Source organism: Elusimicrobiota bacterium (genome assembly GCA_041660925.1).
GTDB lineage: Bacteria > Elusimicrobiota > Elusimicrobia > UBA1565 > UBA1565 > JBAZUV01.
Map to the genome: position 1 here is coordinate 226,325 of JBAZVI010000005.1, position 57,671 is coordinate 283,995.

Consider the following 57,671-nt stretch of genomic DNA (forward strand, 5'->3'; position numbering starts at 1 on the left):
GCCTTCATATAGTGGCGGACTCCCATCTGGAGGTCGGTCGAGACCAGCTTAAGCTTCGAATTCTCGGTCTCGATGAGGAAGTTCAGCAGGATCGGCAGGGTCGTCCGCTGAGACAGCGCCGACTGGATGGTCTGGACCCCCAAAGAAAGGTCGTCCGTGGTGCAGTTGATTCTCATTTCAATAGTCCTCTCCCTCGTTCAGCTGCGCGATTGTGGATGAACGCGAGTTCCTTCGAAAAACCCGGAGGAATCCATCCACAGGCCTCGCTGCGCTTGTCCGCGGTTTCCACCGCGCCGGCGTCCGTCCACAGGTCGGGGAATGTATTCACTGCTTTTTCCCCTGTTTGATGCTCTCCACCAGACGGTTCACGGTCTCCAGGAAGAAAGGGTCTTTTTCAACCATCGCCTTGATCTTATCACGGCCGTGGATGACGGTGGTGTGATCGCGTCCGCCGAAGTGGCGCCCGATCTCGGTCGTGGAGAGCTCCGTGAGCGAGCAGGCCAGGTACATCGCGAGCTGCCGGGGGAACGCGATCTCCTGCACGCGCGAGCGGGACTTCATCTCCTTGACGTCGATGGAGTATTTGTCCGCGACCGCGCGCATGATGTCGTCGACGTGCACGGGGGAGCCGGCGTCGGGGTCGATGGTGTCCTTGAGGAGGTCTTTGGCCGAATCGACCGTCAGCGGGCTTCCCGTCAAGGCCGCGAAGGCGCGCAGGCGAACGAGGGCGCCGTCGAGCTCGCGGATGTTCGATTTGATGGCGCTGGCGACATAAAGGAGGACGTCGTCCGGCACGAAGATCTGCTCGGTGTCCGCCTTTTTGCGCAGGATGGCGATGCGCGTCTCGAGGTCCGGGGGCTTGATGTCGACGACCTGCCCCCACATGAAGCGGGAGATCAGCCGCTGTTCGGCCGGGATCATGTCTTTGGGCGAACGGTCGGAGCTGATGACGATCTGCTTATGCGAGTCGAAGAGGGCGTTGAAGGTGTAGAAGAACTCCTCCTCGCTGCGGCCTTTCGCGAGAAGGAACTGCACGTCGTCGAAGAGGAGGCAGTCGAGGTTGCGGTACTTGCTCCGGAACGCGTCCGGCTTCTGGTCGCGCAGGGAGTCGATGTACTCGTTGACGAACTGCTCGGCGGTGGTGTAGAGCACACGGGCGTAGGGGTCGCGCTTGCGCAAGGCGTGCCCGATGGCCTGCAGGAGGTGCGTCTTCCCGAGCCCCGCCCCGCCATAGATGAAGAACGGGTTGTACTGGTGTCCGGGGTTCTTCGCGATGGCTTCGGCCGTCGCGTGGGCCAGGCGGTTGGACGCCCCGACGACGAAGGAGGAGAAAGTGTAGCGCGGGTTGAGTTCGCTGAGCTTGAACTCCGATTGGGGACGGACCTCGGGGACCGGGTCCGAGCCTTTCGGCAGCAGCTCGGAGAGGTCCTTGCTCACCTCGAAGGCGAGGGCGATGTCCTGGCCGGAGGACGCGCGGATGCGCGCCTCGAGCTTCTGCTGGTAGTGCGAGACGATGTGGTCGCTGAAGAACTTGTTGGGGACCTTGACGCGAAGGACGTTGCCGTCGACGGCTACGGCCTCCACCGGTTTGAGCCAGAGCTCGATGTTCTCGTTGCCGACCTCGGAGGAGATTCCGCCGACGGCGTCGTCCCAAAGCGTCTTGGCGTCCAAGTTATTCACAGGTTATCCACAGGTGTTGATAACTAAAAAGACATTGTTTTTAAAGTATAAAACGACATCCCCGACGATATTCGAGTTAAAATTGTTCAAAACAAAGAGCCCCGGCGACCGTCCGAACGGGATGGACGCCACTGTATGTGAATATACTAAGTCTCGTGCGCGTAAGTCAACGGCGTTGACAGGGTCGGAACATTGTGGTTGAATATGGCGATTCCCGCTTCGGAGGCCTTCCCATGAAAATCAACATCACCGCTCGACAGATGCGTCTGACCACCCCCATCCGCACCTACGTGGAAGAGAAGGTGGGCAAGGCGCAGAAGTACTTCAACAACATCGTCTGGGCCCAGGTGACCCTCTCCGTCTCGAAGAGGGCGCATCAGGCGGAAATCATCATCCATGCCTCGCGCCAGACGTTCCGGGCGGTCGCCGAGGCGGCCGACCTTTACGCCGCCGTCGACCTCGCCAGCGACAAGATCGACGTTCAGCTCAAGAAGTACAAGGAGCGCCGCAAGGACCACCACAAGGGCGGCTTCGCCCCCGAGGACCTCGAAGTCCCGGCGACCTTCTCCGGGGAGCCGGTGCGCATCTCGGTGATCAAGCAGGTCTCCATGGACCCCATGAGCGCGGAAGAGGCCGCACTGCAGATGGAGCGCATGGGCTTCAACTTCTGGATGTTCCACGAGCTGGAGACGGGCCAGATCAACGTGATCTACCGGCGGCTCGACGACTCCTACGGCCTGCTGACCCCCGTCAAGTCGGGCGTCCGTTCCGGGCGCTGACCCGGCACCCATGAAGCATCTCACCGTCGGCGAGCTCCTCAAGGAGCAGCGCGATCGCCTGCGCCTGGAGCTCGTGGTCGGGGAGAAGGCGCTCGACCGCACGATCACCACGGCCGAGGTCAACCGCCCCGGCCTGGCGCTCGCCGGCTACGACGCGCACTTCCGCGGCGAGCGCGTGCAGATCATCGGGCGCGGCGAGCACGACTACTGCCTGAAGGCCCCGGAGAAGACCCTCTCCGAGAACCTGACGGCGATGCTGAAGCTCCCCGGCATCCCCTGTCTCGTCATCACCCGGAATCTTCGCACCCCGGCCCCTCTCGCGCAGGCCTGCCGGAAGTTCAAGATCCCCCTGTTGCGCACGAGCCTGGACACCGCGACCTTCATCGGCGAGCTCTCGGCCCTGCTCGAGGACCGGCTCGCGCCCGTCGTGCGCCTGCACGGCGTCCTCGTCGACGTCTACGGCCTCGGGGTCCTCATCCAGGGCGAGGCGGGGATCGGCAAGTCCGAGTGCGCCCTCGAGCTCGTCAAACGCGGGCACATCCTCGTCTCCGACGACATCGTCGAGATCCGCCAGAAGCACGGGCAGGTTCTCATGGGCAACTGCCCGGAGCCGCTCAAGCACTACATGGAGGTGCGCGGCCTGGGGATCATCGACGTCAAGCTCCTCTTCGGCATCGGCTCCATCCTCAACATGTCGCAGATCGGCATGGTCATCCAGCTCGAGATGTGGAAGCCCGACATGGTCTACGAGCGCAGCGGGCTCGACCGCGGCACGACGCGCATCATCGACGTGGACGTCCCCATGGTGCGCATCCCCGTCAGCCCCGGGCGCAACCTCGCCGTGCTCATCGAGGTGGCCTCGCTCAACCAGCGCCTCAAGACCCAGGGCTACTTCAGCGCCGAGACCTTCAATCAGACCCTCATCGCCCGGATGAGCACGACCCGGGGGCGGAGCGCCGGATGAAGGAGCGCCGGACGGCCCCGGTGACCGGACGGCGGATCATCGTCCTCACCGGGATCTCGGGAGCCGGGAAGAGCCAGGCCCTGAAGGCGTTCGAGGACTTCGGCTTCTACTGCGTCGACAACCTTCCGCTGGCCCTGCTCGACCGCTTCGCCGACCTCCTGCTCGAGTCGCGCAAGGCGCGCGACGTGGCCCTCGGCATCGACGTCCGTGAGGGGGAGTTCCTGCGCGACTTCCCCTCGTCCCTGCGGGGCCTGCGCCGCAAGGGGATCGACGTCCGCGTCCTCTTCCTCGACGCCTCGGACCGGGTCGTCGTGCAGCGCTACTCGGAGACCCGCCACCGCCACCCCCTGGGGCTCAACATCCTCGACGCCGTCCGCGAAGAGCGCCGGCGCCTGCTGGAGATCAAAGCCGCGGCGGATCGCGTCCTCGACACCAGCGACATGAAGCTCGGGGAGCTCAAGGAGACCCTCTCCGCGATGCTCGCGCTCAAGCGCACGCAGGAGATGAACCTTTCGCTGGTCTCCTTCGGCTACAAGCACGGCCTTCCGCTCGACGCGGACCTCGTGATGGACGTCCGCTTCATGCCCAACCCCAACTATGTGAAGGGGCTCAAGCGGCGGACCGGGCTCGAGCGCCCCGTCCAGGCCTACATCCTCCGCAACGCCGTGGCGCGGACCTTCCTGCGCGACTTCTCCCGGCTGCTGTCGGGGCTCCTCCCCTTCTACATCCGGGAGGGAAAGTCCTATCTGACCGTCGCCATCGGCTGCACGGGCGGGCACCACCGGAGCGTCTTCATCACGCACCGACTCGCCGCCGAGCTGCAGACATGCGGCTACCGCGCGCGGGAATTCCACCGGGACATCAACAGGTAGAGGCCCCCCTTGGTCAACATCATCGTCGTCACGCACGGAGAGTTCGGAGCCTACCTCGTCGAGGCGGCCGAGGAGATCGTCGGGCCGCAGGAGAGCGGGGTGCGCTGCGTCTCGATCTCCTCGCGCCTGAGCGTCGACGAGGTGCGCGCCCGGCTGGCCGCCGTCGTCTCGGAGCTCAAGGGCGAGGGGGGGCTCATCGTAGCCGTCGACATGCCCGGCGGGACCCCCTGCAACATCGCGATGGGGGTCGTGCGCGAGGACCCCGTGATCCGGGTGATCTGCGGCGTCAACCTCTACATGCTCGTGACGGCCTTCGGCTGCCGCCGGACCTGCGGACTCGACGAGACGGTCGAGCGCATGCTCTCCGGCGGGCGCCGGGCCATCGTCGACATGAAATCCCTGCTCGTCGCCTCGAAGACCAACGGATGATCCGATTCGTGCGCATCGACGACCGCCTCATCCACGGCCAGGTCGTCGAAGGCTGGCTCCCCGAGCTGAAGGTCCGGCGCGTGCTCGTCGTCTCCGACGCGGCCGCCGCCGATCCCATGCAGAGCCAGCTCATGCGCCTGGCCCTGCCCGAGGAGGTGGCGCTCGAGGTGCTCCCGGTCGCCGACGCCCTCGCGCGCGTGCGGGTCGCCGCGCAGAGCCCGGAGCCCGCGCTCGTGCTCGCGCCCGGTCCCGCCGAGGTCCTCGCGCTCCTCGAGGGGGGGGCGCGCTTCGACTCCGTCAACGTCGGGGGCCTCCACCACGCCGCCGGCCGCGTGCGCATCGGCCGGGCCATCTTCATCTCGGCCGCGGACCAGGCCGCGCTCGAAGCGATCGCCGCGCGCGGGGTGCGGCTCGAGGGACGGGCCGTGCCGTCCGAACCGGCCGAGGACGTCGGGGCCCTGCTGAGGGGACGGCCGTGAGCCTCTGGTGGGCGACCCGACTCCCCCTGCTCAGCGCGGGTGCGGCCGCGCTCGAGCTCGACAACCTCTGCGTGGGGCAATGGATGGTCTCGCGCCCCATCGTGGCCGGTCCGCTCTTCGGCACCCTCCTCGGAGCCCCCTGGGAGGGCGTCGCCTTCGGCGCTCTCTTCGAGGCGCTCTCCTGCGAGAGCGTTCCTGCCGGCTCCCACGTCCCCTTCAACGGCTGCGTCGCGGTCGTCGCCGCGGTCCTGCTCTCGGCCGGTCCCGGCGATCTTCCCGCGGCCGCGGCTTTCCCGGCCGGACTCGCCGCGGGGAAGCTGCACGCGCTCGCCGAGAAGGTCCTGCGCGAGCGCCGCGCGGGACTCAACGCGTTGGCCGAGGAGGCCCTCGCCGCGGGCGTCGCCGTGCCCTGGCGGCGGATCTTCCTGCGTTCGCTGCTGCCCCATGCCGCGCTGACCGCGACGCTTCTTTTCGGGGCGGTCGCGCTCGGCGGACCGATCCTCGGGGGACTCTGGGACGCGCTGCCGGCGGCCTTGACGCGCGGGCTGCAGAAGGCCTTCGACTGGTCGCTCTGGCTGGGCCTCGCCGTGCTCCTCGACGCCCTGCGGAGGCGCGCGTGAGCGCGGGCCTGCGCCGCCGCGTGTTCGCCCGCTCCCTCCTGCTCCAGGGCGCCTGGAGCTTCGAGCGCATGCAGAACCTCGGATTCCTCTTCGCGCTCGAGCCGGCGCTCGAGCGCGCGCACGGGCCTCGCCGCGCAGAAGCCGCGCAGCGCCATCTCGAGTACTTCAACACCCAGCCCTACATGTCCGGCTTCGCGCTCGGCGCCGCCGCGGGGATGGAAGAACGCCTCTCCCGGGAGACGGACCCCGCCCGCGCCGCGGCCGCCGCCGAACGGCTGTCGGCCGTGAAGCGCTCGCTCGCCTCGGGCCTCGCCGCGCTCGGCGACCGTTTCTTCTGGGGCTCCCTTCGGCCGGCGTGCGCCGCCGCCGCCGTGGCCGCGTGGGGGATACTCTGGACGCTCGACGTCCCCTTCCCTGTCCTCGCCGGCTGCCTGCTCTACCTCGCGCTCTTCAACGCCGCGGCGCTCTGGACGCGCTGGGAGGGGCTGAGGATCGGGTTCGAGGAGCAGGAGTCCCTGCCGAAGGCGCTCGGGCGCTGGCCCTGGCAGAGCGGAGCGGCGGCGCTCCGGACGGCCGGGCTCGTCCTCGTCGGGTCGACCGCGCTGGCCGCGCTCATCGTGCCCCCGTGGGGGAGCTTCACGCCGTGGAACCTCGCCGTGCTGGCGGCCTGCCTCGCCCTCAAGGCGCGGGGCATCTGCGCCGCGCGGATCTACGCCGGGCTCTGTGCGCTCGGCGTCATCATCGGAGCGCTGACATGAAGACCAGGACGCTGACGGTGACGCCGCGGCTGGGGATGCACGCCCGGCCGGCCTCGCTCTTCGTCCAGACGGCCTCGAAGTTCCGCTCCGACATCAAGGTCAGCAAGCACATGGACGGGGAGGAAGTCGTCGTCAACGGGAAGAGCGTCATGGGGCTGATGATGCTGGCCGCGGCCTTCGGGGAACGGGTGAGCGTCGCCGCCGACGGCCCCGACGAGGACGCGGCGCTCGACCAGCTCGAAGGACTTTTCAAGCGCAAGTTCGACGAGGATTGAAGGGAACATGATCGTCATCAAAGGCGTCGCGGCGAGCCCGGGCATCGCGATCGGGAAGGCGCACACCCTCGAACCCGAGGAGATCGTCGTCACCCGGCTGGAGATCCCGGCGACCAAGATCCGCCAGGAGATCCGGCGCTTCAAGGCGGCGCTCGACGCCACCTACCACGACCTCGACCAGGCCGAGGCCAAGGTGCTCAAGATGCTCGGCAAGGAGCACGCCCGGCTCATCGACACGCACCGCCTCATCCTCACCGACCCCCTCATCACCAAGGACGTCACGCGCCGCATCGTCGAGGAGCGCGTCAACGCGGAGTTCGCCCTCTCCGAGGCGCTCGAGCGCGTCAACCAGGCCTTCGAGAAGATCCAGGACGAGTTCTTCCGCGAGCGCCGTCACGACCTCTTCGACGTCGGCAAACGCCTGCTCTCGCACCTGCTCAAGCAGGAGAAGAAGTCCCTCTCGAACATCCGCACGCCGGCGGTTCTGGTCGCCCACAACCTGCTGCCCTCCGACACGCTGAACCTCAAGGAGAGCAACGTCCTGGGCTTCGTCACCGATCTCGGCGGCCGCACCAGCCACACCGCCATCCTCGCGCAGAGCCTCAAGATCCCCGCGGTCGTCGGGCTCTCCGACGCCAGCCGGCGCATCCGCACCGGCGACGAGGTCATCCTCGACGGCGACCAGGGCCTCGTCATCATCCACCCGAGCCCCGAGGCCGTCGCGAAGTACCAGCTCACCCGCCGCAGGCTCATCAAGGACGAGGAAGCGCTCGACTCCCTGCGCGGCGTCCCGACGGTCACGGCCGACGGGCACAAGCTCAAGATGATGGCGAACCTGGACTCCCTCGACGACCTCAAGGCGCTCACCGTGCTGAAGCCCGACGGCGTCGGCCTCTTCCGCACCGAGTACCTCTATCTCAACCGCACCGGCGCTCCCCCCGAGGAGGAGCAGATGAAGGCCTACGCGCAGGCGGCCAAGGCCTTCGACCCTCTGCCGCTGGTCATCCGCACCGCCGACATCGGCGGCGACCGCACGGCCCACCTGGGGCTCGAGAACCCGAAGAACGAGGCCAACCCCTTCATGGGCCTGCGGGGCATCCGCCTCTTCCTGCGCCATCCCGAGCTCCTGCGCACCCAGTTCCGCGCCATCCTGCGCGCCTCCTCCCACGGGAAGGTCAAGATCATGCTGCCGATGGTCTCGACGCTCCATGAGCTGCAGACCGCGCGTCGGCTCTTCGTGCAGGTCCAGCAGGACCTCGCGGGCGAGGGCGTCGTCCTGCCCAGGCCCATCGAGCTCGGCATCATGGTCGAGGTCCCCTCGGCCGCCTTGATGCTCGACGCCCTGCTCTCCGAGGCGGATTTCGTCTCGGTGGGGACCAACGACCTCATCCAGTACACGCTCGCCGTCGACCGGATCAACGAGGACGTCGCGCACCTCTACGACCCCTTCCATCCCGCGGTTCTCCGCCTTCTCCACGAGATCGTCGAGGTCACCCATCGCCACGGCAAGACCGTCACCGTCTGCGGCGAGATGAGCTCCGATCCCAAGGCCGTGCCGCTGCTCGTGGGTCTAGGGGTGGACGTCCTCTCGGTCTCGGCGCGCATGTTCCTGCGCATCAAGCAGATCGTGCGCGGGCTGCACATGGAGCACCTGCGCGAGGCCGTGCGCCAGTCCCTCCTTCAGTCGGAGAGCGACGCCGTGCGCCGCGTGCTCTCGGACGTGGCGCCATGAGCGCGGGCGGACCTCCGGATCCCTCGCGGATCCGCAACTTCTCGATCATCGCGCACATCGATCACGGCAAGAGCACGCTCGCCGACCGCCTGCTCGAGCGCACCGGCACCGTCGACCCGCGCAAGATGAGCGCCCAGATCATGGACTCGATGGAGCTCGAGAAGGAGCGGGGCATCACCATCAAGGCCAAGGCCGTGCGCATGCTCCACACGGGGCCCGACGGCAAGGAATACATCCTCAACCTCATCGACACCCCGGGGCACGTCGATTTCTCCTATGAGGTCTCCCGCGCGCTCGCGGCCTGCGAGGGGGCGCTTCTCGTCGTGGACGCCACCCAGGGAGTCGAGGCCCAGACCCTCGCCAACGCCGACCTCGCGCAGGCCCTCGACCTCAAGCTCGTCCCGGTCATCAACAAGATCGACCTGCCCTCTTCGGACGTCGAGGCCGTCGAGGAGCAGATCTTCGAGGTCCTCAAGATCCTCGAGGACACGGTCCACATCTCGGCCAAGGACGGCAAGGGCGTCGACGGGGTCTTCCAGGCCCTGCGCGAGCGCATCCCGCCGCCGAGGGGCTCGGTGGACAAGCCGCTCGCGGCGCTCGTCTTCGACTCCCTCTACGACCCCTACCGCGGCGTCGTGCTCTACATCCGCGTCGTCGACGGGGCGCTGAAGAAAGGTCAGAAGGTCCGCTTCTACTCGAAGAGCGAGCAGATCCTCTCCGTCGAGGAGGTCGGCTACCTCACCCCGAAGCAGACCCCGTCCGACGCTCTCTACGCCGGCGAGGTCGGTTATCTCGTCGGCGGGCTCAAGGACATCCATGAGGTCCGCGTGGGCGACACCATCATGGAGGTCGGGCGCGAGCTCCCGGCGGCGCTGCCGGGCTACAAGGAGGCGAAGTGCGTGGTCTTCGCCGGCGTCTTCCCGGTGAACCCGGCCGACTACGGCTCGCTCAAGAAGGCGCTCGAGAAGCTCAACCTGGAGGACTCCAGCTTCAACTATCAGGTCGAGACCTCGCAGGCGCTGGGCTTCGGCTTCCGCCTCGGCTTCCTCGGCCTGCTCCACATGGACATCGTCAAGGAGCGGCTCCAGCGCGAGTTCGACCTCAACCTCATCGTCACGAGCCCCAACGTCGTCTTCCGGGTACAGCCCAAGGGGGCCGGCCCCGAGGACTGGCTCGTGCTCGACAACCCGGCCAAGTTCCCGCACTACGGCGACATCGAGGCCATCGAAGAGCCGTTCGTGCACGTGACCATCGTGCTCCCGGTGCGCTTCCAGGAGCCCGTGATCACCCTGCTCAAGGAGCGCCGCGGCGTGCACCGCTCGATCGAGTACGTCTCCGGCGAGCGCATGATCGTCCGCTTCGACGTGCCGCTCTCGGAGATCGTCCTCGACTTCTACGACCGCCTCAAGTCGGTCTCCAAGGGCTACGCCTCCTTCGACTACCAGCCCGCCGGCTACCAGACCTCGGACCTCGTGAAGCTCGAGATCCTCATCCACGCCGAGGGCGTCGACGCGCTCAGCCAGATCGTGCACAAGGACAAGGCCTACGCGATGGGCAAGGCGCTCTGCGAGAAGCTCAAGGAGCTCATCCCGCGCCAGGGCTTCGAGGTGGCCGTGCAGGCCTCGGTCCACGGGCGCATCATCGCGCGAGAGTCCATCCCCGCCATGCGCAAGGACGTGCTGGCCAAGTGCTACGGCGGCGACATCACGCGCAAGCGCAAGCTGCTCGAGAAGCAGAAGGAAGGCAAGCGGAAGGCGAAGCTCCTGGGGTCCGTCGAGATCCCGCAGGAGGCCTTCCTCGCCGTGCTCAAGATCAATCAGTAAAGGATAACCCTCATGGAAGAAAGGCTCTTCTGGATCGGCATCGCGATGGGCGCTTACGCCTGGCTCACCAAGCGCTGGACGGAGGACGGGAAACTCGACCGGCGCGGCTTCTCCGCCGCCTGGCACGCGCTCTTCTTCGCCATCGCCGGCTTCGCGGTGGCGGTGGTGGCCATGATGTCCTTCGAGAGCCGGCGCCACGGCGCCGGCGCCGACCTCTGGTCGGCCCGCCAGCTCGCGCCGGCCTTCGCCGCCGCGCTGCTGCTCGGCGGACTGGGGTTCTGGCGCTGTTGGAGCGACCAGGGCGGGGGCGAGAAGCGGCGACACTACATGAACGAGGACCTCGAGTGGGCCGAGACCGTCTTCTCGGCCGTCCTGCTCGCCTCCTTCCTCATGTACTTCGTGGTCCAGGCCTTCAAGATCCCTTCGGGCTCCATGGAGACCACTCTGCGCATCGGCGACCACCTCTTCGTCAACAAGTTCGTCTACGGCGTGCGCATCCCCTTCACGCAGAAGCGGGTCCTGCGCTGGAAGTCCGTCCAGCACGGAGACATCGTCGTCTTCCGCTTTCCGACCGACGACGCCGAAGAGGTCCATTGCGGCAGCCCGCAATACGGGAAGGACTTCATCAAGCGCGTCATCGGTCTGCCCGGCGACCGCGTCGAGGTGAAGAACGGGGTCGTCTCCATCAACGGCCAGGCGCTCGGCAAGGAGCCCTACACGCAGTATCTCAACGTCGCGCGCATGCCCAAAGTGGACCTCCCCTTCAAGCTCGAGCAGTATCAGTCCCTGTGGGAAACACGCATGCTCGACCGCCGGATCGGCGACATGATGATGGACAACTTCGGCCCGGTGGTGGTCCCGCCGGACGCCTACTTCATGATGGGCGACAACCGCGATCGGTCCTGCGACGGGCGCTACTGGGGACCGGTCCAGCAGAAGTACGTGAAGGGCAAGGCCTGGTTCATCTACTGGCCGCCGTCCCGAATGGGGAAAATATCTTAGTCGGCAAAACGCGGCGCGGTTGACCGCGTTTTGCCGGGGGCTTCGGAAGCGATGAGAGGTGCGGCAACGACCATGAAGAACAATATTCTCATCATCGCGAGTCTAGGTTGGCTGATGCAGAGCGTCGCTTTCGCGGGCGCGACGGTGACGGGCCCTGTGCATAACGCGCCCGCGAAAACGGCGCCTCCCAAGGCGCTGGTCGCGACCTTCAGCGGAGTCATCAGCCCCGTGGCCTCGGAGTACCTCGTCGAGGCCGTGGCCGAGGCGGAGCGGCGCGGCAGCGACCTCCTCGTCATCGAGCTCGACACCCCCGGCGGGCTGGACCTCTCGATGCGCGGCATCGTGAAGGGCATCTTCGCCGCGCGCGTGCCGGTCGTCGTCTACGTTCAGCCCTCGGGCGGGCGCGCGGCCTCCGCGGGGGTCTTCATCACGATGGCGGCTCACGTCGCGGCGATGGCGCCCGGGACCAACATCGGCGCCGCGCATCCCGTGATGATCGGCGGGGGAGGCGGCGGCCTGCCCGGAGGGAAGAAGGAGGAGGCCGACAAGACGATGGAGACGAAGGTCGCCTCCGACGCCTCCGCGTACATCAAGTCGATCGCCCATCGGCGCGGGCGCAACGAGACCTGGGCCTTCGAGGCGGTGACGAAGAGCACCTCGATCGCGTCCTCGGAGGCCGTGGCGATGAAGGTCGTCGACCTCGAGGCGCCCTCGCTCGAAGATCTGCTCAAGGCCATCGACGGCCGCAAGCTCGCGGACTTCGAGCGCCCGCTGCGCAGTGCCGGCGCCGAGCTCGAGCGCTGGCCCATGACGCGCCGCCAGCGCTGGCTCGCCGCCTTGAGCGACCCCAACGTGGCGATGATCCTCATGAGCCTCGGCGCGGGCGGGCTCTTCATCGAGCTCTACCACCCCGGCCTCATCCTCCCCGGCGTGGTCGGAGCGGTCTCTCTCATCCTCGCCTTCTACTCCTTCGAGACGCTCTCGGCGAGCTACGCGGGGGTGCTCCTCATTCTGGCGGGGTTCGTCTTCTTCCTCCTCGAGATCAAGGTCACGAGCTACGGGATGCTCGCCCTCGGCGGCGTCGCCGCGACCCTGCTCGGCGTCCTCATGCTCTTCCGGCACCACGCGCTGGGCGGACTCGGGGTCTCCTGGGACGTGCTCGGGGGGACTCTCGGCGGCTTGCTCGGTCTCGTCGCCTTCCTCTCCTGGATCGTCATGCGCGCCTACCGGCGGCCGGTGGCCACCGGGAGCGAGGCCCTCGTCGGGGCCGAAGGCCATGCGGCCGGCGCGCTCGCGCCCGCCGGGAAGGTCGCCATCGGCGGAGAGCTCTGGGACGCGCGCTCCGAGAGCGGCGAGATCCCGGACGGCGCGGCCGTCGTCGTCTCCTCCGTCGTCGGTCTCCATCTTACGGTCCGCCGAAAATAGAGCCCCGGCATCCCTTGAAAGGGATGCCGGGGTGTCTCATTTTTCGAGATTCTTCCTATCGAGTCAGGGAAGTCTGGGCGGAGAGGGAAGGTCGGGGAGGTCGAGCGGCGGCACCGTCTCGCGGATCGTCGTCACTCGCGTCTTCACGTCCTTGCGAGCATAGTCGGCCGGCGCCTTCCCCTTGAAGGCCTTGTTCGCCCACGGATCGAGCGTTACGTGTTTATGCTTCGGCGTCTCCACATTGACCCACCGATGCTGGACTTCCTTTTCCTGGAGTCCCGGGATGTACGAATGGACGTTCCTGTTCTGCTCCCGAGTAACCTTGTATCCAGGGGGAAGTTTCCCGCTTGGCCGCATGAGTCCCTTCAATTCCCTGCCGCCCGCGCTGGGGAAATACCCGCTGATGTTCTTGCCCTGCAGATACCCGGCCACATAATCGGCTTGTTCGGCGCACACCCTGTCCCCGTTCTTATTGGTCTGCCACGTCGAGCGCTTCTTCTGGATCTGACCTGATTTGACGAGCTTCATCCGGGCGACGTGCATCTTGGCCTCGAGCATCTTCAGGTCCTGGTCGTCGTTCTGCGCGAGCACCATGGCGGGAACCTCGACCGCTCCCGCATCGGTGATCGCGGGCACCCCGTCGTCCGCCTGGGGCTCCGATTCCGGCTCGGCATGACCCGCTGCGGACAGGACTCCCAGCATCGCGACGACGGCTATCATGGTCTTCATCTCATCCCTCCCTGCGGCATGTCTCCGGTCTGCGGCTGCTTCCCTTCATCCACAGGATAGCCGGGAAGGGAGCGCAGGGGTTGGAGCGGAAGGGGAGAAAAGGGCCGCTTTGGGGTCTAGCCAGGGTGGTTCGAGGAACTGGACTGCCGCGAACCGTGCAGGGACCCCATACTAGGTGGTTGGACCCAGGCCCGCTGGGTCCCCTGCCGGAGGGGGTGTTGGGCCTGAATGCCCTTCTGCGCTCCCGACGGAGCTGGTAGGCTATAAGGTATGAAAAACCGACCTTTTTCACGCATCCTTGCAGTCCTCCTCGCCCTCGCGACCCCCTGCGCCGGCTGGGCCCAGACCGTGTCCGTCGCGCCCGTCCCCGCCGGCCTCGCGCAGGCCGGCGTCGTCGGCGCCGCCGCTGCGGCCGGGGTCAACCGGACGGTCCCTCTCTCCGCGCCGGGCTTCCTGAGCGCGCTCAACGTCCATCTCGACGCGACCGCCGTCCGGCTCGCCCTGCCGGCGCCGGCCGCCGCGACCGCCGTCTACCTTACCCGGGCGGCGCTGGCCACCGCGCCCGCCGCCGCCGCGCGCTCGGAGGGGGCCGAAGCGGCCCGCTTCATCGCCGCGGTCCTTGCGGATCCTGCCGCGCGCCATGCGGCCGCGGCCGCCCTGCGCGCGCAGGGAGAACTCGGGGTCCAGGCCGCGGAGAAGCTCGAGAAGCTCGGCCCGGCCGCCGAGGGCCTCTCCTCGCTGCGCCGGCTCCAGCAGGACTTCCGCACCGACACCGGCGGGTCCTCCGCACTCTCGCGCCTGGAGGGCTTCTACTCCGGGTCGAAGTCGTCCCCCGAGGGGACGGCGGTCCCTGCGTCGGCGCCTGAGGACTTCCTCGCCGGCGCCGGCCGGCTCTTCCATCCCGGCCTCGAGAACGGTGAGGGCGCGGTCGTCTATAGGAAGCAGGGCGTCCGGCCCGAGGGGGCGGTCGCCGACGACGCGCAGGTCTACGACCAGCTCAAGGTCTCCCCGTTGACCAACGCCGAGCGCGAGCGCGCCATCGTCGAGCTCTTCCAGAAGGCGGGCGCGAAGCAGGAGGAGATCGTCCTTCAGAACGCCGGTCGCGGGCACAACAACGTCTACGTGATCAAGAAGGGCCGCACCGACCGCGTGGTCGTCGTCGGCAGCCACCACGACAAAGTCGAGGGGGACGGCGGCTACGGCGTCATCGACAACTGGACCGGGGCGACGATGGTCATCAACCTCTATCAGGCGATGCGGGACATGGACACGGAGGCGACCTACGTGTTCGCCGCCTTCGCCCGCGAGGAGGAGGGCCTGCTCGGCTCCGCGGCCTACCTCGAGGCCCTCTCGAAGGGGCAGAAGCTTAAGATCGACTCCAACCTCAACCTCGACACCCTCGCGGTGGACGGGACCTACTCCTGGAAGAACAACTCGACGAAGTCGCTGCTCGAGCTCATCAAGCGCGTGGCCGGCGAGGAGAAGCATCAGCTCACCGAGGTCAACTTCTGGGGAGGCGACGCCGACTCCTCCTCCTTCCGCCGCTTCGGCATCCCGGCGATGACGCTCTTCGGCGCCTCGGAGTCGGTCATCTGGGACTGCATCCATGGGGTGGGGGACAACATCAAGGCCGTCTCGCTGCCCCACTACCGCAACGCCTATCTTCTCTCGCTGGCCCTGCTCAAGCGCCTCGACGCGAACCCGGTGCGGCCGCTCGAGCGCTTCGCGCGCTGGGCGGCCGGCGCCGCCCGCCACATCGGCGCCTATTTCCATTTCTAATACTCCCTCCCCCCTCGCGTCCCCCCCCCTCGAGAGGGGGGAGGAAAAAGCGGGGAGAGGTCCGTCGCTTTCTGTGGATCTACGCCAGGGGGAGTTCGATGCGGGCGGTGACGCCTTTGCCGGGCTTCCCTTTCAGCGAGACTTTCCCGTTGTGGCGCTCGACCGCCTTGCGCACGAAGGCCAGACCGAGCCCGATGCCGCGCGGCTTGGTCGTCGAGAAGGGGGTGAAGAGTTTCTCTTCCGCTTCCGCGGCGAGGCCCGGGCCGGAGTCGGCGACCTCGACGGCGCAGAGCTTCCCCTCGGCCTCGACGCGCACGCGCACCGCGCCCTTCTCCACGGCCTCGGCCGCGTTTCGCAGCAGGTGCGCGACGCACTTCGCGATGAGGTCGGCGTCCACGCTGACCTGCGGGTCGCCGGGGGCCTTCTCGAAGGCGGCCTTCACGGCGCCCAGCGCCAGGGTCTTCACGACGCCCTCGACGAGCGCGTTGAGCGACTGGGTCACGAGCGCCGGCTGGCGCATGCGGGTGAAGGCGAGGATCTCGCCGAGGGTCTCGTTGGCCCGCTTGACCTCGGACTCGATGATGCCGATGTGCTTCTCGATCTTCGGGTCCACGCCGCCGGTCGCCGTGAGCTTCGCCTTGATGAAGTAGGCCGAGTTGCCGATGACCGCGAGGGGATTGCGGATCTCATGGCTGATGACGGGAGCCATCCGCTGGAAGGCCTGTTCCTCTATGCGCGCGACTTCTTCGGCAGACATGTTTTCGCCTCGGGCTCCGAAGCGGGCACCAGGCCCGCTTCGGAAGGGGTTAAAGCGGTAGAATCTTCCTCATAGAGTATGAAGGGTATCACTTCGAGTCAAGGGAGCGGCAAGCGTCGCGCGAACGGCGCCGCCGTTCGCGCGGTCTTCTTCGACATCGGGAACGTCCTGCTCCACTTCGACGCCCGCCAGGTGCAGAAGCGCTTCGTCGCGGCGGTCGGCCTGCGGCCGAAGAGCGTGCGCGAACTCCTCTGGGCCGGCCGGCTCGTCGATGGGGTCGAGCGCGGCCGCATCACGAGCGCGCGGCTTTACCGGGTCTTCCGGGAGGAGCTGAGCTACCGCGGCACCTTCGAGGAGTTCCGGCGCCTGTGGTGCGACATGTTCACCCTCGATCGGGGAGCTCAGCGCCTGCTCGCGCGGCTCGCCCGCCGCGGAGTCCCCGTCTACCTGCTCTCGAACACCAACCGGCTCCACTACGACCACATCCTCGAGCGCTACGACTTCCCGCGCCTCGTCCGGGGAGCCGTGCTCTCCTACCGGCTCGGCCTGCGCAAGCCGGAAGTGGGCATCTACCGGGCCGCGGTCCGCCGCGCGCGCGTGCGTCCCGAGGAAGCGCTCTTCATCGACGACCTTCCCAAGAACGTCGCCGGCGCGCGCCGCGTCGGCCTGCGCGCGTGCCGCTACCGCGGGGCCCGTGACCTTGAGCGGCGTTTGAGAGTGCTCGGACTCCTCTAAGACATCCGGGGGATTCTCATATAAAAGCACAAGGCCCGCATCAGCGGGCCTTGTTTTCAGTACTCCCCCACCCTGCCCTCGGCGGCACCCCGATCTATAGTGCCGCGACCGGACACGTGGGGAAACCTTAGTCCGGTCTCCCGAAGGGAAGGGAGTTCCGGAAGAAGTAACGGACGCTACGCCTTGTGTGTCACCAATAGGGGCTCAAAGCCCGCGGTCCGCGTGTCGCGGGAGCCTTCGAGCAGGGCGAGCTTGCGGTCGGCGATCTCCTCGCGCATGCGGGCAAGGAGTTCCACGACGTAGCGGCCGGGGCAGTCGGTCTGGCCGTAGTGGCGGTGTCCGTCGAAGCGCTTGGACGGGTCGATGTTGTAGCGGGCCGCGAGGAAGGAGCCCAGGCGCTCGAGGCTCTCGACCTGCTGCGGGGTGGGCCGTTCCTTCTCGAAGTTCCCCATCAGCGCGATGCCGATGTTCCCGTCGTTGGCGTTCTCGGAGTGGGCGCCCAGGACGCCGACGGGGCGTCCCTCGAGGATGCGGCCGGAACCGTCGATGACGAAATGGTAGCCGATGTCGGCCCACCCGCGCGTGCGCTGATGGAAGCTCTGCATGTTGCGCATCTGCTCGGCGCTCTCCCCGCGTTCGGTGGGCGTCTGCCCGTCGGTATGGTGGACGGTGATGCGGTAGGGCGTGATGTCCTCGTTGGTCGGGCGCGCGGCGCGAGCGCCCCAGTCGAGCCGGCTCAGGATGGGGAAAACGGTCTCATAGGCGGTCTTCTGGGCGGCTTCGAAGGCGGAGAGGACGGGATGCGGCTTGCGGCTGGCGGTTCCGCCGTCGGAGGGAACGGAGGGGGATGGGACCGCGTCGCCGGAGACCCTGATCCTGCGCGGAGCGCTCAACGCCAGGGCCTGATGGCGCGCGGTCGAAGGATCTCCGGCGTAGACCACGGAGGCGAAGAGATTGCTGCTGTCCAGGGAGCCCAGCGTGCGGCCGTTGCCGTCGAAGCTGGCCTGGCCCCATTGGGCCGCGGTCTCCCCGTCCGCGGGAACGGCCGGTCCAAGCGCCAACTCGGTGAGGCGCTGGGCGCTTTCGGGGAGCTCCTGAGGGGTCGTCGCGGCGGCCGAACCGGATTGTGAAGAGGGTTGGCTCGAAGAGGAGGACTTCGTGTCCGCGCCGTCCTCGCTCGGGTCGCAGCCGGTCGCCAGGAGGGCTGCGAAGATGAGGAAAAGGAGTCGAGAGTTCTTCATAGCCAGTATATTCTGGCTCTACGGAGTGGAATGGTTCAGGGCCTGAAGGCCCTGGACGGAATCGACAAATGGCCCATGGGTGTCGGTCTTTATCATTGTAGACCAAGGGCCCACGCCATGGTTGGGGCGTAGGACTATTCATAGTGCCAGACTTTGTTTTTTAATTAGAACTTGAAGGAGAGCGAAAGCTGCTGGAGGCCGTTGAAGCCGCGGGCGTTGCCGAAGGCGTAGTCGAGGAGGAAGCGGCCTTCTCGGATGCCCAGGCCGAAGGTGAAAGAATCGACGTCGCGCTCGAAGATCCAGCCGAAGCGGATGGCCGCGCGGTCGAGGAACGCGGGTTCGATCCCCAGTTCCAGGCCGGCGCGCGGAGAGCGCTTCTCGTGAAGGGTCTCGACGACGTCCGCCGCGAGGGTGAGGTCGAAGTGCTGGACCTCGACGCCTGGATCGAACTTCTCCACCGGCAGGTTGGCGAGCTTCCAGGCCGCTCCGTAGCGCAGGGTCTTCGGCGGGGGGTCCCCCGCTTCCTCGAACTTGATGTCCGGGCCGACGTACTGGTAGGCGGCGCCCAACGACAGGCCGCGCAGAGGGGAGTCCCAAAGCAGTCCGAAATCCCCCTGGGACGAGCTCGTGCGAGCGGTCTCCGCCAGAGCGAGGCGAAGGTGGCGGTAGGTCGCGCCGGCGGAAAGGCCGGCCGCGAGCTTGCGGGCGTAGCTGAACGTGAAGGCGTAGTCTTCCTCGGCCGTGACGCGTCCCCGCGTACCGTCGGAGAGGTTCAGGTCGATCGCGCCGGCGTTGAAGTAGAGGACGCCGGCGGCGAACGTCCCGAGCTTCGAGGGGTGGCCGTAGCCGATGTAGCCGAACGACGTTCCGCCGAGGGCGTCGAGGTAGGTGCTGGTGACGGTGCGCTCCTTGAGCGCTGCGAGGCCCGCGGGGTTGTATTGGGCGGAGTCGAGGTGCCCCTGGACCGCGCTGTAGGCGCTGCCCATGGCCGAGGAGCGCGCACCGAGCGGGCGTTGGAGGAAAGCGGCGCCGGTGAGTCCCGGCTCGGCGGCGGCGGGGGCCGCGAGCAGGAGGACGAGCGCGAACGGAGTAAGCCGGTCTACGGCCCTCATTTGATGACCACGATCTTCTCGACGGAATTGAGCTTCGGACCGACGACGCGCAGCAGGTAGACGCCGCTGGCGACGATGTTGCCGATGGAGGTGCGGCCGGGCCAGTTCATGGTGGTGTTGCCGATCGGCACCGGGCCGTCGTAGAGCGTGGCGACGAGGCCTCCGGTGACCGTGTAGAGCTTCACGCTCAGCTCTCCCGGCACGAAGGTCTTCACGGTGATCTTCGCGGTGCCGCCCTTCAACGGGCGGAAGACGTTGTCGAGGATGTCGATCTCGCCCGGCGGGACGTCGATGAACAGGGCGTGGACCAGCGTCCCGCTGTAGCCGTCCGCGTCGCTCATCACGAGGTTCCACCAGCCGTTGGAGCGGCCGAGGGGGTCGAAGGAGCCCGTGTAGGTGAGGTCGTCGGTCCGGGACAGGGAGAAGGCCGTCATGGAGCTGGAGCCGGCGTAGAAGGAGAGCGTCGTGACGGGGCCGAAGATCTCCCCGGTCAGAGTGAAGGTCTGCGAGCTCTGGTTGAGCAGCGCGCTCCTCGGGGTCATCGACTGCGGAAGAGGGGTCAGGGTCAGCGCGCTCGAGACGAAGGCGTTCGTCGAGCCGTCCGGCATGAAGGTCGGGAACATGCGCCAGCGCCAGGTCTCGGTGGCGCGCACGACCACGGCTCCGAGGAGCGTCGCGTCCGCGGGGGTCGTCGTCAGGCGCAGGTCGGCTTCCTCGGAGAAGCTCGTTCCCGCCGCCGAGATCGCCGAGCGCACCATCGCGGCCGTCGTCAGGGCCTCGAGGGGCTGGGTGAAGTAGAGGCGCACGCGCGCGTCGGTGAGGGAGGTCACCGAGACCGACCAGGCGCGCGTGTCGAGGACGACGCCCTCGTCCAGGAAGGTCCAGCCGCCGTCGGTGGAGGAAGCGCTGTACATGCGGTAGCCGTCGCGGGTGTTGCCTCCGTTCTTGTCCGCGATGTAGTAGAGCCGTACCACCGTGTCGCTGAAGCGCAGGGGGGCGAGCGCCCCGATGTAGGCCGCGCCCCCGTTGCGGCGCAGACGCACGCCGTTCTCCTTGCCCCAGACGAGGCCGTTCGTCGAGGTGGCGCTGAGGATGCTGTAGTAGCCGGCCGTGCTTACGCCGACGTAGTACATGCGCAGGCCGCCGACAGGGCTCGTCGTGGACATCACGCCCAGGGCGGTGATCGAGGAGGCGTCGAGCTCGACGACGGGCCCCGTGGTGAGGCGGAACCCGGCGTCGTCGGACCAGTGAAGCTGGTCGGCGGAGGTCGCCGAGAGGACGCTGTAGGAGTCCGAGCTCACGTAGGCGCGCCAGCCCGGGCCGCCCTGGACGACGGCGTGCAGGGTCATCGTGCTCAGCATGGTCGTATGCTCGGCCGTGAAGAGCGGCTGGGCGCGGGCGCAGACGGCCGTCCACAAGAGGACGGCCGCCGTCCCGAGGATGCGCAGGGGACGAACGGAGAGAAGCCTCATCAGATCGGAGGTGGGCGCTCGTACGGAGAGCGCGCGGCGGGGTGCCCGAAGGGAAGTGTAGCGGTCGGACCCCTTCCTGTCAATAGAAGAGGATGGGGAAGGTATAATCTCCATATGAGGAAGGATGCGGACGTCGTGCTGGCGCAGACGGCGGGCTTCTGCCCGGGCGTCAAGAAGGCCATCGACTGCGTCCTGGCCCTGGCGGAGGCGGGCAAGGCGCCCATCTACACGCTCGGTCCGCTCATCCACAACAAGCAGGTCATCGAGACGCTCGAGCAGAAGGGGATCCGCGCCGTGGAGTCCCTCGACGAGGTCCGCGGGAAGCGCGGAGTCATCGTCATCCGTGCGCACGGCATCACCCCGGAGCGCGAGCGCGAGCTCCGCGGCCTGGGCCTGGAGGTCGTCGACTCGACCTGCCCGCTGGTCAAGAACGTGCACTCCGTCATCACCGAGCAGGCCGCGCGCGGCTGCGCGACGGTCATCGTGGGGGATGAAGGCCACGCCGAGGTCGTCGGACTGCAGGGCTATGCGGGCGGGAAGGCCTTCGTCGTCGCAGGCCCGGAGGAGGCGCTCTCTCTCCCGGCCTTCGAGAAGGTCAACATCGTCGCGCAGACCACGCAGGAGGAGGACGTCTTCGCGCGGACCGTGGAGGTCGTCCGCTCCAGGGCCCGCGAGACCGTCGTCTCCAACACCATCTGCAAGCCCACGCGCGACCGCCAGCGCGAGACCCTCGAGCTCGCGGGGGGCGTCGACCTCATGGTCATCGTCGGCGGCCGGCACTCGGCCAACACGGCGCGGCTGAGCGCGCTCTGCCGGCGGCTCTGCCCGAACACCGCGCACATCGAGACCGACGAGGAGCTCGACCTCATGAGCGTCCGGCGCGCCCGCCGCATCGGGATCACCGCCGGCGCGTCCACCCCGGGCTGGATGACCGACCGGGTCCTCGAGCGCATCCGGCAGGCGCGCACGCGCGAGGCGGACTCCCTGGGAGGCCTCGCGACGAAGGCCCTCGAGTTCCTCATCGGCTCCTGCGCCTACGCGGGGCTCTCCGCCGTCGGCCTCACCTACGTCTGCATGAAGCTTCAGGGCTGCCGCATCGATAACCGGCTCCTCGTGCTGGCCGGACTCTTCGTCTTCAGTCTCCACATCATCAACCGCGTCACGGGTCAGGGAGCGGGCGGCGGTGAGAACCACCGGGCCGAGTTCGTCCAGAAGCACCGTTGGTCCCTCATCGCCGCCGGGCTGGGCTCGGGCCTCGGGGCGATGGGCCTGGCCTTCTATCTCGACGCCCGTCTTTTCGCCATGGTCGCTCTCTGCTGGCTGCTCGGGGCCCTCTATCCTTTCCGGCCGCTCAAGGGCCTCACGGGCCTGGTCGGATTCCCCGCCTCGCGCGACATCGTCACCGCCCTGGGCTGGGGCTTCGTCTGCGCCTACCTGCCCGCGCTGCATCAGGGCATCGTCTTCACGAAGGCCAACCACCTGGCCGTCTTCTTCGTCTTCCTCCTGGTCTTCATCCGCTCCGTCATGCTGGGCATCAGCGACGTGCACAGCGACATGATCGTCGGACGCGAGAACTTCTACAAGGCCATGGGGCCGCGGACCACGCACGCGACGCTCGGGGCCATCCAGGCGCTGCTGACCGGCATCCTCGTGGCGCTGCTCGTGATGGGCTGGAAGAGCCGCCTCGTCGGAGCCCTCCTCGTCGGCGACCTCCTCTTCGTCGCGGGCTCGGCCCTCTATTACGCCCGGCGACTGACCAAGGGCTTCTGGGCGGAGGCCGGGGTGGACGGGCAGTTCATGCTCCTGGCGCTCCTCACCTGGCTCAGCGGCCGGATCTGATGGTCGACCTCCTTCTCAAGAACGGGCTGATCCGCACGCTGGACCCGGCGCGTCCGCTCGCCCGCAGCGTCGCCTGCGCGGACGGGAGGGTCGCCGCGCTCGACGAGGATCCGCCGGCCGCGCGCGTCGTCGACCTGCAGGGCGCGACGGCCGTGCCCGGGCTCGTGGACGCCCACGTCCACCTTCTCTGGCTCGGGAGACGGCGTCTCGAGCTCGACCTCGCGGGGGTGCGCGACGGCGTCGAGCTGCTGCGCCGCGTCGCGCAGAGGGCGCGGACCCTGCCGCCCGGCGCCTGGCTGCGCGGCGGCGGACACGAGCTGCGCGAGCCCCCGCCGGCCCGGGAGCTCTCGGAAGCCGCCGGGGGGCGGCCGGTCTGGCTGCTGCGCCGCGACCTCCACTCCGGCCTCGCCAGCACCCGCGCGCTCGAACTCGCCGGTCCCGCGCTCGCGGGGGCTCCGGCGGGGACGGTCCGCGCGGGAGGGACCTTGCTCGTCGAGGAGGCGGCGGCGCTCATGGAGCGCGTCGCGCCCCGCCCGGGGGCGCGGGAGGCCTTCCTCACCGCGCAGAAGGAGGCGCTCGCGGCGGGACTCACCGCCGTCCACGAGGCCTGGGTGGACGAGGAGTCTCTCGCGGACCTGCGGGGGATGGATGCCGACGGCGGGCTGCGTCTGCGCGTGCACGCCATGGTCCACGACGGGGACCCTGCGCGTCTGGCCGCCTTCCTGCGCGCGAACAAGCCCACCGCGGGGAAGCGGCTCGTCGTCCGGGCCGCCAAGCTCTTCCTCGACGGCTCGCTCGGCTCGCGCACCTGCTGGACCTCGGACCCGCCCCTGGGGGGGCCGCGTCTGAGCGACGCCGCCTTCTCGGAGGTCGCCCGCGCGGCGCTCGCCGGCGGCTGGCAGCTCTGCGTGCACGCCATCGGCGACCTCGCCGTGCGCCAGGCCCTCGGCGTCTACGAGCGCCTCGCGCCGCCTCCGGAGCTGCGCTGGCGCATCGAGCACCTCCAGCACGTGCACCCCTCCGACTTCCCGCGGCTTCCCCGCTGGCTCTGCTCCATCCAGCCCGGTCACTGCGCCGACGACCTCGCCGCCGCGCGGGGAGCGCTCTGCGCCGCGCTCGCGGAGGGAACGCACGCCTGGCGCCGCATGGGCCGGCTCGTCCTGGGCACCGACGCGCCCGTCGCCCCGCTCGACCCGCGCCGCACCTTCCATGGGGCCGTGACGGGGGGCGGGAGGCCGGAGACCGCCCTGCGTCCCGAGGAGGCGCTGCGCGCGATGAGCGCCGACGCATCGTGGGCCGGCTTCTCCGAGGCCGGGATCCTCGCGCCCGCCCGGCCGGCCGACCTCACCGTGCTCGAGCGCGACTGGCTCGAGTGCCGCCCCGACGAGGTCCTCGCCGGACGCGTCCTCGGGACGGTCATCGACGGCGTCGTCGAGTGGGAGGCGGAGTGATCGGTCCCCGGGTCTTCGCTCTCCTCATCGTCGGGGCGCTGCGGCTTCGCCGGCGGTTGCGCCGGTGAAGGCCCTTCTGCTACAAACTCGGGGATGAGCGGCAAAGCCCCCGGCTTCTGGATGCGCGCGGAGATCGGCGAACAGCCCGAGGTCGTCGCGCGCGTGCTCGAGTACGAGCGGCCCTCGGCCGAGCGGCTCGCGGCCGAACTCCGGCGGCGCAAGACCCGCTTCGCCGTGCTCGCCGCGCGCGGAACCTCCGACCACGCCGCGACGGTCGGCAAGTATCTCTTCGGCTGCGAGCTCGGGGTTCCCGCCGCGCTCGCCGCGCCCTCGATCTCCACTCTCTACGGGAAGCCGCTGCGCCTCAAGGGGACCGTCGTCCTCGGGGTGAGCCAGTCGGGCCGCTCCACCGACATCCTCGAGTACCTGCGCGCCGCGCGTCGTGCCGGGGCGGTGACGGTCGCGGTGACCAACGACCCGGACTCGCCGATGGCGCACGCCGCCGCCCACCTCCTTCAACTGCGGGCCGGCCCCGAGCGCAGCGTGGCCGCCACGAAGACCTTCACCGCCCAACTCGCCGCGCTCTATCTGCTCGCCGCCTGCTGGCGCGGCGGCCGGCGCGGCTCCGAGCTCCTGCGCGCGGCGAAGACCGCGCCGCGCGCGATGCGCGCCGCGCTCGCGCGCGAGGGAGAAGTGAGGGAGGCGATGCGCCAGGCGCGGACGCTCGAGCGCTGCGCGGTCATCGGCCGCGGCTTCGTCTATCCGGTGGCGCTCGAGACCGCGCTCAAGTTCAAGGAAGCGGCGGGGGTGTTCGCCGAGGGGGCCTCCGCCGCCGATTTCCTGCACGGACCCATCGCCATGGCCCGCAGCCAGGCCGGCGCACGCTTCCGGGCGCTGCTGCTCATGAGCCGCGGGCCGGGGCTGCCGTCGACGCGCCGCGTCGAGAAGCGCCTCATGGAAGCCGGCGTGAAGACGCTGCGATTCGGGCCGCCGTCCTGCCCGGACATCCTCGCGCCCTTCCCTCTCGCCGTCCTCGGCCAGCTCGCCGCGCTCCACCTCGCCCTGCTCAAGGGGCGCAATCCGGATGTCCCGGATGGATTGAGTAAGGTGACGAAGACGAGATGAATCCTCAACTCCCTTCCCTGCGGGGAAGGGCTGGGAAGGGGGGAGCTTTAAAACAGAAGGCCCGCTTATGCGGGCCTTCTTGTTGTGGGAGCCCCCTCCCCCTTCACCCCCTCCCGCAGGAGGGGGAGTTAAGGAAGGGTGCAGTGCGTGCTGATTATCCTCTGATAGCGACCCCCGCCACCGCAGCGAGCTGCACCCCTTCCTTCTGCAGACGCTCGAGCAGTGCCAGGTCCACCGCCTGCTGGGCGTCCATAAAAGCCCCGTAGTCCGGGCTCTCCACGTAGTAGACCGCCTCGAAGAGCAGGCCGGTCTCGCCGAGACCGCACAGATGCGCGCGGTCGAAGGTCGCGCGCGGGACGGCGGCGACGACCTCGCGCGCGAAGCCGGGCACGGCGGCGGCCTTCGCATGCGGAGTCGCGTGGGCGACACGGAACTGCAGGACGACGCGGCGGCGGCGCATCTCCTGGAAGTTCGAGAGGGGGCTGGAGGTGAGATCCTTGTTGGGGACGACGAGCAGCTCCCCGCCGAGGCTGCGCAGGCGGGTCGTCTTGATCCCCACATGCTCGACGGTCCCCGAGAGCGTCCCGCTCGTGATGAAGTCCCCGAGCCGGAACGGCCGGTCCATGAAGATGACGAAGGAGGAGAAGAGGTCCCCGAGGATCTGCTGGGCCGCCAGCGCGACGGCGACGCCGCCGATGCCGAGCCCGGCGACCACCGTCGAGATGTTGATGCCGAGGTTGTCGAGGACGAAGACGCCTGCGCCGATCCAGACGACGATGTTGAGGAGCAGGCGCAGGCTCTGCATCGCCGAGGCGGAGCCGGGGTCCTTGGGGTCGCGGCCGACGGCCTTGCCCAGACCGTAGGAGACGGCGGCCTGCAGCAGGGTCACCGCGCGCCAGGAGAGGACGAGCACGAAGACGAGGTGGAGGGCTTTGTCGAAGCCGCCGCTCAGGCGAAGGCCGCGGCTGGCGACGTAGAGCGCGACCAGGTGGTATTCGGGGGAGCGGATCTTCCCGAGCAGGTCGACGAGGAAGTCGTCGAGATCCGTCTCGGTCTTCTCCGCGATGGCTTTCAGGTGGCGCACGACGACGTAGCGGACGGCGTAGATCGCGGCGAGCACGGCGAGGAAGGTGCCGAGCGAGGTCAGCCAGGTGGAGAGGTCGTTGCCCAGAAAGGTGTTTGCGAGGAGGGGAGAGAGGTCGTTCATATCGGGAGTATAGGAAATCGGTTCACCCTACCTGAACTCCCCACCCCTGCCCCTCGCCGCCGCGGCCATAGCCGCGCCGGGACCGGGCATTGCGGAAGCTAATAGCCCGGACTCCCGATGGGGAAGGGAGTGTTGGAAGAACGTCTACTTATGGGTCGCTTCGCCTATTTGGCCCGCGATGTCGACCTGGGGCTGCTTGAGGACGGAGGTCGGCAGGCCGGGCAGGCGCTTGGGCGCGCGCCAGAAGGCCGCGGTGGCGATGAGGTAGGCCGCGCCGCAGACGGCGAGGAGCGGAGGCAGGACCGGGGAGAGCGAGGCCGCGACCATCGAGATGAGGCCGTAGCCCACGGAGATGGCGGTGTTCGAGAAGGAGCCCTGGATGCCGACGAGCTGCCCGATCTGGTCCTGCTTCGCGTTGGCCTGGAAGTAGCTGTTGAGCGAGACGAAGCCGGGGCCGTAGAACATGCCGATGGCGAGCAGGCTGATCATGACCGCCGTGGGGACGGTGATGAAGGGGAAGAGCCCGGTGGTCCAGACGAGGAAGGGGAACCAGACCGCGGCGAAGCCGACGCCGAAGAACTTGATCCAGCCGCGGTTGCTCAGGTTCGAGGCCAGGCGCACGAGGCCGGCGGCCGCGAGGCCGGCGGCGGCCGCCGCGAGCGCGCTGCCGGGCACCACGCGGGTGAAAACCCAGGCGGCGGCGAGGGTGACGACCGCGGCCTGGATGAGCCGCTCGCCCGGGATGCGCCCGAGCAGCGGGAGGCGGATGGTCGGGAGCTTGGCCTGTGCGGAGGTGGAGATGAGGTTTCCGAAGAAGAGCGCTCCGGTGAACTGTCCGAGCAGCATGCCCTTGGCCGCCGAACCCACCAGGAACTCCGCCATGATGGGGAGCAGGAAGGACTGCAGCGGGTAGAGCATGAGCGCGGTGAGCGCGACATAGAGCATCGCGGTGCGCAGGCGCAGCCGGTTCGCTTTCAGGGCGGAGGCGGCCTTGGCCGCGTCGGCCGTGCGGCCCTCGGTCTGCGCCTTCGCGAGCTCCGCCTCCAGCGTCTTCTCCTGGGCGGAGGGCTCGCGGCCCTCTCCGCGCCAGAGGGCCCGGAAGCTCGAGGTGCGGGTGATCCAGTAGACGAGAGCGGCCGTGATGGGGAGCGTGGACTTGAGGAAGACCGTGGCGAAGCCCGGCAGGGTCATGACGCCGGAGAGGGCCGCGATGATGGGCGCCGAGTAGATGTAGAGCGCCGCTCCGATCGCGAGCAGGACGGCGGGCAGGGCGTTGGCCTTCGCCCACCCGAGGGCCGAAGCCGTGCGAGAGGGCGCGGGCTTCTCCACGGGCGCCGCGGGGTTCGCCGCGGTCTCGTTCTTCGTGTTGGGCATCGTGAACCAGATGATGGGCAGCACGAGGAAGGCGTTGGCGGCGGCCGAGAGCAGGAAGGCGATGCCGGGGGCCCACTTGTCGACGACCTGGCCGACGCCGAAGATGAGGCCGAGCAGGACCTGGATGGCGAGGTAGTTCATCCAGGTCAGGCCGTTGACGGTGCCCAGGTGCTTGGGGCCCGCCAGGCGCTTGACGTAGGCGTTCTCCGTCGTCATCGTCGAGGAGAGCATCCAGCCGTTGGCGAAGGAGGCGACGAGCAGGGTCCAGAAGTTGAGGATGCCGAAGTAGGCGAGCGCGGGGAGCACGAGGCTCATCACGACGCGTACGAGGGTGTTGAGCGCCATCGAGTTGCGCGCGGAGAGGCGGTCGACGAGCACGCCGTTGAGCGGACCGGTGGCGATGGCCGCCAGCGGCCCCAGGGCCATCAGGGCCCCGTAGCCGGCCCAGCCCACGGCGGGGACGGCGATGAAGGGGTAGGCGATCGTGGTGAGGATGAAGAAGGAGATGGAGACGGTGCGCTGGGCGAAGAGGCCGAAGACGGCCTTGCGGTTCATCCCGTCGACGCCGGTCTTCCCGAGCGCGCCGAGGACCTCCATCGAGCCCGCATGCCCGTCCTTCGGCATGACGAAGAGGTTGTCGACGCGCGGGTCGGCCTTGCCGCCGACCGAGAGGGCCATGGCGCCGGGAGCGCCCTTGAGCATGTTGCGGTCGGTGTTCCGGGCCTCGAAGAACTGGTCGCCGACGATGAGCGTCTTCGCCGCGGAGACGGACCTTTCCGGGATGCGGCGCAGGAGGCTGGCGAGCCGCGCGAGCGGGCGGCCGGAGAGGCCGAGCCGCACGACGTCGCCCATGCGATCGACGAAGGAGAGATGCGCGCGCAGCCAGCTCACGCCGATGCCCTTGTCGATCTTGGAGAGGGTGAGGTAGGGCTCGTCCTTGGCCGGGTCCTTCGCCTGGCGGCCCAGCACCTCGACCTCGATGCCGCGGGCCTTCAGCTCCTTTTCCATCAGGAGGGCCGCGTCGGTCACCTGCGCCTTCGTGAGCTCGAGCGGCAGGCCGCGGAAGTAGGTGTAGGAGGTGAATTCCTCGGCCTTGCCCTTCGCCCGGCCGTAGCGGGCCTCGACGACGGCCGCCGCGGCGGTCACGGCGTCCTTCTCCTTCGCGGTCCACTCGACCTTCTGCTCGTCGAGGAGGACGGCCTTCCCGGCTCGGTCGAAGACGAACATGCGCGTGCCGCGGCTCGACTGCATCGTGAGCGCGGCCTTCTGCGCGGGGGTCAGCGTCTCGAGCGAGTCGAGGATGGTCGTGTCGCCCTTGTCGCTCGTGTCGGGGCGGTCGGTCAGGATGTGGGTGTGGACGCCCGCGTCGGAGGCGGCCTTCAGCGCGGCCGCGGTCTCGGGCGAGGCCTTGCCCTTCCAGGGCTCGAGGGTGTCGTCGAAGTCGAAGATGGCGAGCTCGGGTTTGTCGAGCGCAAGCTTGGCGAGCACCTGGTCGGCGTGGGCGCGGCTCATCGGGCGCAGGCTGAGGATGACGCCCGTTCCCGCGAGGGCCCGCAGCGCGGCGCGGTGGACCTCGTAGTCGGCGGCGCCGCCCTCGGGGTTCGCGGCCGCGACGCGGCGCAGGCTGTCGGGGACCCCCGCGTCCCCGCTCTTCGCGATGGAGGCGACGGCCTCCTTGCGCTCCGCCTCGGGTCGAGCCGCGTCGACGGCCACGGCTTCGAGGTCGGGGAGCGCGAGGGCCTTGAGGACGGGGATCTGCGAGGAGTCGGCTGCGGAGACCGCGGCGCGCGGTCCGTGCTCCTCTCGCGCCGTCCCTTCGGCGCTAAGGCCCGCCGAAGGGAGCTCGGCGTCTTCGGCGCCGCGGCGGACGCCGGTGAAGAGGGCGTCGAGGGTCGAGCGCTTATCGGAGGGGTTCTGCGCTTGGCCCAGCTCGCGGGTCCCGGTCTCGAGGGTCTCGCGCGCGGTCGGGGCCGCGACGGGCGCGGCGCCGGGGACCGCCGCCTGGGCCGCCGCGTTCCGCTGGACGAAGGCCTTCGGCGCGAGCGCGGGGATGTTCGCCGTCGCGGCCGGCTTCGGCGTCGCGGCCGCCGCATTCGGGACGAGCTTCGCGGCGCCGGCGTTCTGCTGGATCGCCGGCAGAGGCAGCGCGAGCGAGGGGAGGATCGGGAGGGCGAGCGGGGCGGTCTGGAGGGCGTTGACCGCGCCGGGAGCGACGTTCGCGGCGACGGGGGCGACGACCGGGACGGCGGAGGCGTTGGAACCGGTCTGCCCGGTGTTGACGGTCTGGGCGAAGACCGTGAGGGCCTGCGGCCCCGGCGCGAGGACGAGGAGGAGCGCGGCGAGACTCGCCGCGAGCGCCCTGTTCGCCATGCGTCGGAGTTTGGACTCCATGGCTCCTCTCACTATAGTGTAGCCCGTCTCCGAGCCCCCGCCTGGGTCGAAGGACTCGACGCAGCGACGCAGAAGGCCCAGGTCAGGCTGGGCCCTCTAGGGGAGTATGAAAGACATACATCCCGCGCGCAAGGGGAGGCTATCGGGGTTCGCGAAGGAGCTCTTCGGCCCGCTTGCGCACGAGCGGATCTCGGTCTTTCAGCGCGGAGCGCGCCAGGGCGAGGACCTTGGCCGTACGGTAGCCGCCGTTCGCCAGGGCGTTCAGGATGGCGCTGCGTACGGGAGCAGACTTCTCCTTCGGCCAGCGGCGAAGGAGTGCGGCTTCGATGCGCGGCAGCGGAGGATAGGCAAAGCCGAGCGCCGCCGCGGCGTACTCGCGCGCATCCGACCTGCGGTCGCCCAGCGCCGTCAGAAGCGCCTTCAGAAGATGCGGGTCCGCGGAGAAGTCCGCGTCCGTTCTCCGTCCGAACGCCTTTCCTTCGGCCGACCGCGATGAGAGGTGGATGAAGGAGGCGATTCCCGCGAGGCACATCGCGGCATGGACGCGTGTCTCCGGATCCTTGTCGCTGATGCGCTCGCGCAGAACAGGCAGGGCCGCGGCTCCGAGCCAGCGCTTCTTGTACTCGCGGGCCAGGGTCACCACCGCTTGACGGCGCAGCGCGGTATCGCTCGAGCGCGCGAACTCGAGGATCTGAGCGGTGTCCGAGGATGACGGAAGGGCCTCGGCTCCGCCGGCGGTGCCGCTGAGGAGAAAGAAGACGAGAAGGGCACGCACGACTCATTCTAGCGGAAAACGCTTTAAAAATGGAGATTTCACAAAGAATACGCAGAGGATACGGGAAGAGGGCCCGGATATGTGTTGTAATATCGCGTGCGCGGGAGCGTACGCTCCCGCGCGCGGCCGGGCGCATGATCCGAAGCATTCTTCTCGTTGCATCACTTCTCCTCGCGGGAGCGGCCTCTGCGCTCCAGCCTCCCCTGCGCGTCCATTATCAGGGGCGTCTGAGCGACGCCGACGGCGCGCCGCGCACGGGGCTCGTCGCGCTCAACTTCCGCATCTACGACTCCCCCATCGGCGGGACCCCCCTGTGGAACGAAGCCCACCCCCAGGTTGCGGTCATGAACGGAGTGTTCTCGGTGGAGCTGGGCAGTTGGACCGCCCTGAGTCCCGACGCCTTCGCCGCGGGGGCGGCCTGGCTCGAGGTCGACGTGAATCCCGCCGGGGCTGAGCCGCTCGAGACGCTGGCTCCGCGCCACGAGCTGACGGCCGCGGCGCAGGCCTTCTCCGCCGCGCAGCTCGCCGCCGAGGGACCGCTGACGATGCGCGCGGGCGTCGCCTACTCCACCTTCACCTCCGACGGGCGCTGGCTCGTCCCCTACGGGGTACGCGCGGCGACGATGGCCGTCTCAGGGGGGATTTCCGCCTCCAGCGCGACCTTCAAGGCCTCCGGCGATGGGCAGTACAGCGTCTATTCGGCCTCCGGGATCCTCATCGGAGGGGGGACGCTGCTCGTGAACGCGGGTGCGGGCCTCTCGGCGCGCTACGGCGTCACGGCCGCGACCTTGACCCTCACGGGCACGGGGAACGCGCTCTACGCGCTCGAGGTCTCCTCCGGGCTCGCCGTGCGCGGAGGGACGCTTCTGGCCGACGGCGGCGGCGGACTCGCCGTTCGCTACGGCGCGGCCGCCGCCACCGGGACCTTCTCTTTGGGCTCGGACACGCAGTACGGCGTGGATGCCGCCTCAGGCGCCTGGCTGCGCGAAGGCTCCCTGCAGGTGGGAGCGAGCGACGCGCGCACGGTGACCGAGGATGCGGCGGGTGGGGGCATCGCGTTCTCCTCCCATGTCGTCGTCCAGGGCAGCATGACCGCGAACAATTTCAATATGGTGCTGCTCGCGAGCATGACGCGCACGGCGGTCGGGACCACCTTGGACGTGAGCTTCTTCAACGACCGCTACTCCTCGCTGCGCATCGTCGTGCTCATCGCCGGGGTCGCGGCCGCCACCAACGTCACGCTGCGCTTCAACAACGATGCCGCGGCCAACTACTCGCGCATCGCCTCCGACATCGCGGGCGCTCCCACGAGCAACACCGCGCAGACCTCGATCACCCTGCAGGAGGGGACCAACGCGTATCAAGGCCTCTTCGAAGCGAACGTCCGCGACGTTCCGACGCTCGGCAAGACGGTCTTCTGGCGCGGCGCCCGAGGCAACCTGGTGACGACGGCCCCGGTCTTCTTCAACGGCGCCGGACTCTGGGCCAACACGACCGCCTGGGTCAGCCGCGTGACCTTCACCGGGACCCAGAACTTCAGCATCGGCAGCGGAGTGCGTGTGTTCGGGGTCCGATGAGAACCGCTCTCTTCTCCTTCCTCGGCGTCTTGTCCGGGCTGTGCGCGGTCCCGGCCGCGGCCGAACAGGCCCCGCTGCGCGTCGAGTTCCAGGGCCGAGCACTCGATGGGCAGGGCGTGCCGCGAGCGGGGCTTGCGGCGATAGGCCTTCGGCTCTATGACGATCCGACCGGCGGGGCCCTGCTCTGGAGCGAGACGCATCCGACGGTCGACGTTTCGAGCGGCTTCTTCCGCGTCGTGCTGGGCAGCTGGACCGCTCTTTCCATCGACCTTTTTTCGGGAACCTCCGTCTATCTGGAAGTCGACGTGGACCCGGCAGGGGCGGAGCCGCCCTCCACCCTCCTGCCGCGTCGGCGCCTGCTCGGCGCGCCCTACGCACTGGCGGCCGCCCAGCTCGTTTCGGACCGCGATCTCCGGGTGCGCGCGGAGAGCGCTCACTCGACCTTCACCGCGCTCGGGAACCTGCGTGTCCCCTACGGCGTCGAAGCCGGGACGCTCTCGCTCACCGGCGCGCTGACGGCTTCGAGCGGGACGTTCCTGCGGACGGGGGACGGGCAATATTCGCTCGTCGCAGCCTCGGGCGTCTTCGTCGCCAGCGGGACGCTCTCCGCGGAGGGGAGAGGAGGCGTTCTTTTGCGCTATGGCCTGCTGGCCGCGACCGGGAGCTTCACGGCCGAGGGGGCGTCGACCTGGTCCGTCCAGAGCGCTTCGGGCGCCCGCGTGGCCCAGGGCACGCTGCTCGGCGAGGGCGGCGGCGGCGCCGCCGCGCGCTACGGCCTCTTCGCCGCGACGGCGACCTTCCGCGCGACCGCGAACGACGCCTATTCCCTGGATGCCAGCTCCGGCCTGCGCCTGCAGGCGGGCTCCCTGCGTCTGAGCGACGCGCAGCGCACGCTTCATGACGAACCTTCCGCCGGCGCCCTGCTCGTCACCACGAATGTCGTGGTCGCGGGCAGCGTCAGCGCCCGCGACTTCGATTGGGTGTTCCTCGCCAGCGCGACGCTGGAGTCGCCGGCTGCGACGCTCTCCGTCTCCTTTCTGAGCGACGGCTATCAGATGCTCCACGTGCAGATCGGCGTCGCCGGAGTGGTGGCGACGTGCATGGCGCAGCTGCGCTTCAACGGGGACGCGGGGAACAACTATTCCTCCCAGATCGCGGACAACCTGGGCGCCACCACCGGGCTCACCTCTCAGGCGCAGATGCGCCTTCAGGAGGCCAATAACGCCAACGCGGGATTCTTCGACGTCTGGATCAAGAACACGGGCGGGCTGGGAAAGGTCGCATACATCCAGGGCCAGCGCGGCACCAACGTGGCGGTCGTCCCGTTCGTGTACAACGGCTGCGGCTTCTGGAGCGGAACCGCCGCGTTGAACGCGATCGCACTGTTCAACAGTGCCGCGACGAACTTCTCCTCGGGAACCACCTTGCGGGTGTTCGGGATGCGATGAAGAACGCCTCGAGAGCCCTGCTGATCCTGCTCGCCGCGCTGCTGGCGCCGGCGGCTTGGGCCGCGCCCGGGCGCGTGGGGTATCAGGGCCGCTTGCTCGACGCGCAGGGCAACCCGCGCGAGGGGCAGGTTCGGCTCGACCTCCGGCTCTATGCCGCGCCGACGGGCGCAGCGGCGTTCTGGTCGGAGACCCACGACCCTGTCGAGCTCGACAACGGCTTCTTCGCCCTCGAGCTGGGCGAGACCGTCGCGCTCGACGCCGACCTGCTCTCCGGCACCTCCGCCTACCTCGAGCTCGAGGCGGACCCGGCGGGACCCGAACCTTCCGAGGTCTTCTCGCCTCGCCAGCGCCTGCTCATGACGCCCTTCGTCCTCTCCGCCGAGCGGCTCTCCTCGGACCAGGCCCTTCGGATCAACGCCGGAGGGGCGTACTCGACCTTCACGCTGACCGGCGACCTTCTCGTCGCCTACGGCCTCGAAACGGGCAGCGCCTCCTTCACGGGCTCGCTGACGGCTTCGAGCGGGACTTTCACCGCGGCAGGCCCGGCCCAGTTCTCGCTGGAGACGGCCTCCGGAGTCTTCGTCGCGAGCGGTTCCGTGCTTGCCGACGGCGGGGGAGGTCTCGTCTCGGCCTATGGGGTGCACGCCGCGAGCGCGGTCTTCAGCGCAGCGTCCGATGCGGGCTACGGCCTCGAGAGTTCATCGGGGCTGCGCGTCGCCGCCGGCACGCTTCTGGCCGACGGAGGCGGGGGTCTCGAGGTCCTCTACGGCTTGAGCGCCGCGAGCGCCGCGCTCAGCGGCGCGGGCGACGACCTCTACTCGATCGACGCGGCCTCCGGGATCCGGGTGGCGGCGGGCTCTCTGCAGGTCGGCGCGAGCGACGCCCGCACCCTGAGCGAGGACGCGGGGGAGGGCGCCCTGCTCATCTCTTCGAACGCCGTCATCGCCGGCAGCATCACGGCGAACAATTTCAACTGGGTCTTCCTCGCCAGCGCTTCGCTCTCGGCCGCGGGGACGACGCTCACGGTCGGCTTCGACGGCAGCGGGTATCTCGAGCTCTATCTCGAGGTCTCGATCTCGGGGGTCGCGGCGGCGAACACCGCGCAACTGCGCTTCAACGGCGACGGCGGGGCCAATTACGGGGCCGGGGTCGGCGACGGGGCGGCCGCGCCGACGAGCTATCTTTCGCAGATGCAGATCCCCCTGCAGACGGCCACGAGCGCGAACCCGGGCCTCTTCGTCGTCAACGTGCGTCGGGCCTCGACGCTGGGCTGGAACGTCTATTTCGACGGCGTACGCGCGACCGCCGCGGGCACGGCGCCCACCATGCACCAGGGCGCCGCCTATTGGAGCTCGGCCGCCGGCGCCCTGACGAGCGTCACCCTGCTCAACAGCGCCGCCAACAACTTCACCGCCGGCACCGCCCTGAGGGTCTTCGGCATCCGATGAAGAAGAGCCTTGGACCGTTCCTCCTGGCTGCGCTCCTCACGGCGCTGGGGGGGGCGTCGCTGCTCCGGGCGCTCGAGCCGGCCTCTTCGGATTCCTCGCGCCTGCCGCGCGCCGGCGTCGGGGTCTCGGGCGGAGCGGCGGCCTCCTCCTCCTACCGGCTCGGCGCGAGCGTCGGCGAGGCGGTGGCCGCCTCGACCGCGGCGCCCGCCGGACTGGGCAGCGCGCTCGGCCCCGGCCTGCGCCAGCTCCTGCACTTTCCCGGGGCGGTCACGACGCTCACGGGAGTGGAGGGCGCCGAGCTCACGAGCACGACGCTGAGGTGGACCGCTCCCGGCTACGACGGCCGCATGGGCGCGCTCGCGCCGTGGACGACCTACTACGTGCGCGTGGCGAGCTTCACCGCTCCCGACACTTTCCGCTATCTCGACGCGGTCGTGGTCGTGTCGACGAAGGACACGGCGCCCGGAGCGGCCGTGAGCACGCCGACCTACGGCCTGCTCTCGAACACCACCTACTACGCCCAGCTCTGGACGAAGGACGCGGGAGGGAACCTCTCGTACGCCTCGAACCGCTCGACCTTCGTCACCCTCGCTCGCCTGACGCAGAAGACCGCTCCCACCGACGACCCGTTCCTCGCGGACGACGGCACCTCCCGCGTCTTCTTCACCTCCGCCACCGCGCGCTGGGCCGCGCTGCCGACGAAGCCGCCGGAGGTGGACTCGATGACGGCCGTCGGCTACGTCCTGGAGGCCTCCTCGACCGATTTCGGAGCCCTCTCGCCCGGAGGCGTCGTCTCCAGTTCGTTCACCTATTCGGTGCGCGCCAGCACGCTCGTCGTCTCCGAGCCGCCGCTGGCCACCAACAAGGTCTACCACTTCCGCGTCGGCACGCTCAATCATGCCGGCGTCGTGCGCTACCTCGTCCTCGGCTCCACGAAGACGAAGCTGCAGCCGGTCGACCCCGCAGCGGTCGACCCGCCGTTCACCGCGGTCTCGAGCGGAGCGATGATCGTCCATTGGGATTCCAACGGCAACGCCGACCAGACGATCTATACCCTCGAGACCTCCGACGCCTGGGACTTCTCCTCGCCGGCCACCACGAGCTCGGGCACCTTCAACGTCTTCGTCGCCACCGTCGGGCTTGCCGCGAACACGACCTACTACTATCGCGTCAAGGCGAGCACGGACGGGGCCGACAGCGCGGTGATCCCCCTCCCGTCCACGGCGACGCTCACGCTCGTCCCCGAGGGCGTCCCGGACTCCTTTCCGCTGCTCCATGTCTCCTCGTTGACGCTCGCCTGGTCGGCCAATGGGAACCCCCTGAATCTTTCAAGCTACACGCTCGCGCTCAGCACCGGCGAAGACTGGCCCAATGCGTTCGAGGGCAACGTGTACCGCTCCACCAGCCCCGCGGGTGCTCTTCCGGCGGCGACGCTCCTCGGGCTCCTGTCGAACACGACCTATCACGCTTTCGCCGCGGGTTTGAACCATGGCGGCGCCGCGAGCGCCTATGCGGCGCTCGGCGCCACTTCGACGCTGACCGCACAACCGCTGATGTTGCCGCCGTCCTTCGCCGAAGTCTTCGAGGACGGCTTCTTCGTGCGCTGGGATGCGGCGGGGAACGCGCTCGCGCTCACCACCTATACGCTCGAGGCCTCGGCTTCGGAGAGCTTCAGCCCGGCCGAGACGGACAAGCTCCTCGTCAGCACGGTCCCCGACGCGGGCCCCGGCGCGGCCTTCTCCGGTCTCAACGGGAACACGACCTACTACCTGCGCGCGAGGGCGCTCAACCACAACGGCGTGCCTTCCGACTATCGGGTGCTGGAAGCCACCTCCACCCTGGCTCTGGCCCCGTCGTCGCTCGACTTCGAGGGCCTCCCGCCGACCGAGGACGCCCTGCGGCTCGACTGGTCGGGCGGGACCAACCGCGCGGGGACCGAGCATCAGGTCAACGTCTCCACCGACCCCTCCTTCGGCTACGGCGCGCCGGTGACTACGCACGCCGTGACGACGCTCTTTCTGAGCAGCGGGACCCTGCTCGCGAACACGACCTATCACTTCCGCGTCCGCGCGGTGAACAACAACGGCCTTTCCAGCGTCCTCGTCTACGCGTCGACCTCGACGCTCTCCAGACAGCCCGCCCTCGCGGCGCCGACGTTCGCTCAAGTTCACGGAACGAGCATGACCGTGCGTTGGCTGCGCAACGACAACCCCCTCTCGCGCACGACTTACACCATCGAGCTTTCCGTCTCTCCGAGCTTCGACCCCTTCGAGCTCGACCGCGTCGCCTTCGCGACGGCGCCCGTCGGGGACGTGCCGACGGCGACCTTCACCGGGCTGACGCTCAACGCGACCTACTATCTGCGGATCGGCGCCCTCAACCACAACGCGGTGCCCAGCGCCTGGCTCGAGCCCGGCTCCACCTCGACGCTGGCCGGCCTGCCCACGGGCGCGGAGGTCCCGCAGGTCTATTTTGGGAGCATGACCGCGACCTGGGACCTCGCCTCGCCGCCGCCGGCGGGCTGGGAGCTGCGCGGCTCGTCGACCGCTTTCAACGGGAAAGGGCAGGTCTACATCTCCTCCTATCCCGCCGGCGGGCTCACCGCACTGACCCTCTACGGGAACCTCGCTGCGGGGATGTGGCCGAATACGACGCACTATCTGCGCTTGGGGGCGCTCAACTGGAATACGGTCCCCAATGTCGTCGAAGTGAGCTCGCGCTCGACGCTCGCCCGCCAAGTCTCCAATGCCTCCTACCTCTACAACGCCATCAACGGGGTCTTCGCCACCAGCGCGAGCGTCACCTGGAACGCCCTGCCCTCGGCGGCCGTCGCCGGGGACTCGGCCGCCTGCCAGGGCTACGTCGTGGAGGCGACGACGACCGACGCCTTCGGAGTCACGGATTGGACGGGAGAGGTGCTCTCCTCTACGACCCTCGTCTACTCCGTCGGGAACCGGCTCGTTCCCAGCACGCTGACGGTGATAGACCTCAACCCGGGCACGACCTATGCCTTCCGCGTCGGCACGCTCAACCATGAGAACGCCGCCCACTACGTCCATCTCCCCGGCACGCGGACCATCATCACGCCCTTCACCTGGACGGGGGCGGGGGGCAACGGACTGTGGTACACCGCGACGAACTGGAATCCCAACGGCGTGCCCAACGCCGGCTCGCCGGTGACCATCGCGCTCAACAACGCGCGCGTGCGCGCCCTCGTCACCAACGCTCCCATAAGCTTCTCAAGCATGACGCTCGGGAAAGTGGACGGTTCCGTCTCCGTCAACCTCGACATCGCGACGACCATCGTCCGAGGCGGCAGCGTACTCGTCTACCCCAACGCCGGGCTCACGCTCGCGACGACCTACCAGCTGTACTTCAACGGCGACGCGACCTTCGTGCGCGGTTCATCGCTCTCGCACCGCATCAACACGACAGGCGTGAACGTCGCGACCTACGCGGTGGTCATGCGCGTGGCGGGGACCTTCGACCTGCAGGGGGGCTCGACCATCGCCGTAAGCACCAACGGCTTCCAGGGCGGAGCGGCCAACGGCGGCGACGGCTCCGGTACCGGCGCGGGCTTCGGCGACACGGCCTCCAACGGCGGCGGCTCGGGGGCCGGACACGGCGGGACCGGCGGGCAAGCCAGCATCAACGTGGGCGGCAGCGCCTACGACTCGCGGACATCGCCCATGCAGCTGGGTTCGGGCGGCGGCGGCGGAGACACGGCCGCCGCCAACGGCGGCGGGCGCGGCGGCGGCTGCGTTCGCATCGAGGCCGACACCTTCAAGCTCGACGGACTCATCGCGGCCAACGGCGGCCGCGGCAACAACGGGACCGGGGGCTCGGCGACGACCGGCGCCGGCGGCGGCGGCTCGGGCGGCACCGTCTACCTGAAGGCCGATTACTTCATCGGCTCGGGGACGATCACGGCGTTCGGCGGCGACGGCGGCACCGATACCGACAACGGCGACGACCCGGGCGGCGGCGGCGGCGGCGGCCGCGTCTCCATCGACGTGACGGTCGGCGGGAACACCTGCGACCTCTTCGTCTCGACGCACGGCGGGCTCTCGGGCGGCGGCACCTCGGGAGCCGGCGGCGACGGAAGCTTCAGCTCGACGGTGACGCTACCGTCTCCGTCGCTCGTCGCGGTGGTCGCGACCAGTGATACGGTCCATTGGAATTGGAGCACCGTCTACGGAGCGAAGGACTACCAGCTCTTCTCCTCGACCGGAGGGCTCGGGCAGTCGCCGGTCCTCGAGCCTTCGGCGACCTCCTACACCGAGACCGGGCTCGACCCGAACACCCTCCACACGCGTTTCGTTCGCGTCTCCGCCTGCGGCAACGCCGCCGATTCGGCGGAGGCGGCGCTCGCCACGCTCGCGCGGCCGCCCCGCGTTCTCGCGCAGCCCTTCCTGAACAACGCGCTCAGCTCCATCACGGTCGCCTGGGCGGCCTGGGAGACGGCCCCGCAGAAGGACAGCTGCTCCGGCTACCGGCTTGAGGCGTCGTCGACGGATTTCGGGGCCTCCGCGCCGGGGGGACTCGTGCTGACCTCGGAAACGGCGAAAGTGCTGGCCTCCACGCTGACGGTCGCCGGGCTCGACCCGAACACGACCTATTACTATCGAGTCGCCGCGCTCAACGTCGAGGGCTCGACGAGCGTCTATGCGGTGCTCGGGGCCAGCGCGACGCTCGCCTTCTCTCCGGCCGCCGCCGCGGAGGTGTTCCCCTCGGTGCACATCGCTTCGATCACGGCCGAGTGGGAGGCGCTTCCGACCGCGGCCGCCGACGCGGCGAGCAAGAGCGCCGCGGGCTATTGGCTCGAGGCTTCCTCGACGAACTTCGGGGCGCTCCTGCCGGGAGGACTCGTCTACTCCTCGCGTACCTACTCCCTGGCGGCAAGCTCCCTGACGATCGGCGCGGGAGGGACCCTCGACCGCTGCGCGACCTACTACTTCCGCCTGGCCTCGCTGAGCTACAACGTGCTCCCCAACTATCAGACCCTGGGCTCGACGATGACGCTCAACGACTGGGGCGCGAATTTCTCCGTTCACAGCGTCGACATCGGGAACATCGACGTGAACACGGAGCATCTCATCCCCACGGGCTTCGTCGTCAGCAACGGCGTCGCCTGTCCCGCGACCCTCCAGCTCAAGGCCGAGGTCGTGACCTCGGGAGGGAGCCCCTGGTCGGTGGCCTCATCGTCGGGGACCGACACGCTGACGGTGCAGGCGCTCTTCGACGCGGCGCAGCCGGCCGCGACGGACTTCACGGGCGAGGACCTGCTCGCCGAGACGCCGCTGCAGGCCACGGGGACCCGGTTCGCGGGGGGGCAGAACGGGGCAGGACTCATCTACCTCGAGGAACGCACGCTGTGGCTGAAGATCGGCATGCCGCGCATCTCCAGCACCGACCTGCCGCAGGACCTGCGGGTCACGGTCTACGGCTACCCGCCGTAGTCCTCAAGTCTTCTTTTCTTTTTCCTGGAAGAGCTTGTCGGGGAGGCCCGGCAGGCGTTTCGGCGCGCGCCAGAAGAGCAGCGCGCCGAGAACATAGGCGACCCCGATGGGGAGCAGGAGGGTGGGGAAGGCCTGCGTCAGCAGGCCGGCGGCCAGCGAGAGCAGGCCGTAGCCCATCGAGTTGAAGGTGTTGAAGAAGGAGCTCGAGACTCCGAAGACCTTCCCCAGGTCCTCGCGGCGGGTGCTTCCCTGCTGGTAGACGCTGAAGGACACCGCGGCCGGGCCCGTGAACATCCCATAGAGGAGCATCGTGAGGAAGAACGCGGTCTTCACGCTGATCCATGCCGCCGCGCCGGGCAGCGTCCAGACGAGATAGGGCGCCCAGATCGCGAGAAGTCCGGCGCCGAGGAACTTGATCCAGCCGCGGTGCGTGAGCCGGCTCGAGAGCGCGATGAGCCCGGCCACCAGGGCCGCCGCGGCCGCGGCGGCGACGAGGCTGCCGGGCACGAGCGTCAGGTAGACCCAGGTCGCGGCCAGCGCGAGCACCGCTCCCTGCACCAGCCGCTGTCCGGCGACCTTCTTCCCGACGAAGGGCACGGTGAGCTCCGGCAGCTTCACTTGCGAGGAGATCGAGATGAGGTTCCCGAAGAAGGCCGCGCCATGGAGCATCCCGAGCATCAGGCCCTTGCCCGTCGCGCCCACCAGCGTCGTCGCGATGAGAGGGAGCGCGAAGTTCTGCAGGGGGTAGGTCAGCACCGCCTGGAAGGAGGAGTAGAGGATGGAGGCGAACTGGCGGCCCTTCCAGAGCTTCGACTCGGTCCGCAGCGCCTTGGCCTCGGGCTCGGCGGACTTCCCGGCGGCCTCGAGCTCGGCGAGCCGCGCGGCGACCTCCTTCTCCCGGGCCGAGGGCTCGCGGAACTCCCCGGCGCGCAGGGCGCGCACGGTGTCCGAGCGGAACACCCAGAAGAAGAGGGCCGCGGTGATGGGGAGCGAGGACTTCAGGACGCCCGCGACGACCCTCGGCAGGGCATAGGGCGCGAGCGCCGCGAGCAGGGGGCCGGAAGCGGCGTAGAGCGCGACCGCGCCGGCGAGGAATGCGATCTCGAGCCCGTACTTCCTCAGGAACGGTCCGATGGAGAGACCGTTCTTCTCGGCGCCGGGCCGCGCCTTGGGGGCGTCGGTCGGCATCGTGAACCAGAGGATGGGCACGACGAGGAAGGCGTGCACCGCGGCGGAGATGAGGAAGGGGAGGAGGGGGTTCCACTTGTCCACGATGGAGCCGACCCCGATGATGAGGCCGAGGACGACCTGCATCGTGACGTAGTGCACCGAGCGCAGGGCGGTGACGGTCTCCTGGTGCTTGCCGGCGAGGCGGCGGATGTAGGCGTTGTCCGTCGTCATCGTCGAGGAGAGGACCCAGCCGTTGGCGATGGAGGAGAGCAGCAGCGTCCAGAAGTTGAGGATGCCGAAGTAGGAGAAGGCGGGGAGCGCGAGGGTGAGGATGGAGCGCAGGCCGACGTTGATGGCCATCGAGTGCCGCGCCGAGAGCTTGTCGGCGAGCGCGCCGTTGAGCGGGCCGGTGGCGATGGCGGCCAGAGGTCCGAGCGCCATGAGCGTCCCGTAGACCGCCCAGCCCACGGCCGGCGCGGCGACGAAGGGGTAGGCGATGGAGGTGAGGATGAAGGAGGCCATCGACAGCGTGCCGGTGATGAAGAGCGCGATGACGGCCTTCTTGTTGAAGCCGTCGGCCGGGGCCGAAGGCGCCGGGGCCGGGACGACCGGCGCGGCCGCGTGCTCGCCTTCGTTGGAGGGCGCGAGCTCGGGGAGGTGGGAGACCGTCCGCCCCGCGACGGAGGAGTCCTCGTCGACGGCGGCCGCACGGCGGCCGTGGAAGAGGCGTTCGAGGAGCGAGAGGCGGCCGGTGTCGGTCTCGGCCTTCGCGATCGCAGCGCCGCTCTCTTCGAGCGTCTTTATGACGGAGATCTGTGCGGTCTCGGACGGCGCGGAGATCGCGACGGCCCCCTCACCCTCCCCTCTCCCCCGGCGGGGGAGAGGGATGAAGGGAGAGGGGGTCGCGGCCATGACGGCGGAGTTCGTCCGGGCGACGGGAAGAAAGCTCTTGGGCGCAAGCGCGGCGACGGCGGCCCCCGACTTCGCTCGGGGCGTCCCGACCGTCGGCGACAGAGTCGCGGGCTGGACGGTCGGAAGCGTCAGCGGCGCGTCGAGGCGGACGGTCCCGGTGATGGGAAGGACGTTGGCTCCCTGACCGGTGAGGACGGCGGCGGCCCCTACGAAGGGGGTCGGCGTGAAGGAGGCCGGCGCGATCGGCGCGGTATGGACCGTCTGGGCGAAGAGCGTGAGGGCTTGAGGGCCGGGGGCGAGGATGAAGAGGGCGGCGCCGAGGAAGGCGCTCAGGAGGCGGGAGGGCAGGGACCTCTTCCTCATCGGCCATAGGGTACCCGCGTGCTTGAACGCGCGCGTGGGCCTTCGGGGCGTTCCCGTCGCGGCATAGGGCCCAGCCCCCTTCGGGTCCTAAGGATTCATGAAGGTTGACGGTGCGGAGTGCGAGCGCTACACTACGCTCATGCGCAGGACTCTTCCTCTCGTCGTTCTGATCGCGTGCGGCTGCTTCGGGTCCGACCCCTATCGGCGCCTGGCGGAGGATCTTGCCGACCCTCTCGGCAAGGGTGATCGCAGGATCGCCGTTCTGCCTTTCCGCGACCTCGAATCGCACGACTCCAACGCGGGGCTGAAGGTCGCCGAAGCGCTGACGACCAGGCTTTATCGGCGCAAGGGACTGCAGCTCGTCGAAAGATCGCTGCTCGACAAAGTCCTCGACGAACATCGCGTCGAGGGGTCCGGAGCGTTCGACGAGGCCTCGCTCCAGCGGTTGGGGCGACTCGCCGGCGCCGACGCGGTCGTCGTCGGCACCCTCACCGGCCTCGACGCCGAGAACGCCGAGATCAACGCGCGAGTCGTCGAGATGGGAACCGGGCGGATGCTCTCTGCTGCGCGAGCGCGCGTTCCACGCCCGACGGCGTCCGCACATGAGCCGCGAGCGGCAGCGGCGACGATGAGCGAAGCGAAGGTCCTTCCCGCCGAGATGCCGTCTCCCGAGATCGGGATTGCGAGGGCGCCGCGCGCGGGGCAGGTCTCGGGTATGGATTTCATCGACGGCGCATGGGCCGGCCAGGGGATCGAGGTCGACGACGCGGGAGTCCGGCTCGTGCGCCCCGCGGACGCCGTGTTCTCGGTCGACGACGTGACGCCGCTTCCGGGCCCGAAGAAGACGCACGGCGTCGCGGTCTGGGCGGGGAGGATCTACGTCGTCGGCGGGGAGTCGGACGGAGGGGCGGCCAGCGCCGACGTCTTTTCCGCACCGGTCCTGAAAGACGGGACGCTCGGGCAATGGCGCGGCGAGACGCCTCTTCCGGGTGCGCGCTATCAGGCTCCGATAGCCGTCTGGGACGGGCGTCTATTCGTCTTCGGCGGATATGGGGGAGGCTATCGCGACGACGTGTTGGCGGCGGGGATCGGCGAGGAGGGAAGGCTCGGCGCATGGACGGCCGTGGCGCGTCTCCCCGAAGCACTGACGTACGGGCATGCCGCGGTCTGGGCGGGGCGCGCCTATCTGTCCGGAGGAGTCAACGTCCGCGGGAACCTTCCGTACATGCTGACCGCGGAGATCCAACCGCAGGGTCGGTTCGGAGCCTGGGAGAGGATCGAGACCGGGACGGATCGCGGGGGCCTGACGCCGGCGGCGGCGATGGACCGCATCTATCTTACGGGCGGCAACAAAGCCCTCGAGAGCTCCAAGACCGTACTCTGGATGGAGGCTTCGGCGGAGGGGCCGCGCCGACTGCTTCGAGCGGGACGCATGCTCCCCGTTCCTCTTCTCGGGCAGGGTTTCGCGGCGGCCGACGGAAGACTCTTCATCCTCGGCGGATCCTATCCGGGGGTGGACTCCGCGCAGAGGGCGAGCAGCGCGGTGTTCTCGTCGCGTCCTTCCGCGGACGGAGAGCCGGGCGTCTGGACGCGGGTAGGGCGTCTGCCCGGACCCCGTTCAGACTTCTTCGGGACTCCCTTCTGGGGGGACTCTCTCTATGTCATCGGCGGCGCGGAGGGCAGCCATGCCGCGTCGCGGGCGCTGCGGGTCCGCGTGGATCGCAGCGCGGTCCGCTCCGGGACCTATTTCGGCTCGCTCTCGTTCAAGGAGTCGCGGCCGTGCCGTCTCGTCTGGAAGGCGGATTCCAACGGCGGGAAGCTCCGAATCTCGGTCCGCACGGCGGCCGGCGGAGACTTCTCGTCATGGCGGCGCGTCGAGAACGGGCAATCCCTGGGCTCGGTCCGCATCGTCGAGTATCGGGTCGATCTCGAAGCGGCCGCGGACGGCCGCTCGCCTCTTCTTCGCGAGATCGGTCTTCGCACGCGATAGAGCCCTCGTTCTCCGTACGCGCGCGCGTCCGCGCGCCTTGAATAGTTAATATCGCTATGCCATAATCAACGAATATCGCCGGGGAAATCGTCCGGCGGCGCACCGTTTTCAGCCGCGAGACGCAGGCGGATACGACTCGAACGAGGTCATCATGTCCAACCGATTCACCGAAAGGGCGCAGCGCGTCATCCTCATCGCTCAGGAAGAGGCCAAGCGCCTCAACCACGACTACGTCGGGACCGAGCACATCCTCCTCGGCCTCATCGCCCTCGGCGAGGGCGTCGCCGCCCAGGTGCTCGCGAACCTCGGCGTCGACCTGCGCCGCGTGCGCGCCGAGATCGAGAAGATCGTCGGCACCGGCGACAACGTGATGCTCCTCGGCGAGATCCCCTTCACGCCCCGCGCCAAGAAGGTCCTCGAGTACGCCGTCGAGGAAGCCCAGCACATGGGCCACTCGTACGTCGGCACCGAGCACCTTCTGCTCGGGCTCATCCGCGAGGAGGAGGGCGTCGCGGCCCGGGTGCTCGAGAACCTCGGCCTGCGCCTCGACGTCGTGCGCGAGGAGGTCCTCAACCTCCTCGGCGAGGGCGGCCAGCAGCCCAACGCCGGCGGCGGCGGCCCGCAGGCCGGCGCTCAGGGCGGTCCGAAGGAGGGGGGCGCGAAGAGCAAGAGCAAGACACCGACCCTCGACGAGTTCGGCCGCGACCTCACCCAGCTCGCCCGCGAGGGACGGCTCGACCCCGTCATCGGCCGCCTCGACGAGATCGAGCGCGTCATCCAGATCCTCGCGCGACGCACCAAGAACAACCCCGTCCTCATCGGCGACCCGGGCGTCGGCAAGACCGCCATCGTCGAGGGACTCGCGCAGAAGATCATGAGCGGCGACGTCCCCGAACTGCTCGCCGGCAAGCGCGTGCTCACCCTCGACCTCGCCTCCGTCGTCGCGGGCACGAAGTACCGCGGCGAGTTCGAGCAGCGCCTCAAGAACATCATCGAGGAGATCCGCAAGGCGAAGGGCCTCATCATCCTCTTCGTCGACGAGCTCCATACGATGATCGGCGCCGGCGCCGCCGAGGGCGCCATCGACGCCTCCAACATGCTGAAGCCCGCGCTCGCGCGCGGCGAGCTCCAGTGCATCGGCGCGACGACGCTCGACGAGTACCGCAAATACATCGAGCACGACGCCGCGCTCGAGCGCCGCTTCCAGTCCGTGCTCGTCGACCCGCCCAGCGTCGAGGACACCGTGAAGATCCTCGCCGGCCTGCGCGACAAGTACGAGTCGCACCACAAGGTGAAGTACCTCGACGAGGCCCTCAAGGCCGCCGCCGAGCTCGCCGACCGCTACATCACCGACCGCTTCCTCCCCGACAAGGCCATCGACCTGCTCGACGAGGCCGGCTCCCGCGCGCGCCTGCAGACGACGCAGGCCCCCTCCTCGTTCAAGGAGAAGGACGTCGAGATCGAGGGCGTGGTGAAGGAGAAGTCCTCCGCCATCGCCGGACAGGAATACGAGAAGGCCGCCCGCCTGCGCGACAAGGAGAAGGACCTGCGCAAAGGCCTCGAGGAGATGAAGAAGAAGTGGCGCGACAAGCGCGACCTGACGGTCCCCTCCATCGGCCCCGACGAGATCGCGGTCGTGGTCAGCAAGTGGACCGGCGTCCCCGTGACGAAGCTCACCGAGGGCGAGACCGAGAAGCTGGTGAACATGGAGGAGGTCCTCCACAAGCGCGTCATCGCCCAGGACATGGCCATCAAGGTCATCAGCCAGGCCATCCGCCGCTCGCGCACCGGCCTCAAGGACCCCAAGAAGCCCATCGGGACCTTCCTGCTGCTCGGGCCGACCGGCGTCGGCAAGACCGAGCTCGCGCGCGCGCTCGCCGAGGCGCTCTTCGGCAACGAGGACGCGCTCATCCGCATCGACATGTCCGAGTACATGGAGAAGTTCGCGGTCAGCCGCCTCATCGGCGCGCCTCCCGGCTACGTCGGCTATGAAGAAGGCGGGCAGCTCACCGAGGCCGTGCGCCGCAAGCCCTACTCCGTGGTCCTGCTCGACGAGATCGAGAAGGCCCACTCCGACATCTACAACATCCTGCTGCAGATCATGGACGACGGCGTCCTCAACGACAACCTCGGCCACAAGGTGTCGTTCAAGAACTGCGTCGTCATCCTGACCTCCAACATCGGCGCCCGCCTGATCACCAAGGGCAAGACCCTCGGCTTCGCCGCCGCCGAGGCGAGCGCCGATCGCGACTACCGCGACATGAAGGACACGGTCATGGACGAGGTCAAGCGCGTCTTCAACCCGGAGTTCATCAACCGCATCGACGACATCCTCGTCTTTCAGGCGCTCAACGAGGTCGACATGACGAAGATCCTCGACCTCATGCTCGGCCGCGTGCGCAAGAAGATCGAGGCGCAGGGCTTCAAGGTCGAGTTCTCCGACGAGGCCAAGAAGTTCCTGGTCAAGACCGGGTTCGATTCGAACTACGGTGCGCGTCCCCTGCAGCGCACGATCCAGCGCTACCTCGAGGACCCGCTCGCCGAGGAGATCCTGCTCAAGAAGTTCGACGCCAACGGCACGATCTACATCGACCTCGACGGGCCCGGCGAGAAGCTGAGCTTCAGCAAGCAGCCGGCGCAGAAGGTCTAGCCGGAAGGCCGGAAGGGAGGTCTCTCGGGATGGCCGCACGCTTCCCGTCGCCGTCCAGGCGCAGCTGGGTGCCCGTCGCCGTCGCGCTCGCGGCGGCCGTCGCGTGCGCCGTGCTGACGCGCACCGGGTTCCCGACGGCCGAAGGCCCCCGTTCCTCGCCGGCGCCCGCGGCGCCCGCCGCGGCCGACGGAGCCCCGTCGCTCCCCTCCGAGTCTCGCATCGAGGTCCGGCAGGTCCAGACCTCCTCCGAGGACCCCTTCCGCCAGCGCTTCGACGAGATGGGCGCGCAGCTCGAGAAGGAGGCGCGCCGTTATCCGGGCCGGATGGCCATCTACGTCAAGGACCTCAAGCGCGGCTGGGAGTGGAGCACCCACGCCGACGACCTCTTCCCCTCGGCCAGCCTCATCAAGCTCCCCATCATGATCGGCGTCTTCGAGAAGATCAGCCGCGGAGAGCTCGCCCTCAGCCAGGAGCTGACGCTCAAGCGCCGGCTGCGGGTGGGGGGCTCCGGCTCGCTGAAGTGGTGGCGCGACGGCTCGAAGCTCACGGTGCGCCAGCTCATCGACCACCTCATCGTAGAGTCGGACAACACCGCCATGCGGATCCTCATCGACGAGGTCGGCATGGGCTACCTCCAGCGCCAGTTCCAGCAGATGGGCCTCGTCTACACCGAGATCTACCCCGAGGGTCTGAGCCTCCAGAGCGGGAACGTGAAGTACGAGAACTTCACCACCGCCCGCGAGATGAGCATGCTCATGGAGAAGATCTACCGCAAGGAGATCGTGGACCCGTTCTCCGACGAGCTCATGCTCGAGATCCTCAAGCACAAGCGGGCGCGCTCGCGCCTGGCCAAGTCCCTGCCCGTCGGCTGGGAGATCGCGCACAAGACCGGCCTGCTGCGCCGCGCCTGCCACGACGTCTCCATCGTCTTCTCCCCCGACGGCGACTACGTCCTGACCGTGCTCACCGGCCAGAACGCGAGCTACCCGTACGCGAAGGAGTACATCGCGCGCATCGGGAAGATCACCTACACCCATTACAAGACCGCCCTCGACCTCTACGCGAAGGCGGGCCGGCGCGAGCGTGAGTAGGCGCGCTTTTCTCGCGGGCGTCCTGGCGCTCCTCGGCGCCGCCGTCGTCTGCGCCGAGACCGTGCGCATCCAGCGCTACCTCGCCAGCCTGCAGCTCGGCGACACCCTCGACGTCGTGCGCCGCATCTATCCGCCCGCGCGGGACTGGTCCTCGCATCTGGAGCCCGGCGGCGAGGTTCGCCGCTATGAGATCGGACGCGCCTTCGCGAAGAGCTTCCCCGTCGGGGTCGAGACGCTCCGCCTCGGCCTGCGCCGCAACCGGCTCGTGCACGTCCAGCTGATCTACGACCTCGACACCTCGCGCAAGAAGCCCGTCGACGAGCTCGTCGTCGACTACGCGCTCGCCTACGGCGAGCCGCGGCGCACCGGGCGCGCCTTCTGGTGGAGCGACGGGGACACGATCCTGCGGGTCTCCGAAGTGGCGGTCCCGGTGCTCGACGCCGGGCGCGAAGCGGCCGAGCTGCGCACGAGCGCCGAGCTCATGAGCGCGGAAGTCTACGGACGGCGCTAGACGCGCGGTCCAAGGGAACTTTTCCGCGGTCCCGTTCGTAGTCCTTGCGGAGGCCGCCGGAGCAGGGCGGCCGCATGTGGTAGAATACCCGTACGACGTCCAGAATCCCGACGGAGGATACGCCGATGACGAGCACCCCTGACAGCGCGAAGAACAAGGCCCTTGAGCTGGCGATGACGCAGATCGAGAAGGCGTTCGGCAAAGAGGCCGTCATGCGCCTGGGCGAGCGCGGCTTCAAGACCCGCGTGGACGTCATCCCGACAGGGGCGCTCTCCCTCGACCTCGCGCTCGGCGTCGGCGGACTCCCGCGCGGCCGCGTCGTCGAGATCTACGGTCCGGAGTCCTCGGGAAAGACCACCCTCGCGCTGCAGGTCGTCGCGCAGGCGCAGAAGCTGGGCGGCACGGCCGCCTACATCGACGCCGAGCACGCCATGGACCCCGGCTACGCGAAAGCGCTCGGCGTGGACACCGACAACCTCATCATCTCCCAGCCCGACTCCGGCGAGCAGGCCCTCGAGATCACCGAGAAGCTCGTGCGCTCGGGCGCGCTCGACATCATCGTCGTGGACTCGGTCGCCGCGCTCGTGCCCCGCGCGGAGATCGAGGGCGAGATGGGCGACCAGCACATGGGCCTGCAGGCCCGGCTCATGAGCCAGGCGCTGCGCAAGCTCACCTCCTCGCTCGCGCGCTCGCGCACCTGCCTCGTCTTCATCAACCAGATCCGCCACAAGATCGGCGTCATGTTCGGCAACCCCGAGACGACGACCGGCGGCCTCGCGCTCAAGTTCTACGCCTCGGTGCGCCTCGACATCCGCCGCATCGAGAACCTCAAGCAGGGCGACGAGGTCTACGGCGCCCGCTGCCGCGTCAAAGTGGTCAAGAACAAAGTCGCCCCGCCCTACCGCCAGGCCCTCTTCGACATGATCCACGGCCACGGCATCTCGCACGAGGGCTGCCTGCTCGACCTGGGCGTCGAGAACGGCGTCATCGAGAAGTCCGGCTCGTGGCTCACCTACAAGGGCGAGCACATCGGCCAGGGGCGCGACGCCGCGAAGAACAACCTGCAGGCGAACACGGTCCTCGCCGCCGAGATCGAGAAGGCCCTGCGCGCGAAGTACGTCGTCGGCGCCGCCCAGGAGCCGGAGGCGGAGAAGGAGCCCGCGGCCGTCGCCGCCGCGGACCCCAAGCCCGCCAAGCCCGCCCGCAAGGCCGCTCACTGAGCGGCGGGCCCGCCGCGCGCGGGCCGGAGGCGCGTCATCGCCGTTAAAGGCGAAGGATCCGGAAAGCCGGCCGAGCCGCCGCTGCTGACGGAGTTCGTGCGCCACTGCGCGCTCGAGCGGGGGCTCTCGCCGAACACCTGCAAGGCCTACGCTTCCGACCTCGCCGAGTTCCTGGCGTGGCTCGGCGCGCGCGATCCGCTGAAGGCCGATCCCCGCGTCCTCGCGGACTATCTCTGGCACCTGCGCGAGAAGGACATCGCGCCCGTCTCGGTGTTCCGGAAGATGGAGGCCCTCAAAGCGTTCTACCGCTTCCAGTCCGCCGAGGAGCGCGTCCTCGAGGACCCCACGCGCAAGTTCAGGGCCCCCAAGCTCCCCAAGCGCCTGCCGGAGTTCCTCACGACGGCCGAGCTCGACGCCCTTCTGTCGCAGCCCGACGGGGGGGACTACCCGCTCGCCCGCGCACGGACGATGCTGGAGCTGCTCTACGCGACCGGTCTGCGCGCCTCCGAGCTGCTCTCCCTGCGCCCCGAGTACGTCAATCTCGAGGAGGGCTGGCTGCGCGTGCTCGGCAAGGGCTCCAAGGAGCGCATGGTCCCCATGCATGAGCGCTCGCGGGCCGCGCTCCGGCGCTTCCTGCGCCTGCGGGAGGCGCGCTTCGCCGGAAAGACGACGGACCCCGAGATCTTCCTCGGGAGGGCGGGGAAGGCGCTCTCGCGGGTCCAGCTCTGGCGGGACCTGCGCGCGCTGGGGGTGCGCGCGCGCCTGACCCGCGAGCTCCATCCTCACCTGCTGCGCCACACCTTCGCGACGCACCTCCTCAAGGGCGGAGCCGATCCCCGCTCGGTGCAGGAGATGCTCGGTCACGCGAGTCTCACGACGACGCAGATCTACACGCACCTCGACGCCTCCGGACTGAAGAGGGCCCATGAAAAATTCCATCCTCGCCCGTGACCGGGAGAGCGGCCCCCGCCCTTCATCCCTCCCCCGCACGCGGAGGAGGGGCGTGGGGTGGGGGGGCGCAGTCGCTCTCTCGGTGGGACTGATGCTCCCGAGCTCCTCATGCCTGGCCGTCGAAAAGGCTTCCGCCGATACCGTGAAGATGGTCGAGTATTTTCTCAAGGCGCAGACCGCCGACCTTCCGGCCGAGAAGGTGCCGGACTTCCTCGCCGTGGACCCCGCGAGCCTGCCCGCGAAGCTTCAGCCGGGCTGGGCGGCGAAGCGCCAGGAGCTCCTCGCGCTCAAGAAGGTCGCGGAAGGAACCCGGAAGCCGCCCATCCGACGCATGAACGCCCCGCCCGCGCAGTGCGAGGCGATGAGGGGCGACCCGCGGATGCTGAAGGCGCTCAAGGAGGTCTCCGGCTTCGGAGAGATCACCGACGACGAGCTGGCCTTCGTCATGGAGAAGACGAAGTGCAGCGACTGCGAGCTCCAGGAGGAGTTCACGCTCATCGTCTTCCTCCTCGACAAGGGGCCGAAGAAGAAGCCGGAGCGCATCCTCCTCATGCACCAGAACGACATCTGCATGGCGATCATCGCGCGCTACCGGGCAGGGAAGAAGGGGAACCTCCAGGGTTCGGAGTTCTTCAGCATCGGCATGGCGCCGGCCTGCCATTAGGGGACGTTTTCCCTCACTGTCCTCCCCCGTCGGGGGAGGCAGTAAGGAAACTGAAGACGCTACGCCAGCCGCTCGAACACTAGAGCGGCGCCCATACCTCCTCCAGCACACGATGCGGCCATCCCGAATCTCGCCTTGGGGTCCTCGGCGAAGGCTCCGAGCAGGTTGAGGACGAGACGCGCGCCGGTCGCTCCGAGCGGGTGCCCGAGGGCTATGGAGCCGCCATTGGGGTTGAGTGCTCCGCAACGGTGCTTGGACTCCCAGTCGTGTCCGGAGAGTTCGCGCCCCGCTTTGAAGACCGAGAGCACCGTCGCCGCGAAGGGCTCGTGCAGCTCGATGCGGTCGAGCTCCTCGAAGCGGACGCCGGCGTTCTTCAGCGCGAGCGGGGCGGCGAGGGCCGGCGCGACGCCCATGTGCGCGGGGTCGTTGCCGCGGAAGTCCCAGCCGCGCAGCTCGGCCAGCGGGCGCAGGCCCAGCGCCTTCGCGCGCTGCTCCTCCGCGACCACCAGCATCGCGGCGCCGTCGGAGCGTCCGCAGGAGTTGAAGAGCGTCACGGTCCCCTTCGAGACGCCTTCCTCGAAGGCGCGGCCTCGGACGTGCGCGCCGAAGTCGCGGTAGAACTCGCGCATGCCGTAGGAGCCGCCGTCGAAGAGCGCCGGCGCCTTGGCGAACTTCGCCGGGTTGGCGGCCAGGTCCTCGCGCAGGAACGGATACTCGTCGCGCTCGACGCGCGCGCCGCCGGCTTCCAGCGTCCCCACGTGCCCCGCGTAGAAGCCTCTGCCCCAGGCCGCGAGCGCCCGCCGGAAACTCTCGGCCGCGTAGGCGTCCTGCGCCTCGCGCGCGACCCCGTACATCTGGGCGCAGACCTCCGCCGTCGCCGCCATGTTGAGGCCCCTCACCGGGTCGGTGAGCCCGCGCTCCATGGAGTCGACGATGGACACCGACGGGCTCGTGGGGAGCTCCGCCCACTTCGTCTTAACGGTCTCGAGGCTGCGAAGTTCCCGGGACGCGCGCGAACCGGCGATGGAGTAGGGCAGGCGCGACATGGACTCGACGCCTCCGGCGAGGTAGGCCTCGCCTTCCCCGGCGAGGATGCGGCGCGCGGCCTCCGCGACGGCTTCGAGCGAGGAGACGCAGTTGTTCTGGACGGTGACCGCCTGCGCCGAGATCGGGAGGCCGGCGTCGAGGAGGGCGACGCGCGCGAGGTTGGGAGCCTCGAAGTCCTGTCCGACCCAGCCGACCACCAGGCCGTCGACTTCTTCTTTCGGGAGGAGGGTCCGCTCGAGCGTCGCCTCCAGCGACGCGCGCAGCAGCGTCCGCGGCGTGAGCGGGGCCAAGGTGCGGGCGATGTGTCCGATGGGCGTGCGCGCGCCGCCGCAGACGACGATCCTCCGGTCTTTCGAGTGCATGTTCCCTCCGCTCGGGCACGCCGTTCTACCTTCCCGAATGTTATCATGGAAAAGCTTGAAGAATCTGCTGTTCGTCGGCGCGCATCTGGGCTACCCGATGGATCGCACGCCGCTGGGCGGGGGCGCGATGGTCGGCCTCCATCTGCTGCGCCGCTGGAGCGCGGCGTCCGGCGTGCGCGTCCTCGCCCTCGGGCCGGGCTCCGCCGTCCCCTGCGGGGGGGTCGAGTATCATCGGCTCGAGACGGGGCTCGGACCGGATCCGGAGCTCGTGAAGCTCTCCGAGCTCGGCTACGCGCGCTTCAGCCGGTCCTTCGAGGCCGCCGCGACGCGGTTCATCCTCTCGCGCGAGCGCGAGCTCCCTCCGGGGGAGACCGTCGTGGTCGTCAACGACGTCACCGAGGCCCCCGACCTGCGGGCGCTCGCGCGCGGAGGCTGGCGGGCGATGTCGCTCTGGCACGTGGACGTCGTCGACTACTTCAACCGGATGTACCTCGGCGGCCTTCTGTCTCCCGAGAGGGCGACGGCCCTCTGGGACCGAGCGGCGCGCGCGGGCCTCGACGCGCTGCTCCCCGACGTCCTCCACCTCGTCTTCGCGAAGCAGAAGGCGGTCGTCGAGGAGTCCTGGCGCCTCGCGGTCCCCTCCCGCGCGATGGCGCGCACGCTCGCACGCTGCTATCCCGGCCGGCCGCGCGACGGCAAGCCGCCGGTCGCCGAGCGCACGCGCGTCGTCCCCTGGGGAGTCTGGGAGGAGCCCGCGGCGCTTTCCGAGACGGAGCTCGAGCGCGAGGCCGCGCGCCTGCGCGCGCACTTCCAGCTCGGCCCCCGCACGAGGGTCCTCATGACGCTCAGCCGCATCTCCCCCGAGAAGGGTCTCGAGCGCCTGCTCGGGGCGCTGCGGAGCGTCGAGGGCGAGTTCCCGGACCTCGCGGTCTTCATCTGCGGCGAGCCCGCCTTCATGCGCGGAGTCTCCTACGCGCGCGCCGTGCGCCGCGCGGCGGCCCGGCTGTTCCGGGCCCGCGTCTTCTTCCCCGGCTATCTGGACGCGGAGCGCAAGCGGGTCTTCTTCCGCGTCGCGGACCTCTTCGTCTCACCCTCGCGGCACGAGAGCTACGGGCTCACCATCGCCGAAGCCCTGCGCGAGGGGGTCCCGGTGCTCGCCTGCGGGCACTACGGGGTGGAGGAACTGCTGGAGGAGGGGTACGGGCGCCGCCTGCGCGAGGACGAGCCGGCCGAGGCGGGCCTCGCGCGTGGATTGCGAGAGCTTCTCGCCGACCCCGCGCGCCTGCGGGCGATGGGAGCGAAGGCGCGCGAGGCCTCGCGGCGCATGGGTTTCGAGCGTTCCGCGGACCGGCTGCTCGAGGAAGCGCTCTCGATACTCTGAGGGTTTTTGCGCCCGCCGCTCATCAACGGCGGTGCCAGACACGCCAGGGTTGCCGGGTGTCAGGCACCGAGCGGAGTGGCGGCGGGCGACTTCATACGCCCGCGCGCGCCCGCGTACGGAGACTCTTGAAAAAAAGGGACGGAAAAATCGTAAAATCAAGACAATGTCCCCGGAGTCCGTCCAACCCTCCGACTCCCCGTCTCCCGCCGCGCTCAGCGGGCGCAAGGTCCTGCTGCGTCCTCTTCAGGAGACCGATGCCGAAGCCCTCCTCGAGGCGGCGGAGTCCTCCCGCGAGGCGCTGCGCCGCTGGGTCGACTGGGCTTCGACGCCGCTGAACCTCCAGGGGGAGCTCGATTTCGTCCGCCGCACGGGCTCGGTCCCCGACCATGTCTGGGGGCTCTTCGAGCTGCGCACCGGCCGCCTGGCGGGCGCCGCCGCCCTGCGGCGCCTCGAGCCGGAGGAGCGCGCTCAGGCGCGGCTCACGCTCTGGGTCCGCGCCGACCGGCAGGGGCGCGGCTACGCGACCGAGGCGGCCCGTCTCCTCGTCGAGCACGCTCTTCGCCGCATGGGCCTGCATCGCGTCGGCGCCCGCATCGACCCCGCGAACCGCTCCGCGCGCAAAGTCCTCAAGAAGGCGGGCTTCCGCTACGAGGGCTGCCTGCGCGACGACCGGCGCGCGCACGGGCGCTGGGTCGACCAGGAATGCTGGGGCTTCTTGAAGTCGGATTGGAAACGCTGATGAGCGTCAAGGCGAAGAAGAAGATCCTTGTCGCCGACGACGACCAGGAGTGCTGTGCGCTGCTCAAGGATTTCCTGGAGGAGCGGGGCTACCACGTGACCCTCGTCCAGGACGGGGCCCGGCTCTATCATGTCGCGCCCGAACTGATGCCGGACCTCATCATCTCCGACCTCGAGATGCCGGGGCTGAGCGGCGGGACGGCGCACGCGCTGCTGAAGGCCAACGAGAAGACGAAAGCCATCCCGGTCATCTTCATCACCGGCCAGGCGCCCGACCGCCAGGCGCGCCTCGTGGAGTTCCGGTCGGAGACGCCCATCCTGCGCAAGCCGCTGAACCTGCGCGAGCTGGCCGATACGGTGGCGGACATCCTGGGCGAGTGAAACATTTAACAATTATGTTCTTGAATTCCACTGGAGCGGGACCTACACTGACTCGGTCGCCCCGCCGAGAGTCCTAGCGCATGGCCACGATACCGCAGATCGCCGCTTACATCCGTCAGCACAAGGACCGCTATCCCCTCGCGGCCCTCAAGGCCCAACTGCTCAAGCAGGGCATCTCCGAGGCCGACATCGAGCAGGGCATCCAGCTCGCGAACGCTCCGGCTGCCGCGCCGGCGTCTCCGCCGGTCCCTGCACCGGTCCAGCCCGCGCCGCAACCGCAGGTGCGGCCCGCTCCGGCCCAGCCCGCGCCCGCTCAGTCCGCCGCCGCCCCTGCGACGCCGCCCGGCGCCGCTCCCGTGGTCGCGGCCGCCTCCGCTCCGCCGGTCGGCCGTACCTACGTGCTCGTCGTCGACGACGACCAGCTCATCCGCGACATGATGGTCAACAAGCTGGAGGGCGCGGGCTATCGCGTCACCTGCGCCGAGGATGCCGCGCAGTCCGTCATCCAGGCCGAGGGCATGCGCCTGGCGCTCATCATCTCCGACATCGAGATGCCCGGGTTCGGCACGGGCGTCGACGCGCTCAAGAAGCTGCGGGCCTCGTCGTACATCCGCAAGAACCTCCCCGTCATCTTCGTCACCGGCATGCCTCCGGCCGAGGCGCGCAAGATCGTCCCGAAGACCGATCCCTACGTCCGCCTCCTCCACAAGCCCGTCGACTGGAAGCTCCTGCGCCAGTACATCAAGGAGCTCACCGGCATCGACAAGTCCCTGGACTGATGTCCCAACTCGTCTTCTGGGTCGTGCAGCCGGACCCCGCGGTGGCCAAGCGCTGGGAGTACCTCTTCACCCGGGAGGGCTGGGGGGTCGAGGTGGAGAAGGCCTTCGCGCCCTTCGCCGCGAAGGCTGCGAGCGCCCGGCTCGGGCTCGCGCTCATCGCGCACGCGGCCTTGGAGTCCGGCTCCGACTCCATCCGCCAGCTCAAGCGCCAGGCCTCCGGGCTCTCCGTCATCCTCACCTCGCACGCCGCGCTGGACCCCGAGAAGGTCATCGACTTCCTCGAGGCCGGGGCCGACGACCACTTCCTCGACACCCTCGACGACCGCCTCCTCCTCGCGAAGCTGAAGGCGCATCTGCGCCGGGCCCTGCCGAGCATGGCCTCCGCGCTCGACGTCCTCCGCTCCCCCGACGGCGGGATCAAGCTCGACCGCTCGCAGCAGCAGGTATGGGCCAAGGACGCCCGCGCGAAGTGGGCCGCGCTCAAGGACCTCACGCCGACCGAGTTCAAGATCCTCGCGCTCTTCCTCGAGCAGCCCGGCCGCGTCTACGACCGCCGGGACATCGTCGAGTCGATCTGGCAGGGCGAGGGCGGGGACATCCGCCCCGGGACGGTCGACAAGCACATCGAATCCCTGCGCCGGAAGCTCGGACGCCTCGGCTCGCGGGTCCGCACGGTCTACGGCGTCGGCTACGGCTACAGAGAG

45 protein-coding genes (2 of these 45 running past the window's edge) are annotated in these 57,671 nt (G+C 69.1%); 33 read left to right on the forward strand and 12 right to left on the reverse strand.

Annotated features, from left to right (window positions below; all coding sequences use genetic code 11):
* Positions 1-176: the 5' portion of a DNA polymerase III subunit beta gene (gene dnaN, locus WC969_09050; protein ID MFA6029987.1), read on the reverse strand. 928 nt of this gene lie to the left of the window's left edge; only the first 176 of its 1,104 coding nucleotides appear in the window; the start codon lies at positions 174-176; the stop codon falls past the left edge of the window.
* Between the two features lie 148 nt (positions 177-324).
* Positions 325-1,680, reverse strand: coding sequence for a chromosomal replication initiator protein DnaA (dnaA, locus tag WC969_09055; GenBank protein MFA6029988.1), 1,356 nt, complete (start codon positions 1,678-1,680; stop codon positions 325-327).
* Between the two features lie 233 nt (positions 1,681-1,913).
* On the opposite strand from dnaA, the gene raiA reads away from it, so the two are divergent.
* The 12 genes from raiA (at position 1,914) to WC969_09115 (ending at position 12,838) form a co-directional block, all read left to right on the forward strand.
* Positions 1,914-2,459: a ribosome-associated translation inhibitor RaiA gene (raiA, locus tag WC969_09060; GenBank protein ID MFA6029989.1), complete on the forward strand. Its 546-nt coding sequence runs from the start codon at positions 1,914-1,916 to the stop codon at positions 2,457-2,459.
* A gap of 10 nt (positions 2,460-2,469) precedes the next feature.
* A complete protein-coding gene (hprK, locus tag WC969_09065) occupies positions 2,470-3,423 on the forward strand; it encodes an HPr(Ser) kinase/phosphatase (GenBank protein MFA6029990.1) in 954 nt (317 codons plus the stop codon).
* Entirely contained in the window at positions 3,420-4,295 is an 876-nt protein-coding gene (gene rapZ, locus WC969_09070) for an RNase adapter RapZ (protein MFA6029991.1), read from the forward strand. Before hprK ends, rapZ begins: the two co-directional genes overlap by 4 nt.
* Before the next feature lie 9 nt (positions 4,296-4,304).
* The gene (locus WC969_09075) at positions 4,305-4,724 is read left to right on the forward strand and encodes a hypothetical protein (GenBank protein MFA6029992.1); all 420 of its coding nucleotides are present in this window, start codon (positions 4,305-4,307) and stop codon (positions 4,722-4,724) included.
* Complete coding sequence (locus tag WC969_09080; GenBank protein MFA6029993.1) at positions 4,721-5,203, forward strand: PTS sugar transporter subunit IIB; 483 nt, start codon at positions 4,721-4,723, stop codon at positions 5,201-5,203. Before WC969_09075 ends, WC969_09080 begins: the two co-directional genes overlap by 4 nt.
* Entirely contained in the window at positions 5,200-5,823 is a 624-nt protein-coding gene (locus WC969_09085; GenBank protein ID MFA6029994.1) for a PTS sugar transporter subunit IIC, read from the forward strand. The genes WC969_09080 and WC969_09085 overlap by 4 nt, the downstream gene beginning before the upstream one ends.
* Positions 5,820-6,581, forward strand: coding sequence for a PTS system mannose/fructose/sorbose family transporter subunit IID (locus WC969_09090; GenBank protein MFA6029995.1), 762 nt, complete (start codon positions 5,820-5,822; stop codon positions 6,579-6,581). Before WC969_09085 ends, WC969_09090 begins: the two co-directional genes overlap by 4 nt.
* Positions 6,578-6,856, forward strand: coding sequence for an HPr family phosphocarrier protein (locus WC969_09095; GenBank protein ID MFA6029996.1), 279 nt, complete (start codon positions 6,578-6,580; stop codon positions 6,854-6,856). The genes WC969_09090 and WC969_09095 overlap by 4 nt, the downstream gene beginning before the upstream one ends.
* A gap of 7 nt (positions 6,857-6,863) precedes the next feature.
* Positions 6,864-8,588, forward strand: a complete 1,725-nt coding sequence (gene ptsP / locus WC969_09100) for a phosphoenolpyruvate--protein phosphotransferase (GenBank protein ID MFA6029997.1) — start codon at positions 6,864-6,866, stop codon at positions 8,586-8,588.
* A complete protein-coding gene (gene lepA, locus WC969_09105) occupies positions 8,585-10,411 on the forward strand; it encodes a translation elongation factor 4 (protein MFA6029998.1) in 1,827 nt (608 codons plus the stop codon). The genes ptsP and lepA overlap by 4 nt, the downstream gene beginning before the upstream one ends.
* A gap of 12 nt (positions 10,412-10,423) precedes the next feature.
* On the forward strand, positions 10,424-11,413 hold the full coding sequence (lepB, locus tag WC969_09110) for a signal peptidase I (GenBank protein MFA6029999.1): 990 nt from the start codon (positions 10,424-10,426) through the stop codon (positions 11,411-11,413).
* A 72-nt stretch (positions 11,414-11,485) separates the two neighbouring features.
* On the forward strand, positions 11,486-12,838 hold the full coding sequence (locus WC969_09115) for a nodulation protein NfeD (protein MFA6030000.1): 1,353 nt from the start codon (positions 11,486-11,488) through the stop codon (positions 12,836-12,838).
* 63 nt (positions 12,839-12,901) lie between these two features.
* Here WC969_09115 and WC969_09120 read toward each other — a convergent pair whose 3' ends face one another.
* The gene (locus tag WC969_09120; GenBank protein MFA6030001.1) at positions 12,902-13,567 is read right to left on the reverse strand and encodes a hypothetical protein; all 666 of its coding nucleotides are present in this window, start codon (positions 13,565-13,567) and stop codon (positions 12,902-12,904) included.
* 270 nt (positions 13,568-13,837) lie between these two features.
* Here WC969_09120 and WC969_09125 point away from each other — a divergent pair, with 270 nt between their 5' ends.
* The gene (locus tag WC969_09125; protein MFA6030002.1) at positions 13,838-15,346 is read left to right on the forward strand and encodes a M28 family peptidase; all 1,509 of its coding nucleotides are present in this window, start codon (positions 13,838-13,840) and stop codon (positions 15,344-15,346) included.
* 79 nt (positions 15,347-15,425) lie between these two features.
* On the opposite strand, the gene WC969_09130 is transcribed toward WC969_09125, so the two are convergent.
* Complete coding sequence (locus WC969_09130; GenBank protein MFA6030003.1) at positions 15,426-16,103, reverse strand: HAMP domain-containing sensor histidine kinase; 678 nt, start codon at positions 16,101-16,103, stop codon at positions 15,426-15,428.
* A gap of 78 nt (positions 16,104-16,181) precedes the next feature.
* On the opposite strand from WC969_09130, the gene WC969_09135 reads away from it, so the two are divergent.
* Positions 16,182-16,838 (forward strand): HAD family phosphatase, encoded by a 657-nt coding sequence (locus WC969_09135; GenBank protein ID MFA6030004.1) that lies wholly within the window; start codon positions 16,182-16,184, stop codon positions 16,836-16,838.
* A gap of 176 nt (positions 16,839-17,014) precedes the next feature.
* Here WC969_09135 and WC969_09140 read toward each other — a convergent pair whose 3' ends face one another.
* From WC969_09140 to WC969_09150, 3 genes are all read right to left on the reverse strand, one after another.
* Positions 17,015-18,079, reverse strand: a complete 1,065-nt coding sequence (locus WC969_09140; GenBank protein ID MFA6030005.1) for a peptidoglycan recognition protein — start codon at positions 18,077-18,079, stop codon at positions 17,015-17,017.
* Between the two features lie 164 nt (positions 18,080-18,243).
* A complete protein-coding gene (locus WC969_09145) occupies positions 18,244-19,191 on the reverse strand; it encodes a PorV/PorQ family protein (GenBank protein MFA6030006.1) in 948 nt (315 codons plus the stop codon).
* Positions 19,188-20,663: a hypothetical protein gene (locus tag WC969_09150; GenBank protein MFA6030007.1), complete on the reverse strand. Its 1,476-nt coding sequence runs from the start codon at positions 20,661-20,663 to the stop codon at positions 19,188-19,190. The genes WC969_09145 and WC969_09150 overlap by 4 nt, the downstream gene beginning before the upstream one ends.
* A 114-nt stretch (positions 20,664-20,777) precedes the next feature.
* Here WC969_09150 and ispH point away from each other — a divergent pair, with 114 nt between their 5' ends.
* From ispH to WC969_09165, 3 genes are all read left to right on the forward strand, one after another.
* Entirely contained in the window at positions 20,778-22,502 is a 1,725-nt protein-coding gene (ispH, locus tag WC969_09155) for a 4-hydroxy-3-methylbut-2-enyl diphosphate reductase (protein MFA6030008.1), read from the forward strand.
* Positions 22,502-23,953, forward strand: a complete 1,452-nt coding sequence (locus WC969_09160; GenBank protein ID MFA6030009.1) for an amidohydrolase — start codon at positions 22,502-22,504, stop codon at positions 23,951-23,953. Before ispH ends, WC969_09160 begins: the two co-directional genes overlap by 1 nt.
* A 93-nt stretch (positions 23,954-24,046) precedes the next feature.
* Complete coding sequence (locus WC969_09165; protein ID MFA6030010.1) at positions 24,047-25,078, forward strand: SIS domain-containing protein; 1,032 nt, start codon at positions 24,047-24,049, stop codon at positions 25,076-25,078.
* Between the two features lie 154 nt (positions 25,079-25,232).
* Here the strand turns inward: WC969_09165 and WC969_09170 are convergent, their stop codons facing one another.
* The 3 genes from WC969_09170 to WC969_09180 form a co-directional block, all read right to left on the reverse strand.
* Complete coding sequence (locus WC969_09170) at positions 25,233-26,285, reverse strand: mechanosensitive ion channel family protein (protein ID MFA6030011.1); 1,053 nt, start codon at positions 26,283-26,285, stop codon at positions 25,233-25,235.
* Positions 26,286-26,429: 144 nt separating this feature from the next.
* Positions 26,430-30,050, reverse strand: coding sequence for a hypothetical protein (locus tag WC969_09175; protein MFA6030012.1), 3,621 nt, complete (start codon positions 30,048-30,050; stop codon positions 26,430-26,432).
* A 139-nt stretch (positions 30,051-30,189) separates the two neighbouring features.
* A complete protein-coding gene (locus WC969_09180) occupies positions 30,190-30,825 on the reverse strand; it encodes a HEAT repeat domain-containing protein (GenBank protein ID MFA6030013.1) in 636 nt (211 codons plus the stop codon).
* A 134-nt stretch (positions 30,826-30,959) separates the two neighbouring features.
* Between WC969_09180 and WC969_09185 the strand changes: the two genes are divergently transcribed.
* Genes WC969_09185 through WC969_09200 form a run of 4 tightly spaced genes read left to right on the forward strand, consistent with a single transcriptional unit; the run spans position 30,960 to position 40,757 of the window.
* Positions 30,960-32,402: a hypothetical protein gene (locus WC969_09185; protein MFA6030014.1), complete on the forward strand. Its 1,443-nt coding sequence runs from the start codon at positions 30,960-30,962 to the stop codon at positions 32,400-32,402.
* Positions 32,399-33,850, forward strand: coding sequence for a hypothetical protein (locus WC969_09190; GenBank protein MFA6030015.1), 1,452 nt, complete (start codon positions 32,399-32,401; stop codon positions 33,848-33,850). Before WC969_09185 ends, WC969_09190 begins: the two co-directional genes overlap by 4 nt.
* On the forward strand, positions 33,847-35,298 hold the full coding sequence (locus WC969_09195; protein ID MFA6030016.1) for a hypothetical protein: 1,452 nt from the start codon (positions 33,847-33,849) through the stop codon (positions 35,296-35,298). Before WC969_09190 ends, WC969_09195 begins: the two co-directional genes overlap by 4 nt.
* Positions 35,295-40,757 (forward strand): hypothetical protein, encoded by a 5,463-nt coding sequence (locus WC969_09200; GenBank protein ID MFA6030017.1) that lies wholly within the window; start codon positions 35,295-35,297, stop codon positions 40,755-40,757. The genes WC969_09195 and WC969_09200 overlap by 4 nt, the downstream gene beginning before the upstream one ends.
* Before the next feature lie 3 nt (positions 40,758-40,760).
* Here WC969_09200 and WC969_09205 read toward each other — a convergent pair whose 3' ends face one another.
* Positions 40,761-43,202, reverse strand: coding sequence for an MFS transporter (locus WC969_09205; GenBank protein ID MFA6030018.1), 2,442 nt, complete (start codon positions 43,200-43,202; stop codon positions 40,761-40,763).
* 97 nt (positions 43,203-43,299) lie between these two features.
* Here WC969_09205 and WC969_09210 point away from each other — a divergent pair, with 97 nt between their 5' ends.
* From WC969_09210 to WC969_09240, 7 genes are all read left to right on the forward strand, one after another.
* Positions 43,300-45,192, forward strand: coding sequence for a FlgO family outer membrane protein (locus WC969_09210; protein MFA6030019.1), 1,893 nt, complete (start codon positions 43,300-43,302; stop codon positions 45,190-45,192).
* 151 nt (positions 45,193-45,343) lie between these two features.
* On the forward strand, positions 45,344-47,842 hold the full coding sequence (locus tag WC969_09215) for an ATP-dependent Clp protease ATP-binding subunit (GenBank protein MFA6030020.1): 2,499 nt from the start codon (positions 45,344-45,346) through the stop codon (positions 47,840-47,842).
* Between the two features lie 29 nt (positions 47,843-47,871).
* Positions 47,872-48,933, forward strand: coding sequence for a serine hydrolase (locus tag WC969_09220; protein MFA6030021.1), 1,062 nt, complete (start codon positions 47,872-47,874; stop codon positions 48,931-48,933).
* Positions 48,926-49,444, forward strand: a complete 519-nt coding sequence (locus WC969_09225) for a hypothetical protein (protein ID MFA6030022.1) — start codon at positions 48,926-48,928, stop codon at positions 49,442-49,444. Before WC969_09220 ends, WC969_09225 begins: the two co-directional genes overlap by 8 nt.
* A 125-nt stretch (positions 49,445-49,569) precedes the next feature.
* On the forward strand, positions 49,570-50,664 hold the full coding sequence (gene recA, locus WC969_09230; protein ID MFA6030023.1) for a recombinase RecA: 1,095 nt from the start codon (positions 49,570-49,572) through the stop codon (positions 50,662-50,664).
* A gap of 84 nt (positions 50,665-50,748) precedes the next feature.
* The gene (locus WC969_09235) at positions 50,749-51,615 is read left to right on the forward strand and encodes a tyrosine recombinase (protein ID MFA6030024.1); all 867 of its coding nucleotides are present in this window, start codon (positions 50,749-50,751) and stop codon (positions 51,613-51,615) included.
* A 91-nt stretch (positions 51,616-51,706) separates the two neighbouring features.
* Positions 51,707-52,279, forward strand: coding sequence for a hypothetical protein (locus WC969_09240; GenBank protein ID MFA6030025.1), 573 nt, complete (start codon positions 51,707-51,709; stop codon positions 52,277-52,279).
* A 59-nt stretch (positions 52,280-52,338) separates the two neighbouring features.
* On the opposite strand, the gene WC969_09245 is transcribed toward WC969_09240, so the two are convergent.
* Positions 52,339-53,688, reverse strand: coding sequence for a thiolase family protein (locus tag WC969_09245; GenBank protein MFA6030026.1), 1,350 nt, complete (start codon positions 53,686-53,688; stop codon positions 52,339-52,341).
* A gap of 55 nt (positions 53,689-53,743) precedes the next feature.
* Here WC969_09245 and WC969_09250 point away from each other — a divergent pair, with 55 nt between their 5' ends.
* The 5 genes from WC969_09250 to WC969_09270 form a co-directional block, all read left to right on the forward strand.
* Positions 53,744-55,069 (forward strand): glycosyltransferase family 4 protein, encoded by a 1,326-nt coding sequence (locus WC969_09250; GenBank protein MFA6030027.1) that lies wholly within the window; start codon positions 53,744-53,746, stop codon positions 55,067-55,069.
* Positions 55,070-55,232: 163 nt separating this feature from the next.
* A complete protein-coding gene (locus tag WC969_09255; GenBank protein ID MFA6030028.1) occupies positions 55,233-55,808 on the forward strand; it encodes a GNAT family protein in 576 nt (191 codons plus the stop codon).
* Positions 55,808-56,188 carry a response regulator gene (locus WC969_09260; protein ID MFA6030029.1) on the forward strand — a complete coding sequence of 127 codons (381 nt, stop codon included), beginning with the start codon at positions 55,808-55,810 and terminating at the stop codon, positions 56,186-56,188. The genes WC969_09255 and WC969_09260 overlap by 1 nt, the downstream gene beginning before the upstream one ends.
* Before the next feature lie 80 nt (positions 56,189-56,268).
* On the forward strand, positions 56,269-56,967 hold the full coding sequence (locus tag WC969_09265; GenBank protein MFA6030030.1) for a response regulator: 699 nt from the start codon (positions 56,269-56,271) through the stop codon (positions 56,965-56,967).
* On the forward strand, positions 56,967-57,671 hold the 5' portion of the coding sequence (locus tag WC969_09270) for a winged helix-turn-helix domain-containing protein (GenBank protein MFA6030031.1). 6 nt of this gene lie beyond the right edge of the window; 705 of the gene's 711 nt are visible here — the first part of the coding sequence; the start codon lies at positions 56,967-56,969; the stop codon falls past the right edge of the window. The genes WC969_09265 and WC969_09270 overlap by 1 nt, the downstream gene beginning before the upstream one ends.

Coding starts and splice junctions, on each gene's coding strand:
- WC969_09080 (MFA6029993.1), top strand. CDS start 4,721: ATGATCCGATTCGTGCGCATCGACGACCGCCTCATCCACGGCCAGGTC.
- raiA (MFA6029989.1), top strand. CDS start 1,914: ATGAAAATCAACATCACCGCTCGACAGATGCGTCTGACCACCCCCATC.
- WC969_09190 (MFA6030015.1), top strand. CDS start 32,399: ATGAGAACCGCTCTCTTCTCCTTCCTCGGCGTCTTGTCCGGGCTGTGC.
- lepA (MFA6029998.1), top strand. CDS start 8,585: ATGAGCGCGGGCGGACCTCCGGATCCCTCGCGGATCCGCAACTTCTCG.
- WC969_09095 (MFA6029996.1), top strand. CDS start 6,578: ATGAAGACCAGGACGCTGACGGTGACGCCGCGGCTGGGGATGCACGCC.
- WC969_09150 (MFA6030007.1), bottom strand. CDS start 20,663: ATGAGGCTTCTCTCCGTTCGTCCCCTGCGCATCCTCGGGACGGCGGCC.
- WC969_09195 (MFA6030016.1), top strand. CDS start 33,847: ATGAAGAACGCCTCGAGAGCCCTGCTGATCCTGCTCGCCGCGCTGCTG.
- WC969_09170 (MFA6030011.1), bottom strand. CDS start 26,285: ATGAACGACCTCTCTCCCCTCCTCGCAAACACCTTTCTGGGCAACGAC.
- hprK (MFA6029990.1), top strand. CDS start 2,470: ATGAAGCATCTCACCGTCGGCGAGCTCCTCAAGGAGCAGCGCGATCGC.
- WC969_09165 (MFA6030010.1), top strand. CDS start 24,047: ATGAGCGGCAAAGCCCCCGGCTTCTGGATGCGCGCGGAGATCGGCGAA.
- ispH (MFA6030008.1), top strand. CDS start 20,778: ATGAGGAAGGATGCGGACGTCGTGCTGGCGCAGACGGCGGGCTTCTGC.
- WC969_09210 (MFA6030019.1), top strand. CDS start 43,300: ATGAAGGTTGACGGTGCGGAGTGCGAGCGCTACACTACGCTCATGCGC.
- WC969_09185 (MFA6030014.1), top strand. CDS start 30,960: ATGATCCGAAGCATTCTTCTCGTTGCATCACTTCTCCTCGCGGGAGCG.
- ptsP (MFA6029997.1), top strand. CDS start 6,864: ATGATCGTCATCAAAGGCGTCGCGGCGAGCCCGGGCATCGCGATCGGG.
- WC969_09115 (MFA6030000.1), top strand. CDS start 11,486: ATGAAGAACAATATTCTCATCATCGCGAGTCTAGGTTGGCTGATGCAG.
- WC969_09200 (MFA6030017.1), top strand. CDS start 35,295: ATGAAGAAGAGCCTTGGACCGTTCCTCCTGGCTGCGCTCCTCACGGCG.
- WC969_09175 (MFA6030012.1), bottom strand. CDS start 30,050: ATGGAGTCCAAACTCCGACGCATGGCGAACAGGGCGCTCGCGGCGAGT.
- WC969_09255 (MFA6030028.1), top strand. CDS start 55,233: ATGTCCCCGGAGTCCGTCCAACCCTCCGACTCCCCGTCTCCCGCCGCG.
- WC969_09260 (MFA6030029.1), top strand. CDS start 55,808: ATGAGCGTCAAGGCGAAGAAGAAGATCCTTGTCGCCGACGACGACCAG.
- WC969_09140 (MFA6030005.1), bottom strand. CDS start 18,079: ATGAAGAACTCTCGACTCCTTTTCCTCATCTTCGCAGCCCTCCTGGCG.
- WC969_09265 (MFA6030030.1), top strand. CDS start 56,269: ATGGCCACGATACCGCAGATCGCCGCTTACATCCGTCAGCACAAGGAC.
- lepB (MFA6029999.1), top strand. CDS start 10,424: ATGGAAGAAAGGCTCTTCTGGATCGGCATCGCGATGGGCGCTTACGCC.
- WC969_09245 (MFA6030026.1), bottom strand. CDS start 53,688: ATGCACTCGAAAGACCGGAGGATCGTCGTCTGCGGCGGCGCGCGCACG.
- WC969_09205 (MFA6030018.1), bottom strand. CDS start 43,202: ATGAGGAAGAGGTCCCTGCCCTCCCGCCTCCTGAGCGCCTTCCTCGGC.
- WC969_09145 (MFA6030006.1), bottom strand. CDS start 19,191: ATGAGGGCCGTAGACCGGCTTACTCCGTTCGCGCTCGTCCTCCTGCTC.
- WC969_09160 (MFA6030009.1), top strand. CDS start 22,502: ATGGTCGACCTCCTTCTCAAGAACGGGCTGATCCGCACGCTGGACCCG.
- WC969_09120 (MFA6030001.1), bottom strand. CDS start 13,567: ATGAAGACCATGATAGCCGTCGTCGCGATGCTGGGAGTCCTGTCCGCA.
- recA (MFA6030023.1), top strand. CDS start 49,570: ATGACGAGCACCCCTGACAGCGCGAAGAACAAGGCCCTTGAGCTGGCG.
- WC969_09130 (MFA6030003.1), bottom strand. CDS start 16,103: ATGTCTGCCGAAGAAGTCGCGCGCATAGAGGAACAGGCCTTCCAGCGG.
- WC969_09240 (MFA6030025.1), top strand. CDS start 51,707: ATGCTCCCGAGCTCCTCATGCCTGGCCGTCGAAAAGGCTTCCGCCGAT.
- WC969_09215 (MFA6030020.1), top strand. CDS start 45,344: ATGTCCAACCGATTCACCGAAAGGGCGCAGCGCGTCATCCTCATCGCT.
- WC969_09125 (MFA6030002.1), top strand. CDS start 13,838: ATGAAAAACCGACCTTTTTCACGCATCCTTGCAGTCCTCCTCGCCCTC.
- WC969_09135 (MFA6030004.1), top strand. CDS start 16,182: ATGAAGGGTATCACTTCGAGTCAAGGGAGCGGCAAGCGTCGCGCGAAC.
- WC969_09220 (MFA6030021.1), top strand. CDS start 47,872: ATGGCCGCACGCTTCCCGTCGCCGTCCAGGCGCAGCTGGGTGCCCGTC.
- rapZ (MFA6029991.1), top strand. CDS start 3,420: ATGAAGGAGCGCCGGACGGCCCCGGTGACCGGACGGCGGATCATCGTC.